Below are 57,671 nucleotides of genomic sequence, written 5' to 3' on the forward strand. Positions count from 1 at the left end.
GACCCGTTGGTCAAGTGGTTTAAGACACCGCCCTTTCACGGCGGTAACATGGGTTCGAATCCCGTACGGGTCATTTTGGAGGATTAGCTCAGTTGGGAGAGCGTCTGCCTTACAAGCAGAGGGTCACAGGTTCGAGCCCTGTATCCTCCATCGTAACATAACTTTATTATGGTCTGTTGGTCTAGTTGGTTAGGACGCCTCCCTGTCACGGAGGAGATCACGAGTTCGAGTCTCGTACAGACCGTTGTTATGTTATTAACAATTTAATACACAACAAACATATTACATGAATGGTATATGGCTCGGTAGCTCAGTCGGTAGAGCAATGGATTGAAGCTCCATGTGTCGGCGGTTCGATTCCGTCCCGCGCCATTTATGGTGGGGTAGCGAAGTCTGGCTAAACGCGGCGGACTGTAAATCCGCTCCTTCGGGTTCGGTGGTTCGAATCCACTCCCCACCATTCATAGGGATATAGTTTAAAGGTAGAACTACGGTCTCCAAAACCGTCGGTGTGGGTTCAATTCCTACTATCCCTGTTTGTAATGTGATGGCGGTATTGGTGAAGTGGTTAACACACCGGATTGTGGTTCCGGCACGCGTGGGTTCGATTCCCACATACCGCCCTAGATTGGGGCATTTGATTTATTTCGACTGGTCCAGTCAGATTGGATAGACGATTATGGTGGTATAGCCAAGTGGTAAGGCAGAGGTCTGCAAAACCTTCATCGTCGGTTCAAATCCGATTACCACCTTTGACTTGGGTATATCCAATCAATATTTTTTTGCCGGAGTGGCGGAACTGGCAGACGCGCTGGACTCAAAATCCAGTGACCGTTGAGGTCGTGTGGGTTCGAACCCCACCTCCGGTATAAGAAGCTTCATCTCGGAAGTCATCACAGTAGGTGGTGGCTTTTTTGTTATGTAGATTTTTAGCGGAGCAATCGTTGCTTTAACTGGTAACTGACGAGTGCTAGATGGCTACCTGAGAACCGCTTGTTGGCAATTACGAACACCCATAGCTGAAAAAAATTAGTGCCAGCAGGTGTGTGGGCAGCTGCACTTGATAATAGTTGGCAATAGAAACACTAGATAGCAGCCTGTCATCTTGAAACACGGAGAGGAGCTGACATCCTCACAAGCCGAGGATGTCAGCTCCTCATTATCTAAGATCACTAGTTATTTGCGATGATTGCAGAAGAAAATCCTTAAAAATTTGCTATCGCTTATGCTATTTATGCGATTGCTTCACAGAAAATTCTATCGACAATGCTACCCAGCAGGGACAACTGGTTCTAGTAAACAGCCTTTAAATCAATTTAAGATAAATTGAGAGATAGGCAATGGAATGCATAAGCCAATTGGTCGGATTCCCAGTTTACTTGGGGACATAGATGTTTCGATGTAGCGATATTCATTTGAATTCTGTGTGTCAGAAGCTCTGCATTCAAATTTATCGAAAAAATTTTTGTTGATGATGGTCATAAGTACCTTTCCGTTATATAAATTTTTAAATCTAGTGGTTGCTTGATGAGTGGCTGTTAGGATCTGAAGGGGCGTTTGGGAAAGGGGAGCGGTAAAGATACATATAGACAGTCTACCGAGGAAACTAGACCTACTAGCCTATTAGATTATAGCGTATGGAGCGGACATCCTAAAGCACGTGGATGTCCGCTTCTTTTCTTATACAGATATTGAGTTTTTTGGATGATTGACGATATAGAGAAATATAATACTTTACTACCTCCGCTAAAGGAACGCTGCCAGCTGCAGGGAACTAGAATTTCAATCTCAGTCTGAAATTAGGGGAGATGTATCAGTCATACTAGCCACAGAATAACGGATATGACTAATTGCTATAATATGGCATTCAAGGGGTTACCTCCATAATACGCCTAGATGTATTCATCTTTCTTAACCTTATAGCGGTAATCGTTGTTTCAGGCAATCTGAAATGGGTGATCTCAAAAGCAAGGGAGCTAATTGAATAGAATTTTCAAGTAGCAGTCTGTTCACCATGATTTTACCGTCTAACTGGGTGCTAGTCACGTACGTGTGGGTGTTGACCGGGAAAAGTGAATACGTATACGATGTAACGCCGCAGTTGCTTAGAGGCCAATAGAAGGGCTTATACAGATTTGCTACCTCTACCTGCAGTTGGTGCAATTGGACCTCAAGCAGCGTTCTAGTCATCCATAGCGTAATTACCCTAGCAAGTATGTAACGCGGGCTAAACAGGACTATATTTGATTTGTAGCTGTTCTGGAAGTATTGGAGGGAATCATAACCGTTGGCACTTGCAAGTTACACGAGTCCGGTTTGTATGAATCTAATCACTATACCGGAGGAGGGGTTCGACCGCATACCTCCGCAACGGTCAATAGAAAAAAGAGTAAATTAAAAACCCCAGCCGGGCAAGCTAGGGTTTTGCAGGTATTTGTTAGTTTTTTTTAATCTTGATAGGCGTCTTGTAAACCGACTTTATCTTGGTAGTCGATTGAAGCGTACCGATCTGATGCGTACATAACGCTGGATTCATCAGCGGAATGGCTTAAGCCTAAGGCATGGCCAATTTCGTGGGTTGCAACGTTGGTCCGTTGATTCTTCGTGTAACCGTACTTAGTTAAGAGGCTCCGGTTTAAAGTTGACTTGGCAGAAACGATTTGGTTATTGTCGTCACCCTTCTTTAAGTAAGAGTAATTGGTGTAACCAGCAAGCTTGCCGCTCTTAGTGCTGAGGGAAGCGGAAGAGGTCAACGTGATGTCAGCCTTTTCGCCGCTCTTAGCAGCTTTTAATTGAACAACGCCAACTTTGTTCCAACGCTTAACGGCGTTTTTCCAAACACTCTTGTAATAGGAAGAAGTCTTACTAGTTTGGTAAGTAATAGTGGTGTCTTTCCAACTGCCCCATGAAGGAGTTGGTTTACTAGCGGATGCTAAGATCGTGGTGCTGAAGCTTGCTAAGACAATGGCCATAGTGGCGATGATTAAGACTGCCCATTTTGTGATTTTTGCTAACATTTTGAAATACCTGCTTTCTGAAATTCCGAATGATCAACATTTAAGTTGTTCGCTATCTTATTGACTATGGTTAGTATAAAACGAGTTGCTAATTGGTTGGTTGGTCACATCTACTAGTGTGGACAGTTTCTGGGGGACAAAATTGTTAATGTGGACATAAAATAGCCCCTTATAGTTGATAAGCCGCGAAAACCGTTACACATTGGCAGTTGTGGCCATACTGTTAACTCCGTAAAACGGTGCGAATTCCACGAAATTTGAGCAAAAAAAAAGACCACTCTGATTGTGTTGGTATCGAAAACAATCAGGGTGGTCCTTTAATGACGCTATTTAGATGACAGATGTGTTACGAACGTTACAGGGGTAAACGAGCCGCATTTACCATTAATTTACTTAAATTTGACAGCGGTTCCATAAGCTGCTACAGATTGCATATCAGTTCCGATTGATCCGGAATCAAAGCGCATCATTACGACGGCATCTGCTCCCATATCTGCGGCATTTTGACGTAAACGGTCGACGGCAATATTGCGGGCCTCATCGAGCATCTTGGTGTAATCGCGAATTTCGCCCCCAACGACGTTCTTTAAGGAAGCCCCGATATTCCGCAGAACGTTCTTAGATTGTGTTGTTAACCCGAAGACCTCACCAATTACTTCGTATTCTTGACCAGGGATGTGTTCAGTAGTAGTGACTAAAATAGTTGCCATGAAAATTCCTCCTCCGTTGATTACCTTCAATATACCGTGGCTGACCGGCTAACACAAGTTTGGTAAATACTTTTCTGTGGAAGTTTGGTCGATATTGCCACGTGACTCACAGACTTACTGCATAATGGGTAGAGTTTTGGCTAAGTATGCAGGTAATGAGCAGGGATTCTGTATAATATTGAAAAATAAATAAGCGAGATGGTATTAATCAAATTAAATTAAAACAATTAGCAGTATCAATTTGATTGGTGGCATGTTATGGTTGGTCATACGGACGCTTGCTCACAGAGCTTTCGATAGAAAGGGGACACCTAACATGTCCAATGAACAAACGAGTCAAGAAGAACCCGAAGAACAAGCGTCCGATTTCCACCCGGAGTTACAGCCATTTGATGCGCAACAAAAAGAGTTGATCAGTCATTATTTGTTTTCACGGACGGCGTATGGCTTAGCTGCGGCGACCCTTGAAAATAATTTGAACGTGCCGTTAGATCATTATCAGCAGAAACGTCTGTTTTACCGAGATATTAGTGATTTAGCCCATTTTCGGCGTAATTTTTTTGACAGTGTAGGTAGTTTTCTTCAGTATTCATTCGAGACAACATATCAACTCGAAGTCTGGGACCGACAGTTCCATAGTAAATACGACTATTCGCAATCAGAGCTCCGCCAAGCGGGCCTCTGCACGGTTAAAATGGGAACGGCAGTGGAGACGATAACGTATGGGAAACTCGGCTTTAAAGTGCGTCGCTCATTTGAGATTGAACATGAGCACCTCTTTGGGACCAAGAGTCAGTTCTACGTTGCGGGGAAGCAAGTCCCTTGGGTAGATGGTCTAATGCTTTTACAGCGTCAATTAAAGGAACACACACTTTGGTTGAAAGGGTTCATTTTAAAGATTGAAGATTTCACATAAGCATGATGCGTAACGATATCCCTTTAACACGCCGGGGGGTATTTACATAGAAAAAAGCCCAACCACAGGGTGTGATTGGACCGGTTACTTGGCAAGTGACTGTGTGAGCAGGGGGACCAGCTGACGGACTGTCGGCTGCACGTTGCCCCGGAGAATGTCGGTGTGACTAACGGCAATAACGTTACCATTACTGCTCAGGTGTTGGCGTAAACGTAAAATTTGTGCGTCCACCACATAGATATTTTTAGAATCGACGGTTAAGTCCCAGTGATGTTCGGCTTGCACCGTTACTGCCGGGAGCTTGAGGGCAACTGCTAAGTTTTGACAAAAGTGATTAATTAGGGCGGCGTCGACGATCGAGTTACCAGTCAACACGGGTTGATATTTCCCGCTTAAGATGTCACCAATCACTTTGATTTCCGTCATGTTGGTTCCTCCATTATTAGATGATGCCTCATTTTAGCACGGAAACTAGGGGTGAGACGTCACTTCACTTGGAGCTTAGCGAAACTTTAAAAGATGATGTTAGGTTTAGAGAATCAGGTAGCCAACTAACAATTGAATAAAACCGGACGTGATCAACCGGTAGTGGTCGTTCAAATGTTGTACTAACCACCAATGGGCGGCAACGAGGAGAATCACCACGATTAATTTCCAGGAGAAGGATAACGTTAATAAGGAAAGAATAAAAATTGCTGGGGTAATCAAGGTGAACCGCCAATCGCGCTCGCCAGTCAGGTAGTAAGGCTCAAAGAAGGCGAGGTAACTGGCCATGAATGGGATGAGCGGCAGTAAGAATTGTAGGGCGAGGTAGTGGTTCCGTAAGAAAAATAGGATGACAGGAATGCCACAGCCAGCCAGAAAGCTAAAGACCACTAAGCCGTAAGCGGATTGTAGGCCTAGTTGCGGGATACACGCGAGCACTAAGAAAACACAAATCAGGAGCGCAAATATTTGAATCAAATGTTCCTGAGGTGCGGCCAAAAAGCCCATCGTGCCAGCGGCAACTACCAGAATTGGTCCAATTCGCGATTGAAAATGACGTACGAGGATCAAAAAATAACCAGCAGCTAAAAAAATACCGTATACAATAAGATAGAATTTAACCCCACCGGCTAGTGGTGTCCCGGTGGACGCCGTCGAACCGGCGATCCACCAGAGAATATTTTGGCAGAAGGTGAACACGAAAAGCTGTTGCACCGTGCGGTTTTTAAAGAAGGCCATGAGTGTGGTCATGGAATCGCTCCATTTCAACTGTTTATTGTGTGTTGCCTTTAATCTTAATAATTATCTGGCGATTGGTCAATGTTTCTTTCAGAAATACTGGGGAGCTTTCTTTATAGTTTTGCAAAACTGTGTTAGAATTCTTAAGTTATGAGTCAATTCCCGATAGGATTCACGAGTCTAGTGAAGCTGCCTTGTAACCGACTGGCGCGAGATTATCGGTCAACTCGTCGTCAACACTATCTAGGGGGAATATCCATTGCAAGAAAGACATTTATTTACTTCGGAATCCGTTTCCGAGGGACATCCCGATAAGATTGCTGATCAAATTAGTGATGCCATCTTAGACGCGATGCTGCGCCAAGATCCAGATTCACGGGTTGCCTGTGAAACTTCTGTAACTACTGGTCTCGTTCTGGTCTTTGGTGAAATTTCAACCAAAGCCTACGTCGACATTCAAAAAGTGGTGCGTCAGACCATCAAAGAAATCGGCTATACGGATGGCCAATACGGGTTTGATGGCGACAACTGTGCCGTTCTCGTTGCCATCGATGAACAATCACCAGATATTGCGCAAGGGGTCGATGATTCCTTGGAAACGCGTGAAGGTGACGAGGATCCATTGGATAAGATTGGTGCGGGTGACCAAGGGTTGATGTTCGGCTATGCCGTTAACGAGACGCCTGAACTAATGCCACTCCCAATCGAACTGAGTCATGCCTTAATGCGGCGTATCGCCACTTTACGGAAGACCAACGTTATCGACTACCTGCGTCCAGACGCCAAGGCTGAAGTGACGGTGGAATACGATGACAACGAACGACCAGTCCGGGTCGACACTGTTGTGCTGAGTACTCAGCATGATCCAGACGTGACGTTAGACCAAATTCGGCAAGACGTCATTGACCAAGTGATCAAGCCAGTCATCCCAGCAGACTTGTTGGATGACAAGACCAAGTACTTCATCAACCCAACCGGTCGTTTCGTTATCGGTGGTCCCCAAGGGGATGCTGGTTTAACTGGACGGAAGATCATCGTTGATACGTACGGTGGGGCTGCCCATCATGGTGGTGGGGCCTTCTCTGGTAAGGATGCCACCAAGGTGGACCGTTCGGCGAGTTACGCTGCACGGTACATTGCCAAGAACATTGTGGCAGCGGACTTAGCTACCAAGTGTGAAGTGCAGATTGCCTATGCCATTGGGGTTGCAGAACCCGTTTCCGTGTACATCAACACCTTTGGTACCGGAAAAGTTGCTGAGAGCAAGTTGAACGCCGCTGTGCGCGACCTCTTCGACTTACGGCCAGCAGGAATCATCAAAATGTTAGATCTTAAGCGGCCAATTTACAAGCAAACCGCTGCATATGGTCATTTTGGCCGGACGGATATCGACTTACCTTGGGAACATTTAGACAAGGTTGAAGCGTTGAAGGCAGCCGTTAAATAGGACGTTTTCGTTAAAAAGAAGTTGTGGTGGTCCCTAGGGACTGGCACAACTTTTTGTTTTTTTAGGCTAAGTCCTTGCCTTTTGGGAAGAAACCCGTGATAATTGATACATTACTGTTTTATCAGAAATTGGGAAGTAGCAGCAATTGGCTACTTAAATTCGTTGTGTGGCGGGGCCCAACGGCAGGAGGATATTATGTCAAATAAACAAACTAACGTGGGGGTCGTCACGGCAGCCGTTTTCGTTGCCACCTTCATGTCTGCCATTGAGGGGACCATTGTCTCCACCGCCATGCCAACCATCGTCGGGGACCTACACGGGGTCGCCCTCATGAATTGGGTCTTCTCAATCTTTCTACTGACGAGTGCCCTGGCCACACCAATCTACGGCAAGTTGGCCGATACGGTGGGCCGTAAGCTCGTCTTCTTAGTCGGTCTCTTCATCTTCGTGTTAGGGTCGACCTTATCGGGGATGTCGCACAGCATGGAAACATTAATTGCTTGGCGGGCCCTGCAAGGAATCGGTGCCGGGGCCATTATGCCGGTGTCTTTTACAATCTTAGCGGACATCTATCCGGTTGAAAAACGCGCGCGGGTCATGGGCCTGAACGGGTCAGCCTGGGGAATCGCTGCGGTGGTCGCACCCTTATTAGGGGGCTTTATCGTCGATCAACTCAGCTGGCACTGGATTTTCTTCATTAATATTCCCATTGGGATCATTACCATGGCGCTGATTTGGTTTAACTTAAATGAGTCCACTCAGCGCAAGACCTTTACGATGGACTGGGCCGGTTGCCTGTGGCTGTCGGTTGGCTTGTTGGCGTTGATGTTGACCTTCCAGCTCTTGGGCGAGGGCGACTTGAACATGCTGTGGGTCGTCGGTGGCTTAGTCGTGACGGTCGTAGCCTTCTGGCTGTTTCTGCGACGAGAAAAGCGGACGGATGATCCTTTGATTCCGCTGACACTGTTCCGTGATCGAACGTTTGTGATTCAAAATTTGATTGCGGCATTGGTCAGTGGGTTCATCATGGGATTTGAAGTTTATTTGCCTACTTGGACACAGGGACTTCTGGGGCTACGTGCCTCCGAAGCCGGGTTTGCCATCACGCCTAGCTCGTTGATGTGGATCGTGGGATCCTTCATTGCCGGACGCTTAATGGTTCGGCGTTCACCATATCAAATTATCAATATTGCCCTGACACTCATCATCATTGGTGCGGTGACGATGGCCTTGATTCCAGCGACCACACCGTTCTGGTGTTTCTTCGTTATCGCGGCCATTTGTGGGACCGGATTCGGGATTACCATTACCACCACGACCGTGACCGTTCAGAGTCACGTGGCGACCGATGAAATTGGGGTAGCAACTTCCTTTAATACCTTGTCCCGGACGCTGGGACAGACAATTATGGTGTCCATTTTGGGAATCATCATGAACGTGCAGATGGCTAAGGGGGTCGCTAGCCATTCCGGTGCGACGATGGGGATGATGAACAAGTTGATCAATCCGCAGACTGCTAAGAGCTTACCGGCTAAGCTCTTGCCAGAGCTCCACGGTATCTTGTACCAGGGACTGCATTTAATCTTCATCGCTGGCGCACTGCTGATTGTGATTTCGTTCTTAGTGAACTTTTTGGACCGCAAGGATACCCAGCGAATCAGCGATAATCAGGGGTAATTACTCCCGTTTTTCGTATAATTACGTTATAATTATCATTAAATAATCAAAAGTGGAGGCGAGGAAGATGTTTGAGAGTAATCATGCGCGGTATGCCAGTTATGGTACCGTTGCGGCCCTACCAGGCGACATGATCGATGCTGTTTGGCAGATTATTGACCGCGACCTCCAAGGACTGTTTCCGTTAGACAACCTGTTAACGTTTAAGCTCCATGAAAATCAGGGGACAACGACGTTTGAGTACGTTCAAGAAGACGACCAGCAAATGGATCTGCGAGCAGGGTTCGATACCCAGTTTGCGTACACGCCAGAATTGCCGGACACCGTCTTAGCGTATGATGATGGGGATAGTCAGATCATTCTGCTACCATCCGAAACGGCTGAACATTAATTGTGTAAATAAAAAGTAGTTCGGGAATTGTCCTGAACTACTTTTTTTGGTTAAATTAGGCAACCTAGTGCTCCCTTCGCCTGCGCCCATATCTGGCGACCTATTGGCTTACATAGTACGCTTAGACAACGGGGATAATGATTGTAACAGTCGCTATCGATTGAACCGAAAGCGCTAAGTCTCCACGTTTTCCGACCGTTGTCGTGGTAAAACACAGTTAGAGCCGGAGGAGGGCAGGGATGCAGCCAGCCGTGGTAATATTGTGAGCTGGCCAAAGGCTAGCTCACAATATGGGCGACTTTGGAGACACGTGTCCTTCGTGGCTTCAAAGCGAGCGATAAGACTGGTGTTCTTCCAGTCTGAAGCGTCCCCACAGCAGGCGGAATCCCTGACAGCCGGAGTGCGGCCAATTTATACTAATTTAACTGCTAATTGGTTGGCACTATAATTGCCAGAAATTTAATCACTGAATCAGCCCAAAGTGCCGCAACCCGTGAACAATGCCATCGGTCATATTGGTCGTGGTGACGTAAGCCGCCTTATTCTTGGCTTGGAACACACCGTTGCCCATGGCGATGGGGATGTCGACCTCATCGAACATCTGTAGGTCATTGAGGCCATCGCCAAACGCATAGGTCTTCACATCTTGGAGTCCGGCCGTCTTGAGGAGCGTTCGAATCCCAGTCTGCTTGGTGACGCCCATGACCATGGTATCGAGGGCCCGCGGATTATTCCGGACTAAGGTCAGCTGGCCAGCAAATTTGCGCTGGTAGATTTTTTCTTTGTCCCGATTGAAAATATTGAGGAAGTTAATGTCGTGGCTCAAGTACCAGTCGGGGTCAACCACCGCGGGTAACCGCAATAATTTAAAATTATCCTGGGTGTCCTGACTGGACTGACTCAGTCGAAAGCCTTGATTATTAAAGTAGCCAACGGGATCGCCCTGCTGATTGGCAAAGGCAGTGATGGCCTTTAGCGTGGGGCGGGGGATGTTTGCCGCCGCCAGTCGCTGGCCTTGGTACTGCACATAACTCCCGTTAGCACTGACGACCGCATCAATATTTGTGGTGTCCAAGACAGATTGAATCTCAAATATGTTTCTTCCGGTCGCAATAACTGGTAAAATATGATGTTGTTGCATTTCATGAATAGCCGCAACACTTGCTGGCAAAACGTTCTTATTGTCGTCAAACAGCGTTCCGTCCAAATCAAAAAAAACGATTGCGTGATACATAGAATGCCTCCTAGTTCTTATGCTTACAGTTTCATTATACAACAATCTGTTTGGTCCCCGTTTGGATTCGATTAGGTCGCGTTGCACACTGAAAGTTCATGAAATTTGGAGAAATTTTGTCAGTCAGATGTAGTAGTCGGCTATTTTATGGTACACTATATCTTGTATTTTTAATAAAAGAGGGGCTATCATGGTGATAATTACAGCTGGAATGATCGGAGTCGGTAAAACGACTTTAACTGGAAAGATTGCGTCACACCTGGGTACTCAAGCATTTTTTGAACCGGTTGGCGACAACCCGGTGTTGCCACTTTACTACCGGGACCCGAAGCAATATGGCTTCTTACTGCAGATTTACTTTTTGAACAAGCGGTTTAGCATGATCAAACGGGCTCTGGCCGACGACAACAACGTCCTTGACCGTTCCATCTACGAAGATGCGCTCTTCACCCGCGAAAACAACGCCGAAGGTAACATTACCGACACGGAACTCGAGGTCTACTTAAACCTCCTCGACAACATGATGCACGAATTAAATGAACTGCCAAAGAAGGCGCCCGACTTATTAGTTTACGCCGATGCCGACTTTGACACGATCCTTCACCGCATCAAGAAACGTGGTCGCGATTACGAACAATTCGACGACAATCCAGAATTGGAATCCTACTACAAGAAGATGTGGACGGCTTACCAAGGTTGGTTTGCCGACTACGATGTTAGTCCTAAGATCAAGATCGACTTACAAAAGTATGACTTGGATGTTCCTGGCAACACGGAACTCGTTCTGGGCCAAATCGATGACGCTTTGAAAGACTTACGAAGCGACGCCACCGTATAAAAATCGTCATTAAAAATCTCCCCAGTCAGAAATGGCTGTGGGAGATTTTTTTGAGGTTCTGTGTAATTTTTGGCTAAAAGGGTGTTGTGATAACAACTGGAGTGCAACCAGCTATATATCAGTCCGAGTGTTAACCTAACTTCTTTTCAATATTAGCCAGGGTGACTAGACTCGTGTCAGCAAAGACCATATCGGCAGCACCCAATTCGGTTGCGTCGCCAATACCCAAGGAAACCTCGCCAGCCGCGTTGATGGCAGCGACCCCAGCGGCAGCATCTTCGACCCCAATGCATTGTTCTGGTGGCAGGTTGAGGAGTTCAGCGCCCTTGGTGTAGATCTCAGGATCCGGCTTACCCTTCTTCAAGCTAGCTGGATCAACAATCTTTGGGAAGTAGTCAGCCAATTGCAGCTTGCCTAAGACCCGGGGGGCATTCTTCGAAGCGGAGGCCAAAGAGAGTTGATAGCCGTTTGCCCGCAGACTGTCTAAGAAGTCCTTCATGCCAGGTAAGATGTTGGCAGGGGTCATCTTGTCGACTTCGGCCACGTAGTTCGTGTTCTTTTGGGCGGCTAATTTTTCTTTTTCGGCCTCGGTGTAATCATTTTCCTTGCCACCGGCCTTCAAGATCATTTCCAAAGAGTCCATGCGGCTAATGCCCTTTAAGCCGTTGCCGAGCTCCTCACTCCAGGCAACGCCAAGGGAATCGGCTAATTGGTGCCAAGCCGTTCCGTGAAGAATGGACGTATCGGTAATAACGCCGTCCAGGTCGAAAACAAATCCTTTAATATCAGCAAACTTTGTCATGTAAAACACTCCTTAATAGGTAATGGTGGATGAAACGTGTGGTTTTAATGAAACCTGTTGTTGCCCAATTTTGAGGGTCGCTGCGTGGTCGGCCGTGACCGTAACTTGATGATGGTCGATGGCAAATGTATATCGAGTGCCGCGCAGCAGCTGGTTGAAGCGAATGGTTTGCCAAGCTTGTGGCAAGTGGGGAGTGACGGTCAGCTCGGGAGCTAACGCGTCAACACCGGCGTAATACCGGGTGGACATCAGGGTCACAGCACCCATGACGCCGAGGTGGATTCCTTCGGCGGTCGTGCCGCCCTGAATGTCGTAATAGTCGGAAAAAAGCGCTTGCGAGAAGAGTTGCCACGATTGATCCATGTTGCCCGCCATCGCCGTGAGCGCTGCGTAGACGATGCGTGAGAGGGTCGAGCCGTGGGTGGTCCGGTCGAGATAGAATTGGAGATTTTTCAGTAGTGCGGTTTGTGGGAAATGGTAACCCAACTGTTCTAATAAGCCAATAACTGTTGGTGCATCGAAATTATAGAAGGCCATCAGGGCATCGGCTTGCTTAGCGACCTGGTAGGCGTCCGGCGTTTTACCTTCGGCCTTCAAGATGCGATCCATTCGTGAAATGTCGCCGTACTTTTGCCGGTACTTGCGAAAATCGAGTTGGGGCAGCTTGAAGTAGCCTTCGAATTGACCAATGATGTCGTCATCGTTGATATCGAGTTTGAGATGATGACTGATGTCGGCGAACTGCTTCAGTGTTTGTGTCGTCACAGCCGTTTTATGGTCAATGCGCTTAAGTGTGGCGGCGTCCAGGTGTTGGCGAATAACAGCCAACTGATTGAAGACCCAGGTGACCATGAGATTGGTATAGGCGTTGTTGGTCAGCCCCGGCGTATCCGCATTGGGATAATTTTCGTGAAATTCGTCGGGCCCCATGACCTTCGCAATCGAGTAACGGTGATCAGACGGATCTAGTTGGGCCTTGCTCAACCAAAATTTGGAAATTTCTTGGACCATTTCCAAACCATACTTGGCCATGAAATCCTGGTCGCCAGTGATGCGGCAGTACATGATCACGTTGTAGGCAATGGCTAACGACACGTGGCGTTGCAGTGAAGAGTAGTCGGGATCCCAGGTGTTGGTCAGGGGATTGAGGTGGACGACTTGCGATTGCTCATCGCCAACCTCACCGGACTGCCAAGGAAACATGGCGCCGGCATAACCTGCGTTCTGCGCATTCTTCTTCGCTGCTGGGAGCCGCCGGTAACGGTACATCAGGAGGGCTCTTGCCAGCCGCGGGTCATGGAGCGCATAGATTGGGAGATCGAACATTTCATCCCAGAAAACGTGGCCGCGGTAGGCTTCACCATCGAGCCCCCGCGCGTTGACCGACGCATCGATTTTGCCAGAGGCGATGGCTTGCGAGGCTGTGAACAGGTGGTAGAGATTGACCCGCGTCAATTTTTGCGCGGTCATGTCGCCGGTGATCTGAATGTCGGCATCCGCCCAACGGTGTTGCCAGTAGGCTGTGCTGCTGGACAAGGTATCGTCAAAGCTAGCCTGGCTAAGTTCCGATGTGGCGATCGGTAAGAGGGCACCGGTCGTTTCCCGGTCGGTGAACAGCACCACGTTCTTTTCAAAGGTATAGGTGTGGTTGGGCTGAACATCGACGGACCGCATCTGCCGAACCTGTTGCTCGGCGTTTGGGCGGTTATCGTTCGGCGTGTTCAGCGCTTGTCCGGAACCGGTGAGATGAGAACCAATGGCAAATTTAACAGCCGATGACCGCGTCTGACCCTCAAGAAAGATACTATCGGGTTGCTGACCGGTTCCCGTGACGCGAATGTGGCGTTGGTCAAAGGCACTGTACCGCGCAACGTTGCCGTTGACGACACTGCCGTCGATGGCCGAGTAGACTTGCAGACTGCCCGCAAAGTTAAGCGGGGTGATCTGGTAACGAATGGCCAACCGGTGCCAATCCTTAAAATTAGCCAGCTTTGTCGTTTGGATTCGCAAGGCGTGGCCCGTTGAAAGTTGAACCAACATGGTCGTGGTCAGCGTCCCAGTATGCAGGTCCAGGCTGCGGTAGATGTCTTGAATGTCCGTGGCCTTAACGCGAAACGGATTCTGATGATCGACCCCAAAGGAGAGCGCCTGTGCATTCGGTAAGTTGACGAGGTCCTCGTTGGTGACTTGCCGACCATTTAAATTCGTCGTTAGTTGGTCGTAAAGGCCCGCCGTATACCAGCCAGGATAGTTGTCTTTATCGGCATGCGCTTCGGTATAGGTGCCCCGGAGGCCAAAGAAACCGTTACCAACTGTCAGCATGGCTTCCTGACCGTAATTTCGTTTACCCTGGTATTGGCCGTAATAATCGAGGTGCCAAGACAGGTAGTCGCGCTTGACGGCTAGGGCGTGCTCTAAACCCTGGTCGGCGATGGCCTGTTGACTCACAACGGGGATGTTGAGCATGTTGGCGATGGCTAGGCCAATGTCGATACGCTGGTGATTGATGCCGACGATGGTGTCCGAAAAGGGATAACTTAGGGCATTGTCGACGACGGCCGCATCAACGTCCAAGCCGGCAAGCTTTAAACGTAAATTTTCTAGGTTTTCTCCGATAGTTTGCTCGGGATTGTAAGCAATGATGAATCGCCGTTGGGTAGCCTGGTCGTCCGGATGGTAACTGACCTCTAGTGAATCGTCTAAAACGTGAAGTGTAATAATTTTCAAACTCAATTTTGCTTCCTTTCTGCTAACGATTAGCGTATTCTTTCACTTTCAATCTTAGGCGGCCATTGGCCAATTAGCAATTATTTCCCTTTGAAATTGCTGAACTTATGATAGCACACAATGCCTATATGACGCAATTGCAATCGGTTGCAATTGTTAGCTGAACGTTGCTTGCACGAAAACGCTTACCACCGGGGATGGGCGACTGGATTGTGTAGTGATTTCTAAAATATGGTGGTGATTTTTATTGGCGAATCTTTATTTTTGATGTGGGGACAAAAAAGTCCGGACGATGATCGTTCGGACTTTCGAATAGCGTTTAAGTTCTAGTTGACGATGTATAGTGGGTCGGCACCTTGGTCGACCTTGACGGCGTTGTTGGCCACGATAGCAGCCATGGCATCTCTGGCTTCAACGGTCGCATTACCGACGTGCGGGGTTAAAATGACGTTGTCTAAGGCCTTAAAGCCGTCGTCAACGTTTGGTTCCGCCTCGTAGACGTCCAACGCAGCCCCGGCTAATTGGCCGGACTTTAAGGCGTCTAAGAGGGCCGCTTCGTCAATGACGGGGCCCCGCGCGGCGTTGATCAGGTAAGCGGAGTCCTTCATTGCAGCAAATTCAGCGGCACCGAGTAAATGATGCGTCTGATCGTTTAACGGGCAGTGGAGCGTCAGCACGTCACTCTTTTCAATGACTTCGGCTAATGTGGCATACGTGGCATTGAGGCTCGCTTCAGTGGCAGCAGGCAACGGATGGCGCTGGGTGTAGACGACCTTCATGTCAAAGGCGGCCATGCGTTTGGCAACGGCCTGACCAATTTGCCCCATACCAACGATTCCTAACGTTTTACCGGCTAGTTCATGACCCAAGAAGAAGAGGGGGGACCAGCCAGCAAAGCCCTTGGTCCGCATGAGGCGGTCACCTTCGACCATTCGATGGGCCAACGTAATGATGAGGCCAGTCGTGACTTCGGCGGTCGACGTGGTTGAGACCTTAGGCGTATTAGTGACCGGAATCCCTTTAGTTCGCGCATAAGCGGCATCGATATTGTTGAAACCGGCACCATAGTTGGCAATTAATTTCAAATTCGGATCCGCATCGATCACCTCGCGGTCGACTTGAGTGGACAGTGGTGTGATGAGATAATCCTTACCGACGATTCGCCGTAGTAAGTCTTCTTTGGTGATCAACCCACTACCGGAATAACTTTCAACTTCGAGACCCGCCTGCGTTAAAATGTCCAAGGCGGATTGGGGGATGGGGGCAGTTACTAAAACACTGGTCATGTCTATCACTCCTTCAGTAGAATTCAATTCACACTTCCATTGTAATCGTTTCCAATTAGGAAAGCACCACTTGGGAAGATTAACTTCGAAATTACCCGGTAAACGTGGTAAGATTTGAACAATGAGATGAGACGGAGGCGTGAGGCGAATGAAGAGTGTGGCCCTTATTTTAATGACGATCATGACGGGAATTTTGATTGGCGGTACGCTATGGTTACTCCTAGCAATGGGATTGACGGGCTGGCTCAAGTGGCTGGTCGGCTTTGCCGGGTTTGCCATTGCGACCGGATTGAATCTAGGAATTTTCTGGCTATTATGGCCGAAAACCGGTTTTGCGGATGATGATGACGATTAACTGTGAGAGTTGAGCAGTTTAGCGTTCCCTTCGCCTTACCGGGCGCCAGCTGTGGGCTGGAACGGTACGGACACAACTTGAAACCTCGAAAATGCCGAGTCTACAAGATTGGCATTCTGCTAAGCCAACGGAAAACCACTGTCAGCTAAGCAGAATGACGCGCCTGAGCCCATATCTGGGTCTTTTGTCAACTAGGATGATGACCCCCAAACCGTTATTGATTGGACAGTAAAGTGTAGTGTACGCAAGGCATTTAGCGGTTGTTGTGATAAAGCACAACCAGAGCCGGAGGAGGCCAGGGATGTAGACGGCCGTGGAGGTGGCGTTAGCTGGTGTTTCTTAGCCAGCTTACACCACGGGCAATCTTGAAGACATGTGTTTTTCATGGCTTCAAGTTGAGCGAGAAGCCCGTTTCCCAGGCTGAAGTGTCCCCACAGCAGGCGGAATCTCTGGCAGCCGCAGTGCGACCATTTTAAGCAATCTAGGTTTAGGATTTAACCCTAAAAACAAAAAAAGGGCAAACAAAAAGCCATTACGATAAGTCGCAATGGCCAAAGAGTAAGGTTACAACATAATTGGGGGATTATGTTGTAAAAATTTCATCTACTTTGGGGGAGTAAAATGAAATCTGTCTGTTGAATGAGGACAGAAGCCTCACGCGCAAGCTGAACGTTGGTTCAAACTTGCCCGCAACCATATAGTACCGCATAATGATAAAAAATGCTATTAAAAAATAAATATTTTATAAAACTATTGAAACTAACTTTTATAAAGTAACAATTCGTGGCATTTTCCAGGGTGCTAACGGTTAGTTAAGCGACATTACATAGTGAAAGGAAGATGGATTGATGCAAGGAAAAGTTAAGGTTAACGGTAAGTCTAAACAGTCTTGGCATAGTTTTATAGGGGTACTCTGGCTAATTCTGATGATAATTGTAACGAGTGTTGTTCAAGTTCCCTTGCTTTATATGAAGGGGGGATCACTTGCGCATCAACTCATGTGGGCCGCCCTCTACTTGCTGGGTTTCGTGGTCGCCATTGCGTTGGGCTTCTGGGGCTATCGTCGCGTACATAAAGGCTGGCAACGGTTGGACCGCAAAGATTGGTGGCTGATGGTCAAGGGCTATGGCTTCATCATCGTTAGTGAAATTATTCTCGGCGGTGCCAATAACGTTTTCTATGGTGAAACGAGTACGGCCAACAACGATGCGTTGCATCAGTTGATGGGAAGAAGCTCCCTAACCTTAATTATGTTGAGTCTAACTGCAGTTTTTGCCTCCCCATTTTTGGAAGAACTCACATTTCGTGGCCTGCTTATCGATGGTTGCTTTCCAGCCAAGTGGTTTTGGTTTCCGGTCATTGCCAGTGGGGTAGTCTTTTCGCTGGTTCATATGAGCGACAACGCTATCAGTTGGCTACTCTATGCCGTTATGGGCGGAACCTTCGCTTACGTTTACAAGCGCACTGGGAAGCTACAGAGCACAATCATTCTCCATGGTTTTAATAACCTCATTGCCATGGGCGCGATGCTGAGTACCATGCTGCATTAGGCGTGCCAATCGGCCAAGACGGTCCGGGTAATATCATTGATGGCCTGTTCGTAGGCGCCCGTTTCATTTACAGTGAAGCCATGCAGTGAATTGGGATAGCGACGACAGGTGACTTGGGTACCGGCGGCCACGAGTTCCTGACCAAATGTTTCGGCTTCATTCATCAGTGTGTCGTGGTCGGCCGTTAGGATACTGGTAGCTGGAAATTCCCGTAATTCATCGGCACTGGCGAGGGTCGGCGAGATCAAAGGATTTCCCGGTGCTTGATTTTGCCGATAAAAACGATTAAATAAGCGAGCCGTTTCTGGTGAAATGACGTTAACAGCGCCATCCGGGAACGGCTTTTCTTCTGGGGTCGTGTCCAAGTCCAACACTGGGTAGTCAAGAATCAAGCGTTGGGCGAGGTCCGTTTGTCGGCGCAGGGCGAGCAGTTGGGTACCAATGATCAGGTTCCCACCGGCACTGTGGCCGATGAGGGTGGGGGCTCCGAAGAGCGGGTAACGCTGATGGATCTCTTCGATAACGGTGTAGCTGGCTTCTAGGGGCTGTGGAAATGGATGTTCCGGTGCTAATGGATAATCGACGTCAAAAACGGCGGCGTGCGTCCGATAGCTAAGTTTTTGGCAGAATAGGCGGTCCCAATCGTTAATGGGAAAAATAAAACCGCTACCGTGAAAGTTGATAATCATGTGGTGGGCGGGCATGAGGGGCCAGTGAACATAGACCTTGACCTCGCCAGCAGATGTTGGAATGATGAGTGTTTCTTCCCGATCGATGGCGAACAAGGGCGCTGGTTGGTGACCAGCAACGGCTTGTTGACGCAATTCGCGGGCTTGTGATAAAAGTGACATCAGGAAACCTTCTTTCGTAGGGAAATACTCAAAAATGTGTGACTTATCGTTTGGATTAGTCGTTTGTCACACACATTAAGACCAGTATATAGCTAATGAAACGAAAAAACCGCTCAACCTCACGAATTGGTGAAGTTGAGCGGTCTTTTTAGTCGAAATCATCGACCTTTTTTGTAATTAAACGGTTATCACTGACATGATCAAGTTGTTCCTTAACGGTGACGAGTTCGGTCATCATGGAGTCGATTTCTTTGTTCGTCATTCCCAATAAGGTCTGGCATTGGCCGATGCGTTGATAGACTTCATCACGCTTGGCAGTGGCCATTTCGGTGAGATGGATGAGGACTTGACGTTCGTCGGTTCGGCTACGAACCCGGGTAACCCAGCCTTGTTTCTCTAACCGTTTGAGCAGGGGCGTTAACGTCCCGCTATCGAGCTCGAGGCGGTCACCAAGTTGATGGACGGTCAAAGGCGCGTCCTCCCATAGAACTAACATCGCAATGTATTGTGGATAAGTTAGGCCAAAGGGCGCCAAGGCACTTTGGTAGAAATGATTAAATTTCTTGCTAGCAGAGTAAATGGAGAAACAGAGCTGCTCATCCAGCAAGACAGGAGAAACTTTGGGCATGGCATAGGCCTCCTTTCGTTTACTTTCCAGAGTATTGTATACAATTAAATTGCCGATAGCAAGTGAAACCACTTTGTTGCTTTGCTTAAGGCTAGGCATTTTACAAAGCAAAACTCAATTCACACACACCAGCACGCTAACGTAACATTAAAATAATTATATAGCATGTCGATAGGTAACTTCAATGATTATTGATAAAACAAGTTTTTTGCGCGCTAATTTGATAGCTGGCTAAGTTGAATCCGTGTAGGGGGTGCAAGGGTTTGACGGGCCTTTTAGAATCGAAAAAAATTTTTGGATTTGGCTCCAATTGATAACAGTAGTTGAGAATTAAAACTCGTCAAAATAACGAACAGACGCCAGAATGACAAGGATTACAGCAAGATTAATCCTAACCAGTTTAATCAATAGTAGGAGAAAAAATGGTCCACAAACGTTGATTGACGATGTCAAAGCATTTAAACGGTTATGGCGGTTACATATCAGGCGATAAGTAAAAGGGTGAATTAATTGCGAACAATTAAACTTAAGTATAGCAAATTTAGCACAAAATAAAAGCATATTCAACTGAAATACTCTGTAAAACGTTGCCATTACAAGCCGTAGTTGGCAAAAACACTTGGCTAAGGAATGAAGAATGGGTGAGTGATTTAGAAAATGATTAACCGGTTAATCTGAAGAAACGAGAGATACAACTATCTTACTGGGATGCGTGAATGCTAGACATTATCTGGATAGTGTGCGTAAATTGACTGATAATTAGTAGGTCGTGGTCCCTAATTTCGAGAAAATCGATTGTGAAAGTCACAGGTCGATTTATGGAATATAAAGTCGTGAAAAATGAGATGAACCGTTTGACTAGGCCACTGGACACAAAAAAATAGGAACCTCGCAAATACGAAGTTCCTATATCAGTTATTCATGATGCCCCGAGCAGGATTCGAACCTGTACTTGATCACTCAAACAGCGACCTGAACGCTGCGCGTCTGCCAGTTCCGCCATCGGGGCAACTCAACAACAAATAATATATTACACTAAATCTGTATAAATGGGAACCCCTTTATTCAGATTTTTTTTGATTTGGGAATTTTATTGCTGTGCCGTACCCGTGAACGACCAAAAACTTAGGGGCAACGTTCATGCGCACGACCTCGGTGTTAAAACGAACATCAATTAATCCGTCGGCACCAGACGCCTGTGCTTGCTTCATTAAATCTTGTTTGACCTCATCAAATAGACCATCGAATAAGGAAAATTCATCCGGTTTTTCCGAGCGGAGCATGGTGTGCGCCGTTGCGGTTAAGATGCCTTGAATGGCATGTGAGCGGTTTAAACCGCCAGTTGTCATGAACATTGTGACTTCCTCCTCAATTTAACTTAACCACCGAAAGTGGCGTTGTAATCCCCACACGCAAGCCGCTCCAATGACGACGCCCAAGCAGTTGGTCAACACATCGTTGATGTCGACCCAGCGACCGAGGTGCACGCAGGCATTGAAAATCGCTTGACCCGTTTCCAACGTTAATCCCGTTGCCAGTCCTGCCAGTAACCAACGCCGCCAGCGACTCTGCGACCAGTTGAATTGCAGCAACATCCCCTGGGGAACCGTCATGGCAATGTTTGCCCAGAAGGACAGGTCGATGCTGGCCCGTTGGAGGGGAACCAGTACCCAGGTGCCACCCGCCCATTCGAAGGACGAGATGGCGCCAACACTATTGCCGAGCGTAATCGTAATGGGGGTCCAGGTGAGAGCATTTAGGCCCCAACATCCGAGCCACCACCAGACGCGGCGGTAGCGGTGACGGCCTAAATCTTTGAAAATTAGGATGGCCCAAAGCAGGCTGACCAGAATAAAAGGTAGCCATCGTATCATGTCGTGCGCCCCCTTATTACGTCTAGTATACCTAGTCTCTGAGGGACCGGCAATGCCTTTTCTCAGATTAAATGTTAAGCTGGAAGATAACGCATACTTTTTAAATTGGATGAAAGGGGCCATTAGTTTTCATGCCAAATCAATCGGAGACACAATTACCAACTAAAATTAAGGTCCGGGGGGCCAAGGTCAACAACTTAAAGGACCTGGATGTGGACATTCCGTTAAATAAGTTCGTCGCCATCACCGGGCGAAGTGGGTCGGGAAAATCTTCCCTCGCCATGGGCGTCCTGTACGCTGAGGGCGCGCGACGGTATTTGAACGCATTGTCGACCTTTACTCGGCGCCGCATTAATCAAATGGGGAAGGCGGCCGTGGATTCAGTTGAGTATCTGCCATCCGCACTGGCCTTGCGCCAACGACCACAAGTCCCCGGAGTACGGTCGACCGTGGGGACGATGTCGGAGAGTTTTAACATTCTTCGGCTCGTTTTCTCCCGACTAGGGTCGCCCGTCTGTCCCAATGGCCATCAGGTGCCGCCGACCCTAGACGTGGCCGAAAATGATGGCTACGTCACTTGTCCGACCTGTGGTGTGACCTTTATGGCACCTGGAGCGGAAAGTTTTGCCTTTAACTCGGATGGCGCCTGTCCAACCTGTGGTGGTCTCGGCGAAGTCCGCCAGTTGGACGCGTCATTGATTATCGGCAATGAAGACCAGACGCTGGCAGAGGGCGCCGTGGCTTCCTGGCACCTCCCCGGTCGAAATTTCATGCCGACCGTGGCCAATGCCATCGGGATTCCAACTGATGTGCCCTACAAGGACTTGAGCGAAGCGGACAAACAACGCGTCTTGCATGGAAAGAAACAGTTCGTCTCGCTGGATATTCCTAGCAGTAAGGGAAAAATTTTCCATATGGATAAAGCCGTTTATGAAAACGCCTTTGCTGCCGTGGAAGATAGCATGGCGACCACAAAGAATGAACGGACGATTGCGAAACTCAATAAATTTTATACGTTTGACACCTGTCCGACCTGTCACGGCACGCGGTTGAACCCCGACTTACTTAAGCAGGAGCTCAATGGCAAGAACATCGCGGAAGTTTCTGATCTGCCCATCAATGAGCTCCGGGAGTTTGCTGGGACCATCGTCGCCTGGTTGCCCGCGGACATGCAACAATTAGGCCAGAGCTTAGTCGACGAACTGTTGTTGAGTGTCCAGCCCATGGTCGACCTCGGGTTGGACTACCTGACGCTGAGTCGGCCAGGGGCCACGTTATCGACCGGAGAGCTTCAACGAATCCAATTAGGTCGAACGCTGCGCAGTGCCACAACTGGCGTTTTATACGTCCTAGACGAACCGTCAGTTGGCTTGCATCCGGCCAATGTAACTGGCTTGATCAAGGCGTTTCGCGGCTTAGTTGCCCAGGGAAACTCCGTGGTGGTTGTCGATCACGATACACGGATCATCAGTGCGGCCGATTACGTCATCGAAATTGGTCCGGGTGCCGGTAAGACTGGGGGAACCGTTGTCGACGAAGGGCCGGTCGATACGATTGCGTCCAGTCCACACTCCTTGATTGCGCCCTTCTTAAATGGGACCGCAGAGTTACGTGAGCGCCCCCAGCTAGCACCTAAGGAGCTTTGGCAAAAGGGCAGTCTGGATATCGAAGTTCAACATCGCTTTAACATTGATGATGTCGCCGTTAAATTTCCCAAGAACCGGCTCACCACGGTGACAGGGATGAGTGGAGCCGGCAAGACGACACTGGTCTTGGACAGCTTGATTCCAGCAATCGAGGCGGATGTCGACCACCGGCCGTTGCCACAACACGTCACGCAATTGGACCGTGCCGGTGTGCGCCACGTGGTCAAGGTTGATTCCGTTCCGGTTGGGAAAAATGTGCGGTCAACGGTGGCCACGTACACGGATATTTTGGACCGGTTACGGAAGTTATTTGCCGCGACGCCTGAGGCCAAGAAGTTGGGCTACACGAACAGTCGTTTCTCCTATAATGTGAAGGCGGGGGCCTGCCCAATGTGTAACGGGACTGGTCAGATTTCACTGGACGTCCAGTATTTGCCGGACATCACGGAAGTCTGTCCGCAATGCCACGGGGAGCGTTACAATCAAGAAACGTTAGCCGTTAAATGGCAGGGGTACAGCATCGCCGATATCTTGGCCCTGTCTGTTGACGAAGCCCTTAAGGTTTTCACGGACGAAACAGGTATCGAACAGACGTTGCAGACGCTACATGACATGGGGCTGGGCTATCTCCTATTAGGGGAAAGTACGCCGGCACTGTCCGGTGGTGAGGCCCAACGTTTGAAGCTAGTGTCACGAATCGGCAAGCGCCAGACCGGCACGTTGTTCATTTTCGATGAACCCACGGTCGGCCTGCATCCCCTTGATATTCAGCAGCTGGTCAAAGTTTTCGACCAACTTTTACAACAGGGTGCAACGGTCATCGCCATCGAGCACGACCTCGACCTGATTGCCAATGCCGACTACGTCATCGACATGGGGCCAGGCGGCGGTATTGACGGTGGTCAGCTAGTCGCCACGGGAACGCCGGTTGCAGTCAGCGAAAATCCAGCCAGCGTCACCGGCAAATACCTGCGCGACCAATTGGAACTGTTTCAAAGATAGACTGTGCTTGAGTTGGCAACTTTAGTGGGTTCTTTCGCCTTACCGGCCGGCAGATATGGGCTGGAAACGGTGCGGACACAACTTGAAGCCTCGAAAAACGCGAGTCTCCAAGATTGGTCTTCTGCTAAGCCGCCAGAAAACCACCGGCGACCAAGCAGAACGACGCGCCTGAGCCCATATCTGCCGGCCTCTCGGCTAACATGGTTATTTATGGCAACGTAAGATAACAATTGAAAGTATTGCTATCGGGTGAGTCGGCAATGTAAGGTGTTAGTTAATTTCGACGTCCGTTGCTGAAAAACTCCAGTTTAAGCCGGAGGAGGCCAGGGATGGAGCCAGCCGTGAGCGAGAAGCCCGTTTCTCAGGCTGAAGCGTCCCCGCAGCAGGTGGAATCCCTGGCAGCCGCAGTGCGACAAAGTTTACTCAATCTAAGCCAATCAAAAAGCGCATCGTCGAAGTTAATCGGCGGTGCGCTTTAATTATTTACAATTTTTTGGAGACGGTATAACGCTTGGTGGTGGTTGGCTCCGTCTTATCAGTCAGCTGTTGTTCCGCTAAGAAGATATCGAATGACGGCTCGCCACGATCGCTTTTGACGACCAGCACGTGACCGGATTGATCGTGCCGTTCTTGATAGATCTGCGCCGTTTGAACGGCTTCATGATAATCGTGAAAGTTACCAATTGAATCACCAGGGTTGAAAAGTACAACTTCATCCATATAATCATTCCTTTCAGGGCTAGTTGCTAATTTCATTATAGCGCAGTTGCTCTGAAAACGATACCAATATACGACCAGAACGGATGGGCAACCTACCGACTAGAGGTTATCGTCCATGGTAAATGAGAGTGATGAGAGCTCCGCACTGGCCTGTACGAGTTTCCCAATCTGTTCTTGGATGGCGGCGTTAAATGCTTGGGCGGCCTTGGCGTTGACGATGCCGAGGCGCATATCGTTTGGCGCAGAAATAGCATCGCCACTCGTCAAACGTTGAATGCCCCAGGCCTGCATAGTGGTCAAGAAGTTATCCCGTAATTTCCGATTCTGGCGGTAGTGGTCTTCGCTCAAGACGTTGAGCAATTTAGCCGCCCAGTAAGGATTCTGACCATCATAACCCAGATTCTCTGCGGCAAAGGTGGCGTCAATCTGATTGCCAGCCGCGTAGACGGGGAGGTAGGGACTGAAGGCCGGATTCCCTAGTGCTTGCCAAATGACCCCAGCTAGCACGGGCACAACGTCTCTTCTGAGTTGTAAAATATGCGAATTTTGTGTCCGGGAAAGGCCGACTGCCCGGAATTGGTGCCGTTCCTGTTCAGTGCCGTTACCTAACGGATCAAACGGGGTCTCCTGGTAGTGTGAGCCCAGAAAGGCCTCGACTTGGGGCACACTGATCTTCTGTTCGGCGTGACGAATGAAGGGCAGTTCCATACTGGTCGGCTCCTCGAAGGCACTCGGCGTGAATAATTTGTGACCATACCAGACACGAGGCGTATTGTAATGCGCGTCATCTGCTGTGTGGGTCCCAAAGATGTGGCGGGAGTTGAAGCGATTGCCGTCTGGATTCAACCGATGGGCCTGAACGAAGTGTTGGATGTTGGCAGATGTCATGAAGTTGTCGGCATCGTCAAAATCAACATCTTCAATGGCTAACTGGTTGGCGACCACGGCGTAAGCGTCATCGGGGATGCGTTGGGCGACCCAGTGATGTCCGCTGACGATTTCCATGTACCAGACTTCATCGACATCGCTGAACAGGACGCCGTTTGTTTCGGCGGCCCCAGCAGTGGTGACCAATTGGCCTAGGCGCTGAATCCCGGCCCGAGCGGAGTCAATGTAGGGGAGAACCACGGTGAGCATGGCATCTTCGGCAATCCCGTCGGCAACTAAGGGGTCAACGCCCAGCACGAGACTGTTGGTATAGGCACTCTCGGTCGCGCTCATGGCGACGTTATTAGCGTTGATGCCGCTCTCTTCGTAGTGGCCTTCATCGGGATTGGTGTCGGGCATCGCCGTATAATGGACGGCCTGCTCCGGCAAGGTCGTCGTGAAGTGATTGTTTTTGGAGATAAATGTCAGGTCGCGGGGCTCATCGGCGGGATGGACTACGGCATGTTTTGGCCAAATCGCCACAAAATTATCTTCATTGCGGGCAATAATGGTGCTCCCGTCAATGGTGGCGTGTTTACCGGCTAAAAATGAGGTACAAGCTTGGTGCGTAAAGCGTGACATGAAAGGTCCTCCTTCAGGGATAAAAAGCGTAATATTGAAATCACTATAGCACATTTTACCGACATGAGGCGTCTTTTACCGTTTTCCAGCTGGTCTTTGCTAAAATAGGAATAATCGGTGCGCCACGAAACGTTGTCGATAGTCCTGGCTTGGATTAGAATAGAGACTATTCAGGCCGTTGAAAATCGTAGGCTAAAATAGTAATCAGTGAGCTGGGTATGGTTGGCTTATGTCTGGCCATCACTTGCGGATAAATGTCAAGGCATAAGTTTCGGGATGAGTCCGTAGTGGAAATTTATAGGGATTGGCTTTTGTGGCCTTAGATTAGCTGTGTAAGCCGAGAGGCCGGCAGATATGGGCTCAGGCGCGTCGTTCTACTTGGTCGGCGTTCTTGGCAGGCTTAGTAGAAAACCAATCTTTAAGACTCGCGGTTTTCGAGGCTTCAAGTTGTGTTCGCACCGTTCCAGCCCATATCTGCCGGCCGGTAAGGCGATGGACCTACCATGTTGCAATACATAAAATTTCAAAAGGAGATGCCGTCATGGAACATGGACATCAACATGAGCACTCGATAGAACGCGAACGGGAATGCGTAATCGGCGTGCCGATTTTTCAGCAATTATCCGATGACCAGATCACCTCGGTCGCTAAGGTGACCCGCCCGATTCACGCGGATAAGGGGGGCACCGTCTTCAGCGCTGGCGAGGTTTCCCAAACGCTGTACATTGTCAATCAGGGACAGGTCCGGCTTTATCATTTAGGTGATGACGGTCACGAGCAAGTTTTGCGGGTCCTGAATCCCGGCGACTTTGTTGGGGAAATCGCGTTGTTTACCGATGAAATCCATAGTTCTTACGCCGAGGCAACGACCACGACCGAACTCTGCACGATTTCGCGAGCTTCGTTGACGGCCTTGATCAAGTCCTTACCGCCATTGGCTTTGTCGCTATTAGGGGCGCTAGCGGTACGGCTCAAGACGGCCGAGAAGCAGGCCACCTTACTGGCCATTCCGGATGCGTTACCACGGCTAGCCGGCTACCTGCAGGAGCTGAGCAGTCACCGCACCGGGACGTTTGACCTGCCTATGAGTAAGCAAGACTTAGCGGCCTACCTAGGGATGACGCCAGAATCACTCAGCCGCAAGCTGAAGCAATTGAGTACCAAAGGGGTCTTAGAGACGGTCGGGCGGCGACAAGTTAAGGTGATCAACGTTGCCAAACTTGCCGAACTGGCTCCTGAATGAGGGCTTTGATAGCTATCTCGTTAAGAATCCTTAATAATATGGTATTCCCGAATTAAATTTGCTAGAATAATGAGTGTTGTGTTTCATTTAAATTTAAATTTTAATGAACGACCAAATCAAAGACTAAACAAGAAAAAGGGGATACGCACATGTGTGGATTCGTTGGCTATGTGAATCAAAAGGATGTTCCGACAACCACGATCAATGATATGGCAGATCGGATCAAACACCGGGGGCCAGATGATGCTGCTTACTTCCATGACGAACAAGCCGTAATGGGGTTCCGTCGGTTATCGATCATTGACTTGGCTCACGGGAGACAACCGATGTATAACCGTGACCAAACGAAGGTGTTGACCTTCAACGGTGAAATTTATAACTATCAAGAGATTCGAGAAGACTTAAAGAAGTTAGGCTACGAATTCAAAACGGATGTGGACTCAGAAGTTTTGATCCACGGGTACGATGCCTGGGGACCAAAGCTGTTGGATCGGCTCCGGGGCATGTACGCCTTTGCCATTTATGATAAGACGAAGAACGAAGTCTTTGGCGCCCGGGATCACTTTGGGATCAAGCCAATGTACTACTACGATGATGGCAAGACCTTCCTTTGGGCTTCCGAAATCAAAGCGTTCCTCGAACATCCTAATTTCAAGAAGGAATTCAATGAAGAACTCTTGCCAATTCACTTGAGTTTTGAATTCATTCCTTCCCGCGAAACCATGTTCAAGAACGTCTACAAGGTATTGCCTGGTCAATACTTCATTCACCACGCTAACGGGGAGACCGAAACTCACCGGTACTTCAAGTTCAACTACGACCATATCGATAACACTCAAACAGTCGAAGAAGATGCCAAGAAGATTCGCGGTATCGTTGACGAATCCGTTAAGACGCATATGATCGCCGACGTTGAAGTCGGGAGTTTCTTATCCAGTGGGATCGATTCTTCCTACGTGTTGAACGAGGCTTCTAAGCTCCAACCCATCCAATCCTTCTCCTTAGGGTTCAAGAACTCCAAGTACAGTGAATTGAGCTGGTCTACGGAATTTGCCAAGGAGATCAAGCAGAAGAACACGCCACTTTACATGACGGGGGACGACTACTTCGATATCTTGCCAACCATCATGTACTACATGGACGAACCCTTATCCAACCCATCAGCAATGCAGCTTTACTACCTGTCAAAGGGGACCCGTGAAGCCGTTAAGGTAGCGTTGTCTGGTGAAGGTGCCGATGAATTCTTCGGTGGGTACAACACGTATCTCGAAGCCATTCCGTTCGAACGTTACCAGAAATGGGTTCCGGGTGGCATTCGGAAGATGCTGGGTGGCATCGCTGAAAAGTTCCCTCGGTTCCATGGTCGCCGGTTCTTAGTTCGGGGTGCTCAACCATTGAGCGAACGCTACTACCGGGTCAACTATGTATTTGACTACCATGACCGGAACAAAATCTTGAAGAACCCCAAGCTCAACCAAGATGCCGGGGCCTACACCAAGCACTTGTTTGACGACGTTAAGGGCTTAGACGAAATGACGCAGATGCAGTACTTCGACATCAACACCTGGTTACCTTATGACATCTTGCATAAGGCCGATCGGATGAGTATGGCGAACTCGCTGGAAGTGCGGACACCATTGGTCGACAAGGAAGTAGCGAAGTTCGCCGCAACCATGCCAGTCAAGACGCGGATCCATACCGATGAGACCAAGGTGTCTCTGCGGGCCGCTGCCGAATCTGAGTTACCAGAACGGGTAGCGAAGAAGGAAAAGATGGGCTTCCCATCCCCAATCGCGACTTGGATCAAGACGGAACCTTACAAGTCACGGATCATCGAAGCATTTAACTCCGACGTGGCGCACAAGTTCTTCAACACGGACGCGCTGATGGATATTTTACACGAACACATCAACGGCAAGTCCAGCATGCAAAAGATCTTCACCATCTACACGTTTATCTTGTGGTACGAAGTTTACTTCCCAGAAGACACGACGGCTAAGACGGTGGACCTGGTTCGCCGCACGCAAATTTAATTTAAAAACGGCATGGCTTTTTGGCTGGCCGATAACGATCAAGGTTGCTATTGGACTCGTCCGCTAACAACCTTGATTGTGTTTACTTAGCTTTAAAGAATCTAAGACCATTGTGAAGGGACTTTTAGTTGTTATGGAAACCAATGGAGTAAAATTCACGCCCATCTTACTGGGGAGTGACTTTAACGTTTACGGGATGGCGCGGTCATTTTATGACTTGTACCACGAACCCGTTCAGGCCTTTGCTAGTATCCAATTAGCACCGACCCGTTACACGAAAATTGTTAACTTGGAACTGATCCCGGGGTTTGACGAAGATCCCGTTTGGATTGAAACCATGCGTAAGCTAAAGGCCCGTTACGCGGACCATCCAGAACCCGTCATCCTGATTGGGTGTGGGGATGGCTATGCGCAACTGATCAGTAAGCATAAGGACGAATTGGAAGACGTCTTCATCTGTCCTTACGTGGATTACGACAAGTTACGGCATCTGAACAACAAGGAAAACTTCTACAAGGTGTGTGACCAATACGGTCTGCCTTATCCCGCAACGCGGATCATCACCAAGGCTGACGCAACTGGCGAGCAACCCGTTGAACAACCCTTTGATTACCCGGTTGCATTGAAGCCAGCCAACAGTGTTGAATGGCTCGACGTGCACTTCGAGGGCCGGAAAAAGGCCTTCCGGATTCAATCTGAGGCCGAATTCCGTGATATCGTGGGTAAGATTTACGCCAACGGCTACACGTCCGACCTCATCTTGCAGGACTTTGTGCCTGGGGATGACAGCAACATGCGGGTCGTGAACGCCTACGTTGATCAAAATCACCACGTTAAGATGATGTGTCTGGGTCATCCGTTATTGGAAGATCCAGCACCATCCGCAATCGGTAATTACGTGGCCATCATTCCGGAATATAACGAAACGATCTACCACAACATCCAGAAGTTCTTGGAAGCCATCGACTTTACCGGTTATGCCAACTTCGACATGAAGTACGATGTCCGCGACAAGACGTTTAAGTTGTTTGAAATCAACTTGCGTCAGGGCCGGAGTAGTTTCTTCGTGACGTTGAACGGCTACAACTTAGCTGACTGGGTCGTGAAAGACTACGTCAAGGGGACGCTGACCGATGCGCCAACCGTTTACGGTAACCAAGACGAAAGCAAGCACGCACTGTGGTTAGGTGTGCCCGTCAAGGTCTTCAAGCAGTACACGCGTGAAAATGCGGACAAGGATCGGGCATTGAAGTTGATTGCTGCCGGCAAGTTCGGCACGACCTACCGCTACGATCAGGACATGAACTTGAAGCGTTGGGCCCTGATTCAGTGGATGCAACACAACTATACGGTTAACTTTAAGAAGTATTTCGCAGAAAACAAGGGGTAATTGCCATGCAAAAATTCTTTACAATCATTGGCGGCATGGGGACGATGGCTACCGAAAGTTATTTACACCAACTTAACTTACGGACGCCAGCCCATGCCGATCAGGATTACTTGAATTATATTTTGGTCAACCACGCGACGGTCCCGGACCGGACGGCTTACATTTTCGATCACAGCCAACCTAGTCCACTACCTGATCTGCTAGAAGATATCCAACAGCAGAGTAAGCTGGGCCCAGAGTTTTTCACGTTGCCTTGCAACACGGCCCATTATTTTTATGACGAGTTGCAGGCGGCAACCGACGTGCCACTGCTCCATATGCCACGGGAGACGGTCAAGGAGATTACCCGCAAGTACCCGCATGCCAAACGCATTGGGATTACTGGGACGCGGGGAACCATCAAGGACCGCATCTATGAACAGGAATTGCAGGCAGCTGGGCTGACACCAGTGCTGCCGACGGATGCCATCGAAGACGAAACGATGGAGCTGATCTATACGCACATCAAGGAGCAAAATGAGGTGGATGCTGAACTGTATCACCGCATTCTGCGCCAAATGGTGACGGAGCAGGACGCTGAGGTCGTTATCTTGGGCTGTACGGAATTGTCGTTAGCTCAGGAGCGCGAACCCGAAACTGACCTGCCATTAGCGGACAGTCAATCCATTTTGGTCAACCGGACCATTGAACTGGCGACTAAGATGCGTCAAGAATAATCAAATCAAAAAGCCTTACTCGGTTGCGAGTAGGGCTTTTTGATTGGCGTAAATTGGTCGCACTGCGGCTGCCAGGGATTCCGCCTGCTGTGGGGACGCTTCAGCCTGAAGGGACATCAGGCTTCTCGCTCGCTTTTAATCCGTGAAGGCCACACGTCTTAAAAGTCGCCCATCATGATAGCTGGCTGCATCCCTGTTCTCCTCCGGCTTTGATTGTCGGTGACCATAATAACTGTTGAAAGACTTACAAACTGTTGTTTATCCAATCCAATTGATAATGAATTGGAAGGTCATGGCCTTAGTCACCAGCAGGCAATCATAGCAGCTGAGCAAGTTGTAAATATGGAGACTGGCGTACCATGCATCCGTTCCAACTAAGGTAATGCTGGACGACAAAAAGAGCCACGACCACATGCCGTAGCTCTTCTATGTACTCTATCTGAAAGCCAGTGTCAATCCTAGTCCCACGGTAATCAGGGCAACGATTCCTAAAATCCAGTAGATGATATGCGACGTTGATCGTTCCATTTTACGACCAAAGCCAATTTCGATTAGGGCAATCGTGCCGATCCCTAGTAAAAATTTCAGGCTGATTAACAACGGGGCGTGACTGAAGGTGCGGATACTGAGCACGACGCCACTGATAATCATGACTAAATAAGCGATGCGGGCAAGAATCAAAAATTGGGTTGCGCGTTTCTCGGAATGGCGGGTCAAACCACCAATGACCAAAACGGTCAACACGATCCAGGTCCAGAAATGCAGGGCTAACCACATACTAACCGCTCCTTTTCTAACGTAATGTCTTTAGCCTACCATAATCAGCGGTGACTGGGTATTAATTTGAGAACCGAGCTAGTGTAAAAATGAAGTCGTCTTAGGCCCTTTGTCATACTGGCTACCGAACTGGAATCAATAGGATTGTCGTACTCCAATCTAACATCTACAGTATTTCTTGACCGCAATGTCTACCGCGTGAATGATCAGTAGCCACAGTGCGGAAATTTTACGCCATCTTGTGATAGATTAGTTCGGCAAGGGGACCGATGGTGTGCGCTGTGACCAATTCGAATTGGCGGGGGGCGGCTAGGTTGCCGAAGAGGCGTTTGCCGTTGCCCAGCATGATGGGGGCAATCTGCAGGTAGAGGTCATCGATGAGATTGGCCGCTAGCAGTGGGGTGAGGACGTTCTGACCGCCGACCACCCAGACGTTGCCCGATTCTTGTTGCAGTCGCTGAGCCAAGGCCACAACGTCCTCAGCCGTAAAGGTAGCCGTCGGGGTGTTGGGTCGTGATTGCCGTGTCAGGACGTAGCTGTGCATGGCGGGATTGGCTGGGTTAAATGGCATGTCGGGGGCTAATTTGGCCACGTAGTCGAAAGTGACCCGGCCCATGATGGCGCTGGTCATCTGTGAAAGCACCGCTTGACCAGTATCAGCCGGAATATTAGCGAGGGTGGTCAGCCAGTCGATGTTGTCATCACTAGTGGCAAGGTAACCGTCCAAAGACGTTGCACCGTAAAATTGAATTTTTCCCATGTGTCTAAGCTCCTTTTAGGTAGAAAAAACGAGTTTGGACATGTCAGCCAAACTCGTTTTTAAAAGATCTATTAACCCACTTCAGTCAAACTCGTACTCTTGACCCAGTAGGATTTGTTATTTAATGTGAAGCGGAACCAGGTCGATTGGTCGCTAGCCTTGTAGCCTTGCTTGTTGACCTTAATCTTAGTTCCGGCAGCGAAGTCCTTGGTGTGCGCCGTGGTCTTGGACAGGTAATTCGAGTTCAAGACGTGGTTGTACAGAGAGAAGTTGCTGCTGGTGTTGAGCGTGAAGGACTTGTTGGCGTCCGTGTAAGTGACCTTAGGGAAGTTCAAGGCCTTACTGTAGACCCAGTACTTGTAGCCGGAGTTCTTGCTGAAACGAATCCGGTACCAGGTCCCACTCCAGCCGCCTTTCTTTACGCCACGGCTGTCAACGTAGACCTTAGCGCCACGATAGTCAGAGCTTAAGCGACCCCAACCGATCTTGTAGGCACCGCTCGTCCCCTTAACGTGGTTGTAAACGGTCCAGTTCGTGTAGTTGTTCGCGAGGGTCGCCGTTTCGTTGTTCCCACCATGGTAGTACTTGACCGTCTTTTGCTTGACGGTCGTAGTGTGATCCGTCGAACTGTCGGACGTGCTATTCGAGTTCGTGTTCGAGCTTGAGTTGTTTGAGCTAGAACTAGATGATGAGCTTGATGAGCTATCCGTGGTGTCAGTCGTTGTGCCACCCAAAGCCGCATATTGCGTCTTGACCAACGTCACGAAGTCATCCATGTTGTACGTCGTGCCAAAGTAGGTCCGGGCGTTGGTTGACCAGTAGCCATCTGGATCGGTATGCGTGGTCCCACCTAATAAGTTAGTCACGTCGTGGTGAGAAAGCACCGTTGTGTAGCGCTTAGGCGTCAAGCCGTATTGCTTTAAAATGTAGGCCGTGTAGTAGGCGGCGTTGTTCAGCTCTGAGGCAAAGGCAGCCTTAGAGTGGACTTCAATCTGCTCGAATTGAACGTAGCGCGCATTGGCAATCGGTCCGGCACCCCAGCAAAGATACTGGGTGTTGGCAATGTTAATGATGCTGTTAGCGTCAACGAACGTGTGGACAAAGGCATTTTGATAGTTTCGTTGCATATAAGCAATTTCATTATAAATAGTTGAGTTTGGGTTAGCCGTTTCGTGGACCACAACCCCCTCGGGCTTACCATAACGGTAATTGTTCTTAGGAAAACCGGCCCAAATCTTACTGGTAATCTGAGGTGTTGCATAATTTTGACTCGCAATGTAGTCATTGATTGAATTTGCACTGGCGTTGGTTGACCAAAACAGGCCGACACTACCCGCTAATAGAGCGATTCCCCGAACCGCCCAGCGATGCCATTTCTTCATACTTATCTTCTCCTCCTGTAACAATCTCTTATAAATAACGGTATAACGCAACGCCTAAATTATAACGTATTTTCCGGGAGTTGCGTATTGATTAAGAAAACAATTTTTTATCCGGTCGTTCGGGAAACTCTCATAATATTTGATATTGTGGAAACATTAGTCGTGAATTGCTTGGTTTGGCGCTGTTAACATCAAAAAGAATCGATAAAGTTCGGAATCCGGCCATTATTTCAAACTCCTTACAATTCGATTGCGAGTTCGAGAAAGACTTTGCTTGCGTGAGTCCGCTAAGTTAGCTATAATGTTACTTTGCATACGAAAGGAGCGACGAACATGGCTGAGACTACTGAGATTAAGATTGGCGATTACGTTGCGGCAAAGAAATTTGGTCCATTGGAACACGGATTTACCGGAGAAGTGACCAAAGTGTATGATAATTCAGTTTTAGTTGAAATTAGAGACTACGATCCGGCCGATAAAACGGCGGTGGGTGACATGAATAACCGTGCTGTTGTGCGGAAGTCAGCTGCTAAGATTACGGGACACGTAGCGGATAAAAACTAACTTTTGTAACTTTTTTTGAATTTATTTGCAAAAAATGATGACAACTCACAGATGGTATGCTATACTTTTCTGTGTTGTGCGGGTGTAGTTTAGTGGTAAAATTCAAGCTTCCCAAGCTTGCGTCGCGGGTCCGATTCCCGTCACCCGCTTTCGAATGTTGGGCGGCCTTCTGGGTCGTCTTTCTTATTTATTCGAAAGCTTTTCATCGTCATTGCATAAGTACGTGAGGAAACTTCTTTTCAGCGAATCCGGGAGGCTGCGAGCCGGATAGGAAGACCACATGGAACGGGGCAGTGAACGACATTTAAACTGAATTTTAAAGTGGACTTAAAAGTCAATCAGAGTGGTACCGCGGGTCGTCTCGTCTCTTACAAATAATTTTGTAGGGGGCGTTTTTTTATCCTGCGAACCAAATGGTGTAGACTGAGACTATCAACGTCACTCAAGAAAGTAGGAGGAATATCAGGATGGATTACAAACAAACGGTTACAGCAGTTCTGGCTACTGCGTTAGACGGACAATTGACTGCGGACGAAATTTCCGCTAAGTTGGAACGCCCAAAGACGTCAGACAAAGGGGACATGGCGTTTCCCACGTTTACGTTAGCTAAGTTATTACACAAGGCACCACAGCAGATTGCACAGGACCTGGCCGACAAACTCGACACGACGGCCTTTGAAAAGGTTGAAGTGGTGGGGCCTTACCTGAACTTCTTCTTCGACAAGGGTGCGTACAGTGAAGCTACGCTGGACACGGTGCTGACGGCTGGTGCCAACTACGGTCAAAACGAAGATGGCAACGGTGGTAACGTGCCAATCGATATGTCTTCACCTAACATTGCTAAGCCAATGTCCATGGGTCACTTGCGGTCAACGGTGATTGGGAACTCCATCGCCGAAATCTTGACCAAGAACGGCTATCACCCAATCAAAGACAATCACTTGGGTGACTGGGGCACACAATTCGGGAAGCTCATCACGGCTTACAAGCTGTGGGGGAACGAAGAAGACGTCAAGAAGGATCCCATCAACAAGTTGGTGGAATACTACGTCCGTTTCCATAAGGAAGATGTTGACAAGCCAGAACTTGACGACGTTGCCCGTGAATGGTTCAAGAAGCTCGAAGACGGCGACCCAGAAGCCCATCATCTGTGGGAATGGTTCCGGAAGGCTTCCCTGCAAGAATTCAATGACGTTTACGAAGAACTTGGTGTGAAGTTTGATACCTACAATGGTGAAGCCTTCTACAATGACAAGTTGGCCGAAGTCGTTCAAATCTTGAAGGATAAGAACTTACTGGTTGAATCTCAAGGCGCCCAAGTCGTTGATTTGAGCAAGTACGACTTGAATCCCGCATTGATCTTGAAGAGTGACGGGGCCTCCCTGTACATCACGCGAGACATTGCGACCGCTCTGTATCGTGACCGGACTTACAAGCCAGCCAAAAACTTATACGTGGTTGGTTCCGAACAAACTTACTACTTTAAGCAATTGAAGGCTGTGTTGAAGGAAATGGGCGTGCCATCAGCTGACGACTTACAACACGTGCCATTCGGTCTGATTACCGTTGATGGGAAGAAATTGTCCACCCGTTCAGGTCGGATCATTCTGTTGGCAAAGGTTTTGGAAGAATCCATCAAACTGGCCGGCGAAGAAATCAACGAAAAGAATCCTGACTTGGCTAACAAGGAAGAGGTTGCTAAGCAGGTCGGTGTTGGGGCCATCGTCTTCGGTGACTTGAAGAACGAACGGACCAACAACATCGACTTCGTCTTAGCTGACCAATTGAAGTTCGAAGGTGAAACGGGTCCTTACGTCCAATACTCTCACGCTCGGGCTGAAAGCATCCTGCGCAAGGCGGGGAACGTTGACGTGACGGCTACTGGTAACCAAGTGGCCGACCCAGAGGCTTGGGATACGATCAAGACGTTGGCCGACTTTCCAGCGATGGTCAAGATGGCCTGCGACGAACTCGAACCATCTGTCATTGCCAAGTATGCTATTCGTTTGGCCAAGACGTTCAACAAGTACTATGCGCACTCTAAGATCTTGACGGAAGACGCCGACCTACCAGCACGTTTGGCACTGGTTAAGGCTGTTTCCACGGTCTTAAAGGAAAGCTTACGTCTCTTGGGTGTCCAAGCACCAGACGAAATGTAATTAAACCAATGTGTGAGAAGGCTGCCGTCATGGGGCCTTTTTTTGTTGGTGTGAAATGGTCGCACTGCGGAATCCCTGGACACCGTAGTGCAAACGAATCACATCACTCTGGTTCGCAACTGTGTTAAGTAAGGTTCTTTGCGTTGAAAACGAATATTTGGTACACTTACTTTATAAATATGCAGAGTCATGTGGCTAAATTCCGCATCCTTTGTTATACTTAATGCAAATTTATGCGGGAGGGTCGCCATATGAAAAAAAGTATTCGCCAAGCACGCATTGAACAATTAATTAACCAATACCCCATCGGAACACAAGAAGAACTGATGGAACACCTTGAGGAGGTTGGCATTCAGGCGACCCAGGCCACCATTTCCAGAGACATTCGGGAAATGCAGATCGTTAAGGCCCAAGATGGCCATGGGCACCTGCGTTACACGATTTTTAAGGCCGGTAACCGTAGCGAAGAAGAACACCTCAAGGAAACCATTAATGAAGTGGTGACGGGGCTAACGCGCGTTGAATTTGTCAACATTTTGAAAACGCTGCCGAGTAATGGGAACCTGCTGGCAGCCATCTTTGATGATTTGAATTTACCAGAGATTGCCGGGACGTTAGCCGGTCACGACACCATCTTCATCATTAGTCCCAATGCCGAAGTCGCCGAGAAACTCCACGACGAAATTGCGGCTGAAATGAATCCAGAAATTATCCATTAAATTCAAAAAACGCCAGCCGGTCGATTGCCGTTTGGCGTTTTTTTACTAATGTTAAGTTGATTTAAAATTGGCGATGATCGTTGGTCCAACGGCATTACTCGCAAATTAAGCTTGCTTAAAGGTTCTTAAAGTTTGGGAGAAAGTGGGGAGACCCCGCGTGACTATGCTAAAATAGTTTTAATACAATTGAGGGGCATGCTGTGGCGCGACCACAACACGTAACTATGATAGAAGAGGCTACTTAAAATGAATAACCAACAACCTAATCAGACTTTTTGGTCAGGCTTTAAAATACGGTTCAAGCAGTTCTGGCGGCGATTTCAAATGACCCGCTGGCTGATTGTGGTCATTCTCACCCTCGTTTTCGTGATGAGTGCGTACCTGACGTTTATGGCGAAAACGGCCAACGTTGGGGACCTCAAAGCTGCGTTGGAAAACCCAACCCAGATTTATGACCGTAGTAATCAAAAGGCCGGCACGCTATACTCCCAGAAGGGAACCTACGTGGCGTTGTCCAAAATTTCAACCAATGTTCAAGACGCCGTGGTCTCCACGGAAGACCGGAACTTTTACCACGAGTACGGGTTTTCTGTAAAGGGCTATGCGCGGGCATTTTTCCTGTATGCCAAGAATAAAGTGTTACGCAGAGGCTACATTAGTGGTGGGGGAAGTACGTTGACCCAACAATTAGTGAAGAATGCGTACTTAACTCAGGAGCAGACGTTTACGCGGAAGTTCAAGGAACTTTTCCTATCGATCGAAGTGGAAAATGTCTACAGCAAGAAGGATATTCTGTCGATGTACCTGAACAATGCCTACTTCGGCAACGGGGTCTGGGGGGTTCAGGATGCCGCCAGACGTTATTTCGGTAAGAGTGCCGCTACATTGACGGTTCCGGAATCCGCCGTGTTGGCTGGTATGTTGACGTCGCCGAGCGCCTACAACCCAATCGACCATCCCAAGGCGGCTAAAGCTCGTCGGAATGTCGTGTTGGGGTTGATGGCAGAGACTGGAGCCATCACGAGTGACGCGGCCAAGCAGTACCAGGCTAGTGCGTTAACGACGACCGACAACTACGCCTACAAGAATAGTTACAAGTATCCGTATTTCTTCGACGCTGTCATCAACGAGGCTGTTAGCAAGTATGGCTTGACGGAATCAGAAATCATGAACAAGGGGTATAAAATCTACACGACGTTGGATCAGGCGAACCAGACGCAGATGCAGACCCTCTTTAAAAATGATGCTTACTTCCCAGCCAATGCCAGCGATGGGACCAAGGTTCAGGCGGCAAGTATTGCGATCGACCCGAACACGGGTGGTGTCGAGGCTGTCGTCGGTGGCCGTGGTCAACACGTCTTCCGGGGCTACAACCGGGCCACGCAGATGCGGCGGCAACCGGGGTCGACCATTAAGCCGTTGGCCGTTTACACGCCCGCGCTGGAAAATGGCTACTACTATGATTCCGAATTGACCGATAAGAAGCAGTCATATGGGACCAATAAATATTCACCACACAACTATGGGAACCAGTACAGTGGGAAGGTGCCGATGTATTCGGCCTTAGCGCAGAGTAAAAACGCACCGGCCGTTTGGTTGCTTAACAAGATTGGCGTCGACAAAGGGTACGAGTCCGTGAAGAAATTCGGCCTGCCCGTCTCGAAGTCGGATAAGAACTTAGCGTTAGCGCTGGGTGGCTTGAAGACCGGGGTCTCGCCACAACAATTGGCGCAGGCCTACACAGCGTTTGCCAACCAGGGGACGATGAGCTCGGCGCACTACATTCGCAAGATCGTCGATGCCTCCGGTAATGTCATTGTGGATAACAGTGACACCAAGGCTAAGCAGACCAAGGTCATGTCGCACAAGGTCGCTAAGGAAATGACCAGTATGATGATGGGCGTCTTCAACTACGGGACGGGTGCGAGTGCTAAACCGTATGGCTATACGATTGCCGGGAAGACCGGGAGTACCGAAGCCGATGGGGATGCCGATGCAACCCGTGATAAATGGATTGTGGGATACACGCCAGACGTTGTTGTGACGACCTGGGAAGGTTTCGACAGTACCAGCTCGACGCACCATTTGGAGGACGTGAGTGGTACCGGCGAAGGTCCACTGTACCAGGCAGAAATGCAGGCCATCTTGCCAAATACCAAGGGCACGGCATTCGACACGAAGGATGCCTCGACCATTGCCAAGGCCGAAAGCAACGGGACCAGCTCGTCAGGTAGCGACGTCTGGGATCAAGTCCAAAAGGGTATCGACAATGCCGGCAAGCAGTTCAACAACGCTGCCGACACGGTCAAGTCCTGGTGGGAAAAGGCAAAGTCGGCCTTGAACTAGGGTAGTGTGGATATAACATTGCCGCACTGCGGCTACCAGGGATTCCGACTGCTGTGGGGACACTTCAGCCTCTACTGCTGTAAGATTGGTATGACTTAACTTTAAATAATTGTTTTGATGGACGTGATGGTTGATTGGAAAATTTCAATTAGCCATCACGTCCATTTTCGTTTATGTCGTATTTGGTTGCGGCCTCTGAGGATAAATGGATAGGTCACACTACGATTATTAGCTAGCATGACCGTATATTCTGTCTGAACTTCATAATGGGAAATCACTAACCTTAGCCGCAGGAGGCCAGAGATGGAGCCAGCCGTGACGACGATGTTTGTCGGGGTATTTTCCCGACTTACATCGTGGGACGATCTGAGAGACGCGTGAACTTCGCGGCTTTCAGGCGAGCCGGAAGCCATCGGCTGGAGGCGTTCCCCATGGCAGGCGGAATCTCTGGCAGCCGGAGGCGACCACTTTAAGCAAGTGTAGAATTTTCGTTGGGCCCAAGGAAAAAGCATGGTACAATGAATAGGTGGTAATTCTGGGCATAAGGCCCAATTAGGAGGAACACCAATGGCTGACAAGATGCAAGACTTGAGCGAACAAATCGCCCAAGCACTACAAGATACGGATCAATTTAAGAGTCTCAAAGCTTCTTTCGAGGCAATGAAGGCAGACGACGACACCTACACGCTGTTCAAGCAATTCCAACAAATTCAGTTGGACTTACAACAGAAGCAGATGGCCGGCCAACAATTAACTGACGACGAAATGAAGAACGCCCGTGAAGTTGCTGACAAGGTTGCTAAGATTGATACCATCAAGGCTTTAATGGAAGCAGAACGGGGCGTTAACGACCTGTTATCCAACTTAAATAAGATGATTACCGAACCCATCCAAAACATTTACCAGGGCTAGGCAAAGGATCGTCGGCGCAACCACTCATTCGGGAGGTCGGTGCCGGCGATTTTTTTCGATTCAGACTAAAGAGTACAAAAACGATTGGTGGCTTCCTCGCCTTACCGGCCGGCAGATATGGGCTGGAACGGTGCGAACACAACTTGAAGCCTCGAAAGCCACGAGTCTCCAAGGTTGGTTTTCTGCTAAGCCGGTGGGAAAATCACCACCAGCTAAGCAGAACGACGCGCCTGAGCCCATATCTGCCGACCTCTCGGCTAAACACGGTGGTCCTCTGGCAGCTAAAATGATTATAAAAGTTGTTGTCAGTTAGATTGGAAAATTTGCTGAGTACGAGGTGTTGAGCAATTATTATGGTCGCGTGCAGTCTAAGCCGGAGAAATTCCTGGTAGACCTAGTGCAATCAGGTCACATTAGTTTAATAATCAGTAAATTTGATTCAGATAGAAAAGGGGGAGCTCTTACCGTGAAATTTATTCATGCAGCAGATTTACATTTGGATAGTCCATTTCTGGGATTGACCACCCTCCCCAGTGCGTTACTGGCAACGGTGCGGCAGTCAACTTTTTCCGCGGCGACCCGAATTTTTGACCGGGCCTTGGCGGAGCACGTTGACTTTGTGGTGTTGGCGGGCGACCTCTTTGACCGTTCAGAACAGAGTGTGGCGGCCCAGGCATTTCTGTTTCAGCAGTTTCAGCGGCTGGCTGATGCCCAGATTCCAGTTTTCATCAGCTTCGGGAACCACGACTACGCTGCTGATCAGCATCAGACGGTCGCGTATCCGGCCAATGTGACCACGTTTGGCCCCGAGGTGGGGACGGAGACCATCACGCTGACTTCCGGTGAAACCGTAGCGGTCAGTGGCTTTAGCTATCCCGAACGGTGGGTCACGGCTGATCCGGTCAGCGACTTTCCAGACCACGCGCAGACGGATTGGCACATTGGTCTGTTGCACGGGGCGGTGGCAACGGGGAGTGCTGACCACTATGCGCCGTTTACCATCGCAGAATTACTGGCTAAACGTTACGATTACTGGGCGTTAGGTCACATCCACCACCGTCAGTTGTTAAATGAACAGCCGCCGATTTTATATGCCGGAAATCCACAGGGGCGGTCGATCAACGAGACGGGGACCAAGGGTGCCTATTTGGTCACTAGTCAGCAGGGAAAGTTGGTACCGGAATTCTTTGAGACTGGCGTGGTTGATTGGGAAACACCGATCGTTCAGCTCACGGCGACCACTTTAAGCGAGTTGGGGGACCAAGTGACGGCATGGCTGGTCGAGCATCCGGCAACGAAACCGACGCTGACGGGAATGACGGTTGAGTTGGCGGCCACGATGGCAGAGTCCGTTTCGAGCGATTGGCTCAGTCTATTTCAGAAGACACATCAACGCCAGATGAAGGCCAGTCAACAGTTCATCACGCGGTTAAATGTGACGACTCCAGCGGCCACCTTGACTGCTCCTCAGCTGGATCAACGGTATTGGGAGCAGGGGGCCACAACCGTTTTCACTGCGGCTAACGAAGAGCAGCTTTTCGGCAAATTAGCACAGAATCCAGCGCTGGCCGACTGGTTCGCGCAACCGACAACACGCACGCAGCTACGGGAGTTGGCAGAACAAGACTTACGACAGGCAATGGGAGAGGCGGGTCACGATGTATCTTAACCAATTAACGATTTATGGGTTTGGTAAATTTCATGACCGGACCTTCGACCTCACTGCGGGACTAAACGTTCTGGTGGGACCCAATGAGGCTGGTAAATCAACGCTGACTCAATTTATCACGGCTATCTTGTTTGGCTTTCCGACCAAAAAGCATCCGGAATTGCGGTATGAACCGCTGGATGGCAGTCGCTTTGGCGGCGAGATTACCTTTACCCGGGAGCAAACGCGCTACCTGGTGACACGGACGGATGGCCCACGCGGAGGAACCGTCACGTTGCGGGACCTGACGACGGAAATGACGCTGCCAGCAGCGAGCCTGCCACATCTGCTAGAACCAGTCGATGAAACGTTGTTTACCAACGTTTATGCCATGAATGAACCGCGGTTAGGCACCGTCTTTTCCGCATCCAAACAGGAATTGGTCGACCGATTACGCCATGTCGGCGCTATTGGCAGTGACTTTTGGCTGCAACAGGCGCAGACACTTGGGAAACAAGCGGATGAGCTTTATAAACCACAAGGGCGTAATCCCATTTTAAATCAGCAACTACATGAACATCAGGAACTTACAGCCAAGCTTGCCAAGGCCAAGGCCGCGTATGGGACGTACTGGGATCTCCTCCAGCGGCAACAAACGCAGCGGCAGCAACAGGGGGAACTTCAACAACAATTGCAACAGCAACGGCAGGTCACGGCGCAGCTCGAACAACAGGCCGCTAGTTGGCCGACCTTCGTGCAGTGGCAACAGCTAGCGCAACAACAACCGCTCACAACGACGGGGTTTGCCCGGGCAGATGCGACCGAATTGGAGCGGCTTACCAGTAAGACGACGGCGATGACGACGACCTTAAAAGAGGGCCAGGCCAAACTGCAACAATTACAGCAAACGACAAAATTGTCGCCGCTGTTCACCCAGTATTTGGCGGCAACGGCCCAAGTTGACCCGTTATTCGAGCAGCTGGCAATGGTTAAAGCGGCCAATGAGACTTGTGAGCGACTACGAGCGAGTCAGCAGGATTATCAGCAACGGGCGACGGCTATCGAGCAACAATATGCGCCGGACGGTCAGATGCCACGCCCATTTTCATTGGCGACGATGCAGCAGGTCAAACGATTGCGGGAAAAGCTGGCGACGGCCAATCAAAAACGGCGTCAGTTGCAACAGGAGTTGAACCGTCTCAATGAGGATTATCGTCAAGCGCAGCCAACCCGGCGACAACAGCACAATCCCCTAGCGGATAAGCAGTTGGGATGGTTAGCGGCCGGTCTGGTTATCTTGGTAGGTGCCATGTTTCTTCCCGGGACACTCTTTAAGTTGATTGGGGCGTTGGGTGGGGTGGCGGTCGGTTATTACGGCGCCTTCATCGTGGATGGTGAGACGCCGGCAAGTCGGCAACTGCAAGACTTAACCGACAGTATTCGCGATATTCAAGCCCAGCTTCGCGAGGGTGGGCAGCAGGAAGACGCCCTGACCAATCAGCTGGAAGCCGTGGGTGATTCCTACGGTTTGGGGCAGATTCCGGTGGAGCAATGGTCGGCGGCACAGGCGGCCATTGGCGAATGGGAGCACCTGACCCAACAACTGCAGCAGACGGCGGAGCAAGTGACGACCGCAACGCAGACCATCAGTGAGTTTCAAATGGCGGTCGCCCAAGCCTTACCCGAGCTACAAAATCAGCCGTTAGCAACGGTTCTCCAACAACTGGCAGGGCTGCAGGTGACCCGTCAGGCCCTCAGTTCGCAGCAAACGGATCTGACGACTGTGGCTACAGACATTCAGCGGACTCAGCACGCCCTGACCCAGGCCCAACACGCCGAGGAGACCTTCTTGCGGACGCGAAACCTGACAACGGTCGACGAGTTCTATCACCATTACCAGCAGATTCGTGAACAGGACAATCAAACGGCCCAGCAGCAGGCACTAGCGACACAACTAGGGCCAGCGATGCAGAAAGCCTTGCAGCAGTATGCGACGCAAGCTGAGCTGACAGTCACTGTCCAACAGGCCCAGCAGCAACAGCAGGCTTTGCAAGGGAAGCTGGATACGCTGACAACGAGTTTGGCAACGTTAGCAGGTCAGCTTGACCAACTGACGGCCAGCGGGACGCAAGCTAGTTTGCAACAAAAATTAGCCAACCTAGAGGCCCAGATGCAGGAAACGGCGCAGGCTTGGTTGACAAAAAATTTGACCCGCCAATGGATTGCGGCGACCTTAGCGGCGGCTTCGGGTGACCGTTTACCCCAAATTGTGGCCCAAGCTAGTGAATTTTATGGCAAATTAACTGAAAACCGGTATACTGAAATTGAATTAACCCCCAATACATTACGGGTTCAATTGGCAACGGGAGAGTGGCGCGAGGTTGGCCAACTCTCCCGGGGCACGGCGGAGCAGCTGGATTTAGCCGTTAAATTGGCTTTCGCGGTGGTCATGAACCAACGCGTCGGCATGCCGTTAGTGATCGATGATGGCTTAGTGAACTTTGATGAGCATCGGCGACAAGCGGCTTATGCGCTCTTAGCTGAAATTAGTGAGACGGTGCAGGTGATTTTTCTGACGGCCGATGTCACGGTAAATGCGATTGCGGGAAATTTGATTCGGTTAACTGACTAGGAGGGACTTCAATGGCGGCAACAAAACAGTTAATGGATTACGATGTTGATGAAGCGGTGGACGTCTTTGCGCTGTTAAAATCAGCGGACGTACGGACTGCAAAGAACGGTAAACAGTACATTGCTTTGGTATTTGAGGACCAGTCTGGTGAAATCTCAGGGAAATACTGGGATGCTTCGGCGGAAGATGTCAAAAACTACGTGGCTGGCCGGGTCATTCATCTGCAAGGGAAGCGCGAGAATTATCAAACGCACCCACAGATCAAAATTTTCCATTTACGTTTGACGGGACCAGGTGAACCAGCCGATCCGGATCAATTCATCGAGCGCGCACCGATGTCACGGGCCGAGATGGAAGAGTACATTAACCAAACGATTTTTGAGATCACCCAGCCCACGTGGAACCGGCTCGTTCGGAAGCTCCTGGCAGAATTTCAGGATCAGTTCTTTACATTTCCGGCGGCCAAGAGTAACCACCATGCCTTTCAGGGTGGACTGGCATTTCATACGATTTCTATTTTGAAGCTGGCCCATTCTGTTGTGGACCAGTATCCAGATTTGAACGCGCCTTTGCTGTATGCCGGCGCAATCCTACATGACTTGGGCAAGACGATTGAACTGTCCGGGCCCAAGTCGACGACCTACACGTTGGCCGGCAACTTGATCGGTCACATCGTGCTGATCGATGGCGAACTGGTCCGGGCTTGTGATCCATTGAAATTGGACCCGCAGGCGGAGGACGTGTTGTTGTTGCGGCACATGATTCTCAGCCATCATGGCCTGTTGGAATATGGGTCACCCGTCCGGCCAGCGCTGCGTGAGGCCGACGTCTTACACCAACTGGATGAATTGGATGCCTCAATCATGATGCTCGATACGGTCGTGGGGCACACGGAACCCGGCGAGTTTTCGGAACGGGTCTTTGCGATGGATGGCCGGCGCTTTTACCGGCCAACGACAGATACGCCGCAACCGAAGACGGAGTAGAATTTTCAGATTAAAAGTTAATGGGTGATTTTCAATCGTAAGTAGAATATTTAGAAATGGGACTGGTTATCAGTCCTTTTTTGTTTGATGAAAGGTGGTCGGTTATGACGTTTATGGCCAGCACAAAAAGGGCACCGACCAAAATAGTCGGTGCCCTTAATCGTAGTCATAAATGAGTTGATGTTACTTAGAAGATGAGCTTGCAGTAGTTGATGAGCTGCTTGATGACAAGTAGTCAGAAAGGATGTTCTTCAAGTCGCTATCCTTGATAGAAACGTTACCCTTCTTCAAGACCTTAGCCACAACATTGTGTAAAACAGTGCTGTCGTTCATGTCGTTGTCAAGAACTTGCTTCTTCAGTTCAGCCTTGTGTTGGTTCATAGTGCCCTTACCAGGGTTCTTCAACATCAAGATGACGTGGTAACCATATTGCGTCTTAACAGGCGTTGTGGTAAATTCGTCGGTGCTCAACTTGAAGGCAGCCTTCTTGAAGGTGGCGTCAAGAGAAGTATCAGTGCTATCGAAGGCACTCAACTTACCACCCTTGTTCTTGGTAGCCGTATCAGTAGAGTACTTCTTAGCTAACTTCGTGAATTCACTAGTCAGGTTGCTCTTCTTAGTGCTCTTCAAGTCGCTGATAACGGTGTTAGCAGTGGACTTCTTGGAAACTAAGATGTGGGCAACGGTAACTTCTGGTTCGTAACTCTTGAATTGCTTCTTAAGTTGCGCATCAGTAACCGTGACGTTGTCCTTAACGGCTTCCTTCAACAGTAAGTTAGAACGGATTTCCGTCTTCAAACTGGATTGGGTCATACCGCTTTGGGCTAAGACACTGCTAAATGATGAACCATATTGCGCCTTGTATTGGTTGAATTGCTTGGTAACAGCGGACTTCTTGACCTTGCTACCGTATTCCTTTTCCAAGACCTTGTTCAAAATCATTTGTTGCAGAACCTGCTTACCAGAGGAAGTACCCTTTAAACTGCTGTAGTAGGCACTTTCAGTGATCTTACCACCGTTAGTCGTGGCAACGGTCTTGCTCCCACAGCCGGCAAGCGTAAAGGTTAATAACACACCGGCAAGGGCAATAAACCATTTCTTCATATTGCTCAACACATCCATTCATCAAAATTGGTGTAAACACCATACTCAGACATCATAACACAAATCTTGCTAAACCTAAAAAGGTCGGCAAAGCTTTACAAAAAGTTCAAATTTACGCATTGTCCCAGCGTGACGCGGTTTCTTCGATTTTTTCGACACGGGGCGCAATTTTAAACGTAAATTTTTCAATATCCGTTTGAATATCATCGAGAACTGGCATCGCCGCATCAATTGCGGTGGTTAATCGTTGGGTACTTTGCGTTAAATTATCTTTGGCGTCTTTGACGTCATCAATTTTAGCCGCCGTGTGCTTGGCTTGTTCACCAACACTTTTTCCCCAGGTGAGGGGGTCTTGCTTGGTTAAAGTTAAGTAAGCGGCCAAACCAACGCCAACTGCGAGGACGCTACCCGCTAAGAAACGACCGATTTGCATAATTTAAGCCTCCAAGTGTGCTTTGATCTGTTCTTGAATTGCGGCGTACTTTGCAGGGGTGTAGTTACCAGAGTTGTCCTGGAAAATCATCTTGAAATCATCGTGGTCCGTGTAACGAGGAACCAGGTGGAAATGGGAGTGGAAGACGGACTGGTAAGCGACCTTCCCGTTGTTGTTCACGATGTTCATCCCCGTAATAGTCGGATCAGCCGCTTGAATGGCGCGGGCAATCTTAGGAATCCGGGAGAACACTGCGGCAGCGAGATCAGTATCGTAGGCAAAAATGTCTTGAACGTGTGTCTTCGGAATGACCAGCGTGTGGCCGGGAGTCCCTTGGGAGATATCCAAAAAGGCCTTAACGATATTGTCTTCGTAGACGGTGTAACTAGGAATCTCTCCCTTTAAAATCTTACAGAAAACACAGTCGTCGGCATAGTGTGGCTCGAGGGTCATTTGATCCATGAAAACTCCTTCTTTCGGTTCGATTTCATTCATTATACACCATCGAGGAGCCGGCTTGGCAAGCGGTTTAGTTAGTGATAAGGATTGGATTTGGCTAGATATAAAATGGTTGCACTGCGGCTGCCAGGGATTCCGCGGCTGTGGGGACGCTTCAGCCTGAAAGACCATCAGGCTTCTCGCTCGATTTGAAGTCACGCCAAGACCACGTGTCTTCAAAGTCGCCCATGGTGTAGGCTGGCCAGAACACCAGCCAACGCCATTATCACGGCCAGCTCCATCCCTGGCTTCCTCCGGCTCCGATTGATTTCTGACATGAAAAATGTTGGTGGTCATAAACAGTCTGAGTTGCCAGATAAGGGTATACCGTCTCATGAGTGACATTCCACGGTAGCTATCGATTGACGTTTAGAATTATTAATCGTTAGTTATCATATTACGTACATTTTCGAGCATATCTTGGAAGTTTAGTCTTCTTACCATTATTTTGTAGTGAATGGCGGGACAGCAAACGATGGTTAATCTTTTCCGGCAAGGGTGGGTGCGCAACCTTAGCAGGCGGAATCCCTGACAGCCGCAGGCGACACAGTTTCGTCTATTCCAACCTACCAGACGAATTCGTTTACCTAGTGGGCTATGGTATAATAGGACAGTTATCCGTTAGCCGTGATTTCGCCTGATTTGGCGGTCCAGCCGGCGGTCTTAAAACTTAAATTTAAAAGAAATGAAGGGATGCATAATGGCTTTAGAAGTCAGCCATGTTGTGGGTGGTTACTCACAGATCCCCGTCTTAAAGGATATTAGCTTTGACGTTCGGGACGGAGAATTAGTCGGATTGATCGGGTTAAATGGGGCTGGGAAGTCGACCACCATTAACCACGTTATCGGCCTATTAACGCCACATAAAGGAACAATTACGCTAAATGGCGTCACAATTGATCAGGACAGTCAGGCCTACAAGCAGCAGATTGCCTACATTCCAGAAACGCCAGTGTTGTATCAGGAACTGACCTTGCGGGAGCATTTGGAAATGACCATGATGGCTTATGATTTGGACCAAAAGCAGGCCTGGGAGACCGCTCATGACCTGTTAAAGATCTTCCGGCTCGACAATAAATTGGATTGGTTCCCCGCGAACTTTTCTAAGGGGATGAAGCAAAAGGTCATGATTGTCTGTGCGTTCTTAACGCAGGCCAAACTTTACATCATCGACGAACCTTTCTTAGGATTGGATCCACTGGCCGTTAATGACCTGTTGAACTTGATCGAACAACGGAAGAAGACCGGGGCCAGCATCCTGATGTCGACACACGTGTTGGATACCGCCCAACGGTACTGTGACCGCTTTGTCTTGTTGCATGATGGTCAAGTTAAGACTGAGGGGACTCTCAGCGAGTTACAAGCCGCTCTTCCGGAAGCGGGGGAATCGCTGAACGATATTTACCTTTCAATGACCAAGGTCGACCGCGCATGACCGACCTATTTAAATCACGGCTGCAACGCCATCTCCGGGAAATGGCGAAATATTTGCGGCTAGTCTTCAATGATTTCTTTGTCTTTGCTTTAATGTTTCTCTTGGGTGGCCTGGGCTATGGCTACTCAAACGTCTTAAAACAGTTGAAAATGGGTCTTTGGTGGGCGCCCGTGGTTGTCGTCTTGGTCTTGCTGGTGACGCTGCAGGTCGGTCGGTTCGCGACATTGATTGAAGATGCCGACCGCGTCTTCCTCTTACCAAAGGAACGCGCCATGCATGCTTACCTAGTGGCGGCACGCCGGTACAGCCAGGGCTTGGCCCAGACGACGCAGGTCATTGTCGTCTTTCTCTTGGCACCATTTTTGCGGGTAGCCCTGGGATGGTCGGTACCACAGATTGTGGGCTTATTGGTTGCACAGGTTATTTTAAAGGACACGCTGTTGCGCTTAGACCTGGCGAGTGCCTACCAGGTGACGGGGCAACGCCGGATGAACGAATGGCCCATCAAATGGGTGTTGGGCTTAGTTGCACTGGCCGTGGGTGTCTGGTTAACGCCATACGCTGCGATTGTCTTGGCTATTTTAGCGGATGGAGCCGTGGCCGTTTGGATGCAACGTCACTGGCAACAACAGCAAATTCGTTGGCGCGAACAGATTAAGATCGAAGATAACCGGATGCTGGGAATTTATCGGTTCTTCAACCTGTTCACCGAAGTCCCAATGGTGGAGGGCACCATCAAACGCCGGCGCTACCTCGACTGGCTGTTCAAGCCAATCAAGTCGACGCATGAGCAGACTTACGCGTATCTCTTTAGCCGCGGCATGGTCCGGGGCACTGACTTTAGTGGACTAGTGGTTCGACTGACGGTCATTGGGATGTTGTTGTTGTACTTCGTGCGGGGCGAATGGCTCCCTGTCTTTCTGGCGGCACTTTTCATCTATTTGATTGGGTTTCAGCTCTTACCGTTCTTCCAGCAGTATGACGACGTGGTTTTCACCCATATCTATCCGATTGCGCCGGAATTGCGGTTGAAGAGTTTTGAACACCTCGTCACACTGATTTTAGGAGTCGCAGCCTTGCTGATGTGGTTAGTGATCGTCGTGGCTAATTTGAGTCTGATGACGGCTGGAATCGCTTTGATAGTTGAACTCGTCGAGGTTTGGTATTTGGCCAGAATCTACACGCCACAGCGATTGGCTCGCGCAATGAAAAATAAGGCTTGACGTTGCCGCAGTTTCCCCATAGAATTAATAATAGCTGACAAATCGAGGAGGGGTGGCACGAATGGCACTAGATATTAGTGACGGCTGGAGCTTATTTCCGCTGGGTGGCAACACTGGCACAGCGTATATGGGCACGAAGGCGTCACAAAAGGTGTTCCTAAAACAAAACGCGTCACCGTTTCTTGCAGCACTTTCCGTCGAGGGAATCACCCCGCGGTTAGTGTGGACGAAACGCCTAGCTTCGGGGGACGTGATGACTGCCCAGGAATGGTTGAATGGCCGAACGTTGCATCGCAAAGAAATGCGCGAACAGCGGGTCGCGCGAATTCTTCACCGAGCGCATCACTCAAAACTGCTTCATGAAATGTTATTAAAAGTCGGCGGTCGTTCCACAACGCCCGCCCAGTTGTTAGCTCGCTTGCAACCCGCCTTAGCTGCGGATTTGCGCCAACATCCGCTGATTCAGTCAGCCTTTGCTAGCTTACAGGTTGAGCAGCCCCAACTGCCCGAGACGCACTATGAGGTTTGTCATGGTGATTTAAATCATAAGAATTGGTTGTTGTCCGATCGCCAACGGTTATACTTGGTTGATTGGGATGCCGCAACGTTTGCTGATCCAGCATTCGACCTCGGGGCACTACTCTGTGAGTACGTGCCGTTAGAGGAGTGGCAACGGTGGTTACAGGATTACGGCGAACGGTTGACACCGGACTTAACGTCTCGGGTGAACTGGTATGCGCGGGTTCATTGCCTGAGCATCATTGCCGAGAGTTACCACCAACAACGCTTCCAAATTATGAATCAACATTTAATTTTATTAGAAAAGCTGACGAGAGAGTCAGTGACTGATTAGAGACGTCGGCGGGAGCGGGGCAAACCTCGAGCCCGCCGTTGTTGTTTAGAACTTAGGAACAATCAAGGAGGAATTTTACGATGCGTGTGCGAAACAAACCGTGGGCAAAGGACTATATTGAAGACCATGCCGACAAGATGGTCACGGAACCAGAACCACTGAAGGGTAACTGGCAGAGCCGTTTTCCAAGCGAACAACCCTTGTTTGTCGAAATTGGAACGGGGAAGGGCCAGTTCATCGTTGAAATGGCGCGGCAACATCCCGACCAGAACTTTATTGGGATCGAAATTCAGATGTCCGTGATTGCGGCCGCCCTGAAGAAGGTCGTTGCCAGCGGTTTGACCAACATTCAAATGGTCCACACGGATGGTGAAGCCATCAATACCTTCTTTGACGCGGGTGAAGTGGCCGGCTTGTACCTGAACTTTTCCGATCCGTGGCCCAAGAGTCGCCATGCTAAACGCCGGCTGACGTCTCCCGTCTTCTTGGCCCACTATGCTGATGTTTTACAGCCTGAAGGTCAGATTCAATTCAAGACCGACAACCGCGGCCTCTTCGAATATTCCTTAGGGAGCCTCAACAATTTCGGCTTGGTCTTTGATGGTGTCTGGTTGGACCTGCACGCCGCAACCGATGGCGTGGAAGACATTGAGACTGAATACGAGCAAAAATTCTCGGCTAAGGGACCAATCTATCAAGTGATTGCGCACTTCCCGAAGGCTGAATAAATATGAATCGAAGAATCGCGATTGTCGAGTTTAGGCAGTGGCGATTTTTGTTTACAATTAAATTTATTTTGAGTATAAAAAATGGTTCACAACCCTTTACGGAGTTAGTCAGTGTAAAGGGGATGGGAGCCATGCTAATTGCGTTGGTGGATCAAAAATTAGTTGATGCTCAGGATGCCGCTCGGCGCAATGACTATTGCTGTCCCGCATGTCATGAGACCGTGATTCTTCATCATGGGACCCGAGTACAACCGTACTTTGCGCACAAGAGCCTGGGAGACTGCGCGGTGGCGACGGAGGGCGAGACGCAGCAACATGTCTTAGGCAAACGGCAATTGGCAGAATTTTTCCGTGGTTGGGGTCCGGTGACACTTGAGAAAATCTTGCCGAAAATTCAGCAGCGTGCTGACTGTTGGGTCGCCCGTGATCATCCTGTCGCGGTAGAATTTCAATGCAGTCCGATCAGCTCCGAACAGGTGGCTCAGCGGACTGCCGGGTATCGTCAATTGGGTGTCTATCCCTGTTGGTTATTGGGGGAACGCTTTGCCCGCCAGAAAATAGGTTGGTCCCTGATTGACCGGTTTGCCAGTCCGTTACGTGGTTGGGGACTGTGCCTGCTCTTTTGGGATGTGGGTCGTCAACAGATTCGGCTGATCCATCACCTCTATCAAGATGCTACGGGAACTTATGGTTATTGGCAGAGTTGGGTGGCTAGCTTGGCAGAACTGGAGGTGGGAAATCAGCGGCGGCTGTGGATACCACCAATCAATGTTCGTCAATTTCGGCACGACTTAGACCAAAAACTCTTGCGGGCGACTCCCGCCTTACGTCCGTTGCAAGAGACACTGTATCTGCATGGGCACCACTTAGCGGGCTTTCCGACGGTCTTTGTGACCCAGCGCGTGACGCCACCGTTATTTGGTCAGGGGCTCCTGGTGTGGCGGGCGGTCGTGGGTGCTTGGATGTTTGCCTTGCGCGGCGAGGTCTTAACACCGGCCACAGTGGAACGGCTGGCCGAGCAAGGATTGGCATTGATTGGTGGCCACTTACAAGCCGGTCGATTCGATGGCAAGGAGGGATTAGCCCGTGCGCAACATGATTTTGTACAGGACTTGGTCAACGGCGGCTATTTTGTGCGGGTAAAAACCGGTTGGCAAATTAACGCAGAACCCCAATGGGCCGCCGATTATACGGCATGGTTAAAAAATGATGAGAAAAAGTTAGGCTAAATGGCCAAATAATGAGATGAAAGTGGTAGACTATTATTATGCAAAATTAAGGAGGACGAAAATATGAAGCAAATTCCCGCACGTTCAGCGGTTCCAACCGAGTTAACTTGGGATCTGACCCCCATTTTCCCCGATGACGCAGCCTTTAAGGCCGCCGTTAGCGACATCCAGCAGGCAGCCAAGCAAGCGGCCGAATTAAAAGGTCAACTGGCCAAGAGTGGTCAAGACCTCTATCAAGTCACGGTAACGGTCTTTGACCTGAACCGCAAGTTGGAACGGGCATATGTGTACGCCTCTCTGAAAAATGATCAGGATACCGGCGATGCTAATGCCCAGGCACTTTCTGGTCAGGCAGACAACCTGATTGCCACCGTTTCATCGGCGACATCTTGGTTTGAACCCGAAGTCTTAGCCTTACCAGAAGCAGATCTACAAGCTCTGATCGACGCAGAACCAAAGTTAGCAGCGTATCAACACTACTTTGATGTGTTAGGTCAGCAACGTGACCACACCTTATCTGCTGCCGAAGAAAAGTTACTGGCAGGCGCGAGTGACATTTTTGCTGCCTCATCGAAGACGTATAGTGTCTTAAGCGATGCCGACTTGAAGTTCCCCGTCGTTCAAGATGAAGAGGGCAACGACGTCCAACTGTCAGAAGGTCTTTATGGGGTCTTACTGCAGTCGACCATGCCTAGCGTTCGTAAACAGGCCTTTGAGGCACTCTACAGTGTCTACCAACAGTTCCGTCATACGTTTGCTTCAACGCTGTCTAGCGAGGTTAAAACGCATAATTTCGGTGCCGAGGTTCGGCATTATGGCAGTGCGCGTGAAGCAGCTATGAGTGCGAACAATGTTCCCGCCGTTGTGTATGACACCTTGGTCAAGTCGGTCAACGCTCATTTGGATTCCTTACACCGCTACGTTGGTTTGCGGAAGGAAATTTTAGGGTTAGAGGATCTACATTTCTACGACCTCTATACGCCGATCACGGGTGAACCTAGCTTGAGCTACACCTATGAAGAGGCACAACAAGAAGCCTTGAAGGCATTAGCCGTCTTAGGTCCAGATTATGTGGCTAACGTACAGAAGATGTTCGACAGTCGGGCCATTGATGTCGTTGAAAACAAGGGCAAGCGGACTGGTGCATACTCCGGTGGGATGTACGACACGAAGCCATATATCTTACTGAACTGGCAAGATAGTCTGGAAAGTCTGTTCACGCTGGTTCATGAAATGGGCCACAGCATGCACAGTCACTATACCCGGACGAACCAACCTTATCAGTACGGCGATTACTCGATCTTTGTGGCCGAAATTGCGTCCACAACGAACGAAAACCTCTTAACGGATTACCTGTTGAAGACGCAGACCGATCCGCAAGTTCGCGCTTACGTTCTGAACCATTACCTGGACGGCTTCAAGGGGACGGTTTACCGTCAAACCCAATTCGCCGAATTCGAAGACTACATTCACCAACAGGCTGCGGCCGGTGAAACGTTGACGGCCGACTTCATGAGCAAATTCTATGGTGACTTGAACGCCCGTTACTATGGTGACAACTTAGCTAAGGACCCTCAGATTGCTGATGAATGGACCCGGATTCCTCATTTCTATTACAACTACTACGTTTACCAATACGCGACTGGCTTTGCAGCCGCAACGACGCTCTCACAACGGATCTTGAGTGGGGATGACGCCAAGCGCGATGCGTACCTGACCTACCTGAAGTCTGGGAGCTCAGCATTACCATTAGACGTGATGCGTAAGGCCGGCGTTGACATGACCCAACCAGATTACTTGGAAACAGCCTTCGCCACTTTCGACAAGCGCTTAGCTGAGTTCAACGAGTTAGCTCACCAACTGAAGAAATAAGCGGTATTTTCGCCTTACCGGTCACCAGATATGGGCTGGAACGGTGCGAACACAACTTGAAGCCTCGAAAAACGCGAGTCTTCAAGCTTGGTTTTCTACTAAGCCAGCAGGAAAATTCACCTGCTAACTAAGTAGAACGACGCGCCTGAGCCCATATCTGGCGACCTCTCGGCTTACATGGTTGCTCTCTTATGACTGAGATAAAAACTGTTATCAGTCGAGCCGTAAGATTTTACGACACACAATTGTTCAATGATTGTTGTGGCAGAGCACCATCGGAGCCGGAGGCGGCCAGGGGTGTAGCCAGCCGTGGTAATGGCGTTGGCTGGCGTTCCTTGCTAGCCTACACCATGGGCGAATTTGAAGACACGTGGTCTTGGCGTGGCTTCAAATCGAGCGAGAAGACTGGTGTTCTTCCAGCCTGAAGCGTCCCCACAGCAGGCGGAATCCCTGGCAGCCGCAGTGCGGCCAAATAAAACCGTAAAACACAAAATGACCACACTATCCAGAGAGGTAGGGTGGTCATTTTGTATGGTTATCTCATTTTTAGAAGGATTGCCAGTCGCGTTGCCACAGCAAGCCCATCGTTTTTTCACCGGTATGGACGCTGATGGCGGGCCCGAGTTGGCTCTGGGAGATGCGGACCTCGGGATATTGTTCCGTTAGCTCGGCGGTCCAGGCATCGGCCAGTTCGGCGTTATTGGCATTGATGACGGTTGCGTGGAGAGAATAGTCGGTAGTTTTCAGCGACTCCTCCAAGCGGTCAGTCATGTAATGGAAGGCTTTCTTCATGGTCCGTTCCTTGCCAATGGCGATAATTTGCCCGGCATCGTTAAACGTCAGGAGGGGCTTGATGTTGAGCAGATTACCAATGATTGCGGAACGATTGCTGAGCCGGCCAGTTCTGGCGAGGTGACTCAGATTATCGACGGCAAAGTAGACCTGCATGGTACTCCGTAGATTTTCCAGTTCTGGAACGATGTCAGCGGCTTTATCACCGTTAGCGACCATTTCACCAGCGAGCAGGCAAAGGTTGGCCTCGCCAGCGCTGGCAACCAATGAGTCGACTGGATAGATGTGCGCCTTGGTATAGGTCTGACAGAACATCTTGAGGTTACTCATGAATGAGGTGATCCCACTGGATAGGTGGATTGAAATAATTTCGTCAAACCCCTGCGCGGCTAGCTTGTCATAGGCTTCTTCAATCTGACCTAGGGAGACCTGAGCTGTCGTTGGTAACTCGTTATCCGTGTTTAGATAGTCGTAGAAGGTCTGTAGGCTCAACTCGGATTCCGGATACTGGTGGTCGCCTAGAATGACTGTGATCGGTAAAACGACGATATGGTATTGTGCAACCTGAGCAGGCGTCAGGTAAGAAGCAGTGTCCGTAACGATGGCAGTTGGCATAATTTATCCCCTTGCTCTCAAAAATAGTTGGGTCAATCATACCATATTGCCAGCAGATTTGATATTAGGGAAGTCAACAAATTAACGGGCAAAAAAATGTTGCTTCCCAAAGTGCAGGAAGCAACATTTACGAATGGTTCGATTAGTAATTACGTAAAACGATTCAGCAGGCGTTATAGAACGTGAAGATTGGGGTGATAGTTACTCCCCCCTGATGA

48 protein-coding genes, 11 tRNA genes and 1 riboswitch (1 of these 60 running past the window's edge) are annotated in these 57,671 nt (G+C 49.3%); of the genes, 36 read left to right on the forward strand and 23 right to left on the reverse strand.

Annotation, left to right across the window (positions count from 1 at the left end):
• From JUF10_RS10330 to JUF10_RS10370, 9 genes are all read left to right on the forward strand, one after another.
• Positions 1 to 73: transfer RNA gene (locus JUF10_RS10330), tRNA-Glu, on the forward strand.
• A 4-nt stretch (positions 74 to 77) separates the two neighbouring features.
• Positions 78 to 150, forward strand: a tRNA-Val gene (locus tag JUF10_RS10335).
• 20 nt (positions 151 to 170) lie between these two features.
• A tRNA-Asp gene (locus JUF10_RS10340) sits at positions 171 to 244 on the forward strand.
• A 55-nt stretch (positions 245 to 299) separates the two neighbouring features.
• Positions 300 to 372, forward strand: a tRNA-Phe gene (locus JUF10_RS10345).
• Between the two features lie 5 nt (positions 373 to 377).
• A tRNA-Tyr gene (locus JUF10_RS10350) sits at positions 378 to 460 on the forward strand.
• A 5-nt stretch (positions 461 to 465) separates the two neighbouring features.
• Positions 466 to 536: transfer RNA gene (locus JUF10_RS10355), tRNA-Trp, on the forward strand.
• Positions 537 to 550: 14 nt separating this feature from the next.
• Positions 551 to 623, forward strand: a tRNA-His gene (locus tag JUF10_RS10360).
• A 58-nt stretch (positions 624 to 681) separates the two neighbouring features.
• Positions 682 to 752: transfer RNA gene (locus tag JUF10_RS10365), tRNA-Cys, on the forward strand.
• A 32-nt stretch (positions 753 to 784) separates the two neighbouring features.
• Positions 785 to 869, forward strand: a tRNA-Leu gene (locus JUF10_RS10370).
• 1,578 nt (positions 870 to 2,447) lie between these two features.
• On the opposite strand, the gene JUF10_RS10375 is transcribed toward JUF10_RS10370, so the two are convergent.
• Entirely contained in the window at positions 2,448 to 3,017 is a 570-nt protein-coding gene (locus tag JUF10_RS10375) for a matrixin family metalloprotease (protein WP_203642101.1), read from the reverse strand.
• A 389-nt stretch (positions 3,018 to 3,406) separates the two neighbouring features.
• The gene (locus JUF10_RS10380) at positions 3,407 to 3,727 is read right to left on the reverse strand and encodes a heavy metal-binding domain-containing protein (protein WP_203642102.1); all 321 of its coding nucleotides are present in this window, start codon (positions 3,725 to 3,727) and stop codon (positions 3,407 to 3,409) included.
• Between the two features lie 316 nt (positions 3,728 to 4,043).
• Here JUF10_RS10380 and JUF10_RS10385 point away from each other — a divergent pair, with 316 nt between their 5' ends.
• Complete coding sequence (locus JUF10_RS10385; protein ID WP_203642103.1) at positions 4,044 to 4,643, forward strand: hypothetical protein; 600 nt, start codon at positions 4,044 to 4,046, stop codon at positions 4,641 to 4,643.
• Between the two features lie 84 nt (positions 4,644 to 4,727).
• Here the strand turns inward: JUF10_RS10385 and JUF10_RS10390 are convergent, their stop codons facing one another.
• Positions 4,728 to 5,069 carry a hypothetical protein gene (locus JUF10_RS10390; RefSeq protein WP_203642104.1) on the reverse strand — a complete coding sequence of 114 codons (342 nt, stop codon included), beginning with the start codon at positions 5,067 to 5,069 and terminating at the stop codon, positions 4,728 to 4,730.
• 105 nt (positions 5,070 to 5,174) lie between these two features.
• The gene (locus JUF10_RS10395; protein WP_203642105.1) at positions 5,175 to 5,879 is read right to left on the reverse strand and encodes a hypothetical protein; all 705 of its coding nucleotides are present in this window, start codon (positions 5,877 to 5,879) and stop codon (positions 5,175 to 5,177) included.
• 131 nt (positions 5,880 to 6,010) lie between these two features.
• Positions 6,011 to 6,129, forward strand: a riboswitch (SMK box riboswitch).
• On the opposite strand from JUF10_RS10395, the gene metK reads away from it, so the two are divergent.
• From metK to JUF10_RS10410, 3 genes are all read left to right on the forward strand, one after another.
• A complete protein-coding gene (gene metK / locus JUF10_RS10400) occupies positions 6,127 to 7,314 on the forward strand; it encodes a methionine adenosyltransferase (protein WP_203642106.1) in 1,188 nt (395 codons plus the stop codon). (Overlaps the previous riboswitch by 3 nt.)
• 195 nt (positions 7,315 to 7,509) lie before the next feature.
• Positions 7,510 to 8,991, forward strand: coding sequence for an MDR family MFS transporter (locus tag JUF10_RS10405; protein WP_203642107.1), 1,482 nt, complete (start codon positions 7,510 to 7,512; stop codon positions 8,989 to 8,991).
• A gap of 67 nt (positions 8,992 to 9,058) precedes the next feature.
• On the forward strand, positions 9,059 to 9,382 hold the full coding sequence (locus JUF10_RS10410) for a DUF960 domain-containing protein (protein WP_048735747.1): 324 nt from the start codon (positions 9,059 to 9,061) through the stop codon (positions 9,380 to 9,382).
• A 463-nt stretch (positions 9,383 to 9,845) separates the two neighbouring features.
• Here JUF10_RS10410 and JUF10_RS10415 read toward each other — a convergent pair whose 3' ends face one another.
• Positions 9,846 to 10,616, reverse strand: a complete 771-nt coding sequence (locus tag JUF10_RS10415; RefSeq protein ID WP_203642108.1) for a Cof-type HAD-IIB family hydrolase — start codon at positions 10,614 to 10,616, stop codon at positions 9,846 to 9,848.
• A gap of 190 nt (positions 10,617 to 10,806) precedes the next feature.
• Here JUF10_RS10415 and JUF10_RS10420 point away from each other — a divergent pair, with 190 nt between their 5' ends.
• On the forward strand, positions 10,807 to 11,454 hold the full coding sequence (locus JUF10_RS10420) for a deoxynucleoside kinase (protein WP_203642109.1): 648 nt from the start codon (positions 10,807 to 10,809) through the stop codon (positions 11,452 to 11,454).
• Between the two features lie 130 nt (positions 11,455 to 11,584).
• Here JUF10_RS10420 and pgmB read toward each other — a convergent pair whose 3' ends face one another.
• From pgmB to JUF10_RS10435, 3 genes are all read right to left on the reverse strand, one after another.
• Positions 11,585 to 12,256: a beta-phosphoglucomutase gene (pgmB, locus tag JUF10_RS10425; RefSeq protein WP_048735750.1), complete on the reverse strand. Its 672-nt coding sequence runs from the start codon at positions 12,254 to 12,256 to the stop codon at positions 11,585 to 11,587.
• 12 nt (positions 12,257 to 12,268) lie between these two features.
• Positions 12,269 to 14,983, reverse strand: a complete 2,715-nt coding sequence (locus JUF10_RS10430; protein WP_203642110.1) for a glycoside hydrolase family 65 protein — start codon at positions 14,981 to 14,983, stop codon at positions 12,269 to 12,271.
• A gap of 326 nt (positions 14,984 to 15,309) precedes the next feature.
• Positions 15,310 to 16,269: a 2-hydroxyacid dehydrogenase family protein gene (locus tag JUF10_RS10435; protein ID WP_203642111.1), complete on the reverse strand. Its 960-nt coding sequence runs from the start codon at positions 16,267 to 16,269 to the stop codon at positions 15,310 to 15,312.
• Positions 16,270 to 16,417: 148 nt separating this feature from the next.
• Between JUF10_RS10435 and JUF10_RS10440 the strand changes: the two genes are divergently transcribed.
• Together JUF10_RS10440 and JUF10_RS10445 are read left to right on the forward strand one after the other, a co-directional pair.
• Positions 16,418 to 16,624 carry a hypothetical protein gene (locus JUF10_RS10440; RefSeq protein ID WP_203642112.1) on the forward strand — a complete coding sequence of 69 codons (207 nt, stop codon included), beginning with the start codon at positions 16,418 to 16,420 and terminating at the stop codon, positions 16,622 to 16,624.
• Between the two features lie 848 nt (positions 16,625 to 17,472).
• Positions 17,473 to 18,174 (forward strand): CPBP family intramembrane glutamic endopeptidase, encoded by a 702-nt coding sequence (locus JUF10_RS10445; RefSeq protein WP_203642113.1) that lies wholly within the window; start codon positions 17,473 to 17,475, stop codon positions 18,172 to 18,174.
• Here JUF10_RS10445 and JUF10_RS10450 read toward each other — a convergent pair.
• The 5 genes from JUF10_RS10450 to JUF10_RS10470 form a co-directional block, all read right to left on the reverse strand.
• Positions 18,171 to 19,025, reverse strand: coding sequence for an alpha/beta hydrolase fold domain-containing protein (locus JUF10_RS10450; RefSeq protein WP_203642114.1), 855 nt, complete (start codon positions 19,023 to 19,025; stop codon positions 18,171 to 18,173). The genes JUF10_RS10445 and JUF10_RS10450 overlap by 4 nt on opposite strands.
• A 148-nt stretch (positions 19,026 to 19,173) precedes the next feature.
• Positions 19,174 to 19,653, reverse strand: coding sequence for a MarR family winged helix-turn-helix transcriptional regulator (locus JUF10_RS10455; RefSeq protein WP_203642115.1), 480 nt, complete (start codon positions 19,651 to 19,653; stop codon positions 19,174 to 19,176).
• Between the two features lie 925 nt (positions 19,654 to 20,578).
• Positions 20,579 to 20,662: transfer RNA gene (locus JUF10_RS10460), tRNA-Leu, on the reverse strand.
• 52 nt (positions 20,663 to 20,714) lie between these two features.
• A complete protein-coding gene (locus tag JUF10_RS10465) occupies positions 20,715 to 21,008 on the reverse strand; it encodes a heavy metal-binding domain-containing protein (protein WP_203642116.1) in 294 nt (97 codons plus the stop codon).
• A gap of 18 nt (positions 21,009 to 21,026) precedes the next feature.
• The gene (locus JUF10_RS10470) at positions 21,027 to 21,527 is read right to left on the reverse strand and encodes a VanZ family protein (protein ID WP_203642117.1); all 501 of its coding nucleotides are present in this window, start codon (positions 21,525 to 21,527) and stop codon (positions 21,027 to 21,029) included.
• A 131-nt stretch (positions 21,528 to 21,658) separates the two neighbouring features.
• On the opposite strand from JUF10_RS10470, the gene JUF10_RS10475 reads away from it, so the two are divergent.
• Positions 21,659 to 24,175, forward strand: coding sequence for an ATP-binding cassette domain-containing protein (locus JUF10_RS10475; protein ID WP_203642118.1), 2,517 nt, complete (start codon positions 21,659 to 21,661; stop codon positions 24,173 to 24,175).
• A 483-nt stretch (positions 24,176 to 24,658) separates the two neighbouring features.
• Here JUF10_RS10475 and JUF10_RS10480 read toward each other — a convergent pair whose 3' ends face one another.
• Together JUF10_RS10480 and JUF10_RS10485 are read right to left on the reverse strand one after the other, a co-directional pair.
• The gene (locus tag JUF10_RS10480; RefSeq protein ID WP_203642119.1) at positions 24,659 to 24,895 is read right to left on the reverse strand and encodes a hypothetical protein; all 237 of its coding nucleotides are present in this window, start codon (positions 24,893 to 24,895) and stop codon (positions 24,659 to 24,661) included.
• A 99-nt stretch (positions 24,896 to 24,994) separates the two neighbouring features.
• On the reverse strand, positions 24,995 to 26,404 hold the full coding sequence (locus JUF10_RS10485; protein ID WP_203642120.1) for a C69 family dipeptidase: 1,410 nt from the start codon (positions 26,402 to 26,404) through the stop codon (positions 24,995 to 24,997).
• Positions 26,405 to 26,945: 541 nt separating this feature from the next.
• On the opposite strand from JUF10_RS10485, the gene JUF10_RS10490 reads away from it, so the two are divergent.
• The 4 genes from JUF10_RS10490 to cuyB all read left to right on the forward strand — a co-directional run bounded on the left by JUF10_RS10490 (position 26,946) and on the right by cuyB (position 31,786).
• The gene (locus tag JUF10_RS10490) at positions 26,946 to 27,647 is read left to right on the forward strand and encodes a Crp/Fnr family transcriptional regulator (RefSeq protein ID WP_203642121.1); all 702 of its coding nucleotides are present in this window, start codon (positions 26,946 to 26,948) and stop codon (positions 27,645 to 27,647) included.
• Between the two features lie 149 nt (positions 27,648 to 27,796).
• The gene (gene asnB / locus JUF10_RS10495; RefSeq protein ID WP_203642122.1) at positions 27,797 to 29,680 is read left to right on the forward strand and encodes an asparagine synthase (glutamine-hydrolyzing); all 1,884 of its coding nucleotides are present in this window, start codon (positions 27,797 to 27,799) and stop codon (positions 29,678 to 29,680) included.
• Between the two features lie 133 nt (positions 29,681 to 29,813).
• Positions 29,814 to 31,070, forward strand: coding sequence for a carboxylate--amine ligase (locus JUF10_RS10500; RefSeq protein ID WP_203642123.1), 1,257 nt, complete (start codon positions 29,814 to 29,816; stop codon positions 31,068 to 31,070).
• 5 nt (positions 31,071 to 31,075) lie between these two features.
• The gene (cuyB, locus tag JUF10_RS10505; protein ID WP_203642124.1) at positions 31,076 to 31,786 is read left to right on the forward strand and encodes a cysteate racemase; all 711 of its coding nucleotides are present in this window, start codon (positions 31,076 to 31,078) and stop codon (positions 31,784 to 31,786) included.
• 435 nt (positions 31,787 to 32,221) lie between these two features.
• On the opposite strand, the gene JUF10_RS10510 is transcribed toward cuyB, so the two are convergent.
• The 3 genes from JUF10_RS10510 to JUF10_RS10520 form a co-directional block, all read right to left on the reverse strand.
• The gene (locus JUF10_RS10510; protein WP_203642125.1) at positions 32,222 to 32,563 is read right to left on the reverse strand and encodes a DUF1516 family protein; all 342 of its coding nucleotides are present in this window, start codon (positions 32,561 to 32,563) and stop codon (positions 32,222 to 32,224) included.
• 229 nt (positions 32,564 to 32,792) lie between these two features.
• On the reverse strand, positions 32,793 to 33,323 hold the full coding sequence (locus JUF10_RS10515; RefSeq protein ID WP_203642126.1) for a dihydrofolate reductase family protein: 531 nt from the start codon (positions 33,321 to 33,323) through the stop codon (positions 32,793 to 32,795).
• A 71-nt stretch (positions 33,324 to 33,394) separates the two neighbouring features.
• Complete coding sequence (locus JUF10_RS10520) at positions 33,395 to 34,705, reverse strand: peptidoglycan recognition protein family protein (RefSeq protein WP_203642127.1); 1,311 nt, start codon at positions 34,703 to 34,705, stop codon at positions 33,395 to 33,397.
• 333 nt (positions 34,706 to 35,038) lie between these two features.
• Between JUF10_RS10520 and JUF10_RS10525 the strand changes: the two genes are divergently transcribed.
• The 9 genes from JUF10_RS10525 (at position 35,039) to JUF10_RS10565 (ending at position 46,671) form a co-directional block, all read left to right on the forward strand.
• On the forward strand, positions 35,039 to 35,269 hold the full coding sequence (locus tag JUF10_RS10525) for a DUF2187 domain-containing protein (protein WP_048735769.1): 231 nt from the start codon (positions 35,039 to 35,041) through the stop codon (positions 35,267 to 35,269).
• Positions 35,270 to 35,347: 78 nt separating this feature from the next.
• Positions 35,348 to 35,418 (forward strand) — tRNA-Gly (locus JUF10_RS10530).
• Between the two features lie 318 nt (positions 35,419 to 35,736).
• Positions 35,737 to 37,428 carry an arginine--tRNA ligase gene (argS, locus tag JUF10_RS10535; protein WP_203642128.1) on the forward strand — a complete coding sequence of 564 codons (1,692 nt, stop codon included), beginning with the start codon at positions 35,737 to 35,739 and terminating at the stop codon, positions 37,426 to 37,428.
• Between the two features lie 251 nt (positions 37,429 to 37,679).
• Positions 37,680 to 38,147, forward strand: a complete 468-nt coding sequence (locus JUF10_RS10540) for an arginine repressor (RefSeq protein WP_125685907.1) — start codon at positions 37,680 to 37,682, stop codon at positions 38,145 to 38,147.
• 246 nt (positions 38,148 to 38,393) lie between these two features.
• Entirely contained in the window at positions 38,394 to 40,493 is a 2,100-nt protein-coding gene (locus tag JUF10_RS10545) for a PBP1A family penicillin-binding protein (protein WP_203642129.1), read from the forward strand.
• 567 nt (positions 40,494 to 41,060) lie between these two features.
• Complete coding sequence (locus JUF10_RS10550) at positions 41,061 to 41,405, forward strand: YlbF family regulator (protein WP_203642130.1); 345 nt, start codon at positions 41,061 to 41,063, stop codon at positions 41,403 to 41,405.
• A 466-nt stretch (positions 41,406 to 41,871) separates the two neighbouring features.
• On the forward strand, positions 41,872 to 43,074 hold the full coding sequence (locus tag JUF10_RS10555) for a metallophosphoesterase family protein (RefSeq protein WP_203642131.1): 1,203 nt from the start codon (positions 41,872 to 41,874) through the stop codon (positions 43,072 to 43,074).
• Positions 43,064 to 45,685, forward strand: coding sequence for an ATP-binding protein (locus JUF10_RS10560; RefSeq protein WP_203642132.1), 2,622 nt, complete (start codon positions 43,064 to 43,066; stop codon positions 45,683 to 45,685). The genes JUF10_RS10555 and JUF10_RS10560 overlap by 11 nt, the downstream gene beginning before the upstream one ends.
• Positions 45,686 to 45,696: 11 nt before the next feature.
• On the forward strand, positions 45,697 to 46,671 hold the full coding sequence (locus JUF10_RS10565) for a 3'-5' exoribonuclease YhaM family protein (protein WP_203642133.1): 975 nt from the start codon (positions 45,697 to 45,699) through the stop codon (positions 46,669 to 46,671).
• 183 nt (positions 46,672 to 46,854) lie between these two features.
• On the opposite strand, the gene JUF10_RS10570 is transcribed toward JUF10_RS10565, so the two are convergent.
• From JUF10_RS10570 to JUF10_RS10580, 3 genes are all read right to left on the reverse strand, one after another.
• Positions 46,855 to 47,775, reverse strand: a complete 921-nt coding sequence (locus JUF10_RS10570; RefSeq protein ID WP_203642134.1) for a peptidylprolyl isomerase PrsA — start codon at positions 47,773 to 47,775, stop codon at positions 46,855 to 46,857.
• 112 nt (positions 47,776 to 47,887) lie between these two features.
• Complete coding sequence (locus JUF10_RS10575; protein WP_203642135.1) at positions 47,888 to 48,208, reverse strand: hypothetical protein; 321 nt, start codon at positions 48,206 to 48,208, stop codon at positions 47,888 to 47,890.
• A 3-nt stretch (positions 48,209 to 48,211) separates the two neighbouring features.
• Complete coding sequence (locus JUF10_RS10580) at positions 48,212 to 48,670, reverse strand: HIT family protein (RefSeq protein ID WP_203642136.1); 459 nt, start codon at positions 48,668 to 48,670, stop codon at positions 48,212 to 48,214.
• A gap of 736 nt (positions 48,671 to 49,406) precedes the next feature.
• Between JUF10_RS10580 and JUF10_RS10585 the strand changes: the two genes are divergently transcribed.
• The 6 genes from JUF10_RS10585 (at position 49,407) to pepF (ending at position 56,046) form a co-directional block, all read left to right on the forward strand.
• Positions 49,407 to 50,141, forward strand: coding sequence for an ABC transporter ATP-binding protein (locus JUF10_RS10585; protein WP_203642137.1), 735 nt, complete (start codon positions 49,407 to 49,409; stop codon positions 50,139 to 50,141).
• Positions 50,138 to 51,364, forward strand: a complete 1,227-nt coding sequence (locus JUF10_RS10590) for an ABC transporter permease (protein WP_203642138.1) — start codon at positions 50,138 to 50,140, stop codon at positions 51,362 to 51,364. The genes JUF10_RS10585 and JUF10_RS10590 overlap by 4 nt, the downstream gene beginning before the upstream one ends.
• Positions 51,365 to 51,425: 61 nt before the next feature.
• Entirely contained in the window at positions 51,426 to 52,217 is a 792-nt protein-coding gene (locus tag JUF10_RS10595) for a phosphotransferase family protein (protein WP_203642139.1), read from the forward strand.
• An 80-nt stretch (positions 52,218 to 52,297) separates the two neighbouring features.
• Positions 52,298 to 52,945, forward strand: coding sequence for a tRNA (guanosine(46)-N7)-methyltransferase TrmB (trmB, locus tag JUF10_RS10600; RefSeq protein WP_203642140.1), 648 nt, complete (start codon positions 52,298 to 52,300; stop codon positions 52,943 to 52,945).
• Between the two features lie 131 nt (positions 52,946 to 53,076).
• A complete protein-coding gene (locus JUF10_RS10605) occupies positions 53,077 to 54,174 on the forward strand; it encodes a competence protein CoiA (protein ID WP_203642141.1) in 1,098 nt (365 codons plus the stop codon).
• Between the two features lie 63 nt (positions 54,175 to 54,237).
• Positions 54,238 to 56,046, forward strand: a complete 1,809-nt coding sequence (gene pepF / locus JUF10_RS10610) for an oligoendopeptidase F (RefSeq protein ID WP_203642142.1) — start codon at positions 54,238 to 54,240, stop codon at positions 56,044 to 56,046.
• Between the two features lie 546 nt (positions 56,047 to 56,592).
• On the opposite strand, the gene JUF10_RS10615 is transcribed toward pepF, so the two are convergent.
• A complete protein-coding gene (locus JUF10_RS10615; RefSeq protein ID WP_203642143.1) occupies positions 56,593 to 57,453 on the reverse strand; it encodes a DegV family protein in 861 nt (286 codons plus the stop codon).
• Positions 57,454 to 57,626: 173 nt separating this feature from the next.
• On the reverse strand, positions 57,627 to 57,671 hold the 3' end of the coding sequence (locus tag JUF10_RS10620; protein WP_203642144.1) for a DsbA family protein. 606 nt of this gene lie beyond the right edge of the window; the window shows 45 of its 651 coding nt (coding positions 607–651); its start codon lies off the right edge, out of view; its stop codon occupies positions 57,627 to 57,629.

This window comes from Levilactobacillus andaensis (assembly GCF_016861695.1).
GTDB classification, from domain to species: domain Bacteria; phylum Bacillota; class Bacilli; order Lactobacillales; family Lactobacillaceae; genus Levilactobacillus; species Levilactobacillus andaensis.

What these genes read in the sequence shown, in the direction of transcription:
- JUF10_RS10375 (WP_203642101.1), bottom strand. Translation starts at nt 3,017, where the DNA reads ATGTTAGCAAAAATCACAAAATGGGCAGTCTTAATCATCGCCACTATG.
- JUF10_RS10380 (WP_203642102.1), bottom strand. Translation starts at nt 3,727, where the DNA reads ATGGCAACTATTTTAGTCACTACTACTGAACACATCCCTGGTCAAGAA.
- JUF10_RS10385 (WP_203642103.1), top strand. Translation starts at nt 4,044, where the DNA reads ATGTCCAATGAACAAACGAGTCAAGAAGAACCCGAAGAACAAGCGTCC.
- JUF10_RS10390 (WP_203642104.1), bottom strand. Translation starts at nt 5,069, where the DNA reads ATGACGGAAATCAAAGTGATTGGTGACATCTTAAGCGGGAAATATCAA.
- JUF10_RS10395 (WP_203642105.1), bottom strand. Translation starts at nt 5,879, where the DNA reads ATGACCACACTCATGGCCTTCTTTAAAAACCGCACGGTGCAACAGCTT.
- JUF10_RS10405 (WP_203642107.1), top strand. Translation starts at nt 7,510, where the DNA reads ATGTCAAATAAACAAACTAACGTGGGGGTCGTCACGGCAGCCGTTTTC.
- JUF10_RS10410 (WP_048735747.1), top strand. Translation starts at nt 9,059, where the DNA reads ATGTTTGAGAGTAATCATGCGCGGTATGCCAGTTATGGTACCGTTGCG.
- JUF10_RS10415 (WP_203642108.1), bottom strand. Translation starts at nt 10,616, where the DNA reads ATGTATCACGCAATCGTTTTTTTTGATTTGGACGGAACGCTGTTTGAC.
- JUF10_RS10420 (WP_203642109.1), top strand. Translation starts at nt 10,807, where the DNA reads ATGGTGATAATTACAGCTGGAATGATCGGAGTCGGTAAAACGACTTTA.
- pgmB (WP_048735750.1), bottom strand. Translation starts at nt 12,256, where the DNA reads ATGACAAAGTTTGCTGATATTAAAGGATTTGTTTTCGACCTGGACGGC.
- JUF10_RS10435 (WP_203642111.1), bottom strand. Translation starts at nt 16,269, where the DNA reads ATGACCAGTGTTTTAGTAACTGCCCCCATCCCCCAATCCGCCTTGGAC.
- JUF10_RS10440 (WP_203642112.1), top strand. Translation starts at nt 16,418, where the DNA reads ATGAAGAGTGTGGCCCTTATTTTAATGACGATCATGACGGGAATTTTG.
- JUF10_RS10445 (WP_203642113.1), top strand. Translation starts at nt 17,473, where the DNA reads ATGCAAGGAAAAGTTAAGGTTAACGGTAAGTCTAAACAGTCTTGGCAT.
- JUF10_RS10450 (WP_203642114.1), bottom strand. Translation starts at nt 19,025, where the DNA reads ATGTCACTTTTATCACAAGCCCGCGAATTGCGTCAACAAGCCGTTGCT.
- JUF10_RS10455 (WP_203642115.1), bottom strand. Translation starts at nt 19,653, where the DNA reads ATGCCCAAAGTTTCTCCTGTCTTGCTGGATGAGCAGCTCTGTTTCTCC.
- JUF10_RS10465 (WP_203642116.1), bottom strand. Translation starts at nt 21,008, where the DNA reads ATGTTCATGACAACTGGCGGTTTAAACCGCTCACATGCCATTCAAGGC.
- JUF10_RS10470 (WP_203642117.1), bottom strand. Translation starts at nt 21,527, where the DNA reads ATGATACGATGGCTACCTTTTATTCTGGTCAGCCTGCTTTGGGCCATC.
- JUF10_RS10475 (WP_203642118.1), top strand. Translation starts at nt 21,659, where the DNA reads ATGCCAAATCAATCGGAGACACAATTACCAACTAAAATTAAGGTCCGG.
- JUF10_RS10480 (WP_203642119.1), bottom strand. Translation starts at nt 24,895, where the DNA reads ATGGATGAAGTTGTACTTTTCAACCCTGGTGATTCAATTGGTAACTTT.
- JUF10_RS10485 (WP_203642120.1), bottom strand. Translation starts at nt 26,404, where the DNA reads ATGTCACGCTTTACGCACCAAGCTTGTACCTCATTTTTAGCCGGTAAA.
- JUF10_RS10490 (WP_203642121.1), top strand. Translation starts at nt 26,946, where the DNA reads ATGGAACATGGACATCAACATGAGCACTCGATAGAACGCGAACGGGAA.
- asnB (WP_203642122.1), top strand. Translation starts at nt 27,797, where the DNA reads ATGTGTGGATTCGTTGGCTATGTGAATCAAAAGGATGTTCCGACAACC.
- JUF10_RS10500 (WP_203642123.1), top strand. Translation starts at nt 29,814, where the DNA reads ATGGAAACCAATGGAGTAAAATTCACGCCCATCTTACTGGGGAGTGAC.
- cuyB (WP_203642124.1), top strand. Translation starts at nt 31,076, where the DNA reads ATGCAAAAATTCTTTACAATCATTGGCGGCATGGGGACGATGGCTACC.
- JUF10_RS10510 (WP_203642125.1), bottom strand. Translation starts at nt 32,563, where the DNA reads ATGTGGTTAGCCCTGCATTTCTGGACCTGGATCGTGTTGACCGTTTTG.
- JUF10_RS10515 (WP_203642126.1), bottom strand. Translation starts at nt 33,323, where the DNA reads ATGGGAAAAATTCAATTTTACGGTGCAACGTCTTTGGACGGTTACCTT.
- JUF10_RS10520 (WP_203642127.1), bottom strand. Translation starts at nt 34,705, where the DNA reads ATGAAGAAATGGCATCGCTGGGCGGTTCGGGGAATCGCTCTATTAGCG.
- JUF10_RS10525 (WP_048735769.1), top strand. Translation starts at nt 35,039, where the DNA reads ATGGCTGAGACTACTGAGATTAAGATTGGCGATTACGTTGCGGCAAAG.
- argS (WP_203642128.1), top strand. Translation starts at nt 35,737, where the DNA reads ATGGATTACAAACAAACGGTTACAGCAGTTCTGGCTACTGCGTTAGAC.
- JUF10_RS10540 (WP_125685907.1), top strand. Translation starts at nt 37,680, where the DNA reads ATGAAAAAAAGTATTCGCCAAGCACGCATTGAACAATTAATTAACCAA.
- JUF10_RS10545 (WP_203642129.1), top strand. Translation starts at nt 38,394, where the DNA reads ATGAATAACCAACAACCTAATCAGACTTTTTGGTCAGGCTTTAAAATA.
- JUF10_RS10550 (WP_203642130.1), top strand. Translation starts at nt 41,061, where the DNA reads ATGGCTGACAAGATGCAAGACTTGAGCGAACAAATCGCCCAAGCACTA.
- JUF10_RS10560 (WP_203642132.1), top strand. Translation starts at nt 43,064, where the DNA reads ATGTATCTTAACCAATTAACGATTTATGGGTTTGGTAAATTTCATGAC.
- JUF10_RS10565 (WP_203642133.1), top strand. Translation starts at nt 45,697, where the DNA reads ATGGCGGCAACAAAACAGTTAATGGATTACGATGTTGATGAAGCGGTG.
- JUF10_RS10570 (WP_203642134.1), bottom strand. Translation starts at nt 47,775, where the DNA reads ATGAAGAAATGGTTTATTGCCCTTGCCGGTGTGTTATTAACCTTTACG.
- JUF10_RS10575 (WP_203642135.1), bottom strand. Translation starts at nt 48,208, where the DNA reads ATGCAAATCGGTCGTTTCTTAGCGGGTAGCGTCCTCGCAGTTGGCGTT.
- JUF10_RS10580 (WP_203642136.1), bottom strand. Translation starts at nt 48,670, where the DNA reads ATGGATCAAATGACCCTCGAGCCACACTATGCCGACGACTGTGTTTTC.
- JUF10_RS10585 (WP_203642137.1), top strand. Translation starts at nt 49,407, where the DNA reads ATGGCTTTAGAAGTCAGCCATGTTGTGGGTGGTTACTCACAGATCCCC.
- JUF10_RS10590 (WP_203642138.1), top strand. Translation starts at nt 50,138, where the DNA reads ATGACCGACCTATTTAAATCACGGCTGCAACGCCATCTCCGGGAAATG.
- JUF10_RS10595 (WP_203642139.1), top strand. Translation starts at nt 51,426, where the DNA reads ATGGCACTAGATATTAGTGACGGCTGGAGCTTATTTCCGCTGGGTGGC.
- trmB (WP_203642140.1), top strand. Translation starts at nt 52,298, where the DNA reads ATGCGTGTGCGAAACAAACCGTGGGCAAAGGACTATATTGAAGACCAT.
- JUF10_RS10605 (WP_203642141.1), top strand. Translation starts at nt 53,077, where the DNA reads ATGCTAATTGCGTTGGTGGATCAAAAATTAGTTGATGCTCAGGATGCC.
- pepF (WP_203642142.1), top strand. Translation starts at nt 54,238, where the DNA reads ATGAAGCAAATTCCCGCACGTTCAGCGGTTCCAACCGAGTTAACTTGG.
- JUF10_RS10615 (WP_203642143.1), bottom strand. Translation starts at nt 57,453, where the DNA reads ATGCCAACTGCCATCGTTACGGACACTGCTTCTTACCTGACGCCTGCT.